Source organism: Actinomyces sp. 2119, assembly GCF_003591215.1.
GTDB classification, from domain to species: Bacteria; Actinomycetota; Actinomycetes; order Actinomycetales; family Actinomycetaceae; genus Actinomyces; species Actinomyces lilanjuaniae.
This window is the reverse complement of record NZ_QYRR01000001.1, coordinates 57,672-115,342: the sequence shown is the minus strand read 5'-3', so window position 1 is coordinate 115,342 and position 57,671 is coordinate 57,672. Positions and strand designations below refer to the sequence as shown.

Below are 57,671 nucleotides of genomic sequence, written 5' to 3'. Positions count from 1 at the left end.
GGCCTCCTCGCCGCTGCCCCGCCTGACGGCGCGGGTGATGTTGTCAGCGGGCACCGAGTTCTTCCGGGCCTTCTGGATCGCGTCGTACAGCGTCGGGTTGCCCGCAGGGTCCCCACCCCCCGTGCGGGCGGCCACCTCAATGTTCTTGATAAGGCGGGCAAACAGCTTACCTCGCTTGGCGTCGATCACCGCCTTCTTGTGCTTGGTTGTGGCCCACTTGGAGTGACCCGACATGTGTTCTCCTTGTTCTCCTTGAAAGTTCGTCAGATGGCCGGTACGGCCTGGCGGGCGACGGGAAGTGCTGACAGGCAGCACCCGCCGCAGAGACGAGGATATGGCCTACCCGGTTGGCCCCCGCAACCTCACAGCGGGGGCGGAGGCACGGACGCAGCCGTGCGAACCGCGCTGATCCTACCGCCCGGCTCAGCGTCCTCCCAAGGCCGCTGGACCAGCGCGAGTCTGCGCAAGGTACCTCAGCCTCTCCTCCCGGACCGGCTTCCCCTCACTGACCGCACTCGCCCGAGTAGCACGAGCACCCACCGCCGTCCCGGCAGCTGGGGACGCAACCAGCGTCAGCAGGGTCGGTGAGGTCCACCACCCTGCCATCCCAGCCGGCACGCAGGTCACGCAGGGCGCCGACCAGGCAGACCGGGTAGACCGCCTCACCCCTGGCCTGCGCCTGGGACACCTGAACCAGGCTCCACCAGCCCACGGAGTCGACGGCGTCACGCTCCAGGTCGGTCCACCCGTCCCTGCGCACCTCCACCGGGCCAGGGAGCCTAAGGAGGTAGAAGAGCTCGTGCTGACGGCAGGTGACCTGCATGAACCGGAAGACGGCCTCACGCCGGGCGACAGGACCCTCCAGGTGCTCCTCGCCCACAGCCAGCCCCGTCTCCTCGGCCAGCTCACGTGCCGCGCCCTGCTTGGGGCTCTCACCGGGGTGCAGTCCTCCGCCCGGAGTGAAGACCCACCGGTGGGAGGAGTCGGCAGTGTCGTGCCCCCTCAGGAGGAGCACCTGCTTCCCGGCGGCCATGACCAGCACCCGGGCAGCCCGGCGGTGCGGCAGGCCGTCAGGGCCCAGCCGCCACTCCCGGGGGTCCAGCAGGTCGGTCCAGTCGGGCGGCACCAGGTCCGCACGGCGGCCGTCGGCGGCCAGGGTCCCGGGCGGTACCGGAGCAGGGCTCACCAGCCGCGCTCGGCCAGGCGGTGCGGCACAGGAAGGTCCGCGGCGCTGATGCCGACCATGGCCTCACCCAGGCCCCGCGACACCTCGGCAACAGCCTCAGGATCGTTGAACTGGGCCGTGGCCCGCACGATAGCGCGGGCGCGCCTGACCGGATCACCGGACTTGAAGATACCCGAGCCCACAAAGACGCCCTCGGCACCCAGCTGCATCATCATGGCGGCGTCAGCAGGGGTCGCGACTCCTCCTGCGGTAAACAGGGTCACAGGAAGACGACCGGTCGAAGCCACCTCAGTCACCAGATCATAAGGTGCACCCAGCTCCTTGGCCGCCAGGTAGAGGTCCTCGTCAGGCAGGGCCGCAAGACGGAGGATCCCCTCACGGATGGAGCGCATGTGCGTCACCGCGTTGGAGACGTCGCCCGTGCCAGCCTCGCCCTTGGAGCGGATCATCGCAGCGCCCTCGGCGACACGGCGCAGCGCCTCTCCCAGGTTGGTCGCCCCGCACACGAACGGTACCGTGAAGGCCCTCTTGTCAATGTGGTGGGAGTAGTCAGCCGGAGTCAGGACCTCGGACTCGTCCACGCAGTCGACTCCCAGGGACTGCAGTACCTGGGCCTCGACGAAGTGGCCGATACGGGCCTTGGCCATGACCGGGACGGAGACTGACTCAATGATGGCGCTGACAAGCTCGGGATCCGACATGCGGGCCACACCGCCCTGCGCCCGGATGTCGGCCGGGACCCGCTCCAGAGCCATGACCGCGACGGCACCGGCGTCCTGGGCGATGCGCGCCTGCTCCGGCGTGACCACGTCCATAATGACGCCCCCCTTGAGGGACTCGATCATGTCGTTCCTGACGGCCCGGCTACCGGTAGACGCATGTGAGGCGTTCATGGGCACTCCTGTTCACCTAGGTCTGTCGCAAAGGTCTATCGCAAAGTCTGTGAGGGCACCTGGACGACGTGTCCTCACGGGCTGGGGCCTCGCAGCAAGACACCCAGGTGCGCCCTCTCTCACTCTACCGCAACAATTCCTGACCCGTCCCGGATGCCCCCGGCCCCGGTCCTGGCCCGCAGCCGACCTGGCCTGCTCACACAGTACTCACACAACTCACACACCACTCACGCGGCACCGAGGAAGACCTGACGACTGGAGGTGATCCGGGCAAGGAGCTCGCGCTCCTTGTCAGCGAAATCGTAGCCGGCGTGCCCGTCCACCGCCTGCTGACGCAGCTGGGCCAGCTCGGCCGCCCCCTTCTGAAAGCGGCTCATCGCGGTGGCTGCGGCAGGCCCTCGCGTGCGTGCCCACCGGCGACCCGCCGAGCGCCCCGGCCCCGTGGTCAGCATCATGACCTCCTGCGGGGAGAACCAGCCCGCGCGCCCGTAGTCGTCCAGCCGACGCCTCATCGTCATGCGCTCCGCCCAGCGCAGCCACACCACCATACCGATGCAGGCCAGGAAGAAGGGAACCTCGACAAGAAGGTAGTACCGGGGTGCGACAGTGACGACACCGTTCCAGAACGCGTGGAGGACGACTGCGGCCACCAGGCCCACCGGGGTCCACCACACCCACGCCAGCCTCGACCGTCTCCGGGCGGAGAGGCCGATCGCGACTCCCGTGCACGCCGTGAAGGTCACGTGGGCGAAGGGGGAGAAGAGGCCACGTATCATGAAGACCAGGAGGAGGTTCTCCCGGTTGGTGACAAAGTAGAGGATGTTCTCGGCAAAGGCGAAGCCCGCTGCCACCACGGCAGCGTAGACCAGCCCGTCCACAGCGCCGCTGAAGGTACGCCGCCACGCCAGGAAGATGACGAGCACTCCGAGCCCCTTGACCGTCTCCTCCACAATCGGGGCGGACACGACGGCAGCGAGGCCCTCGGCCTCCTGGAGGTCCCCAGTGGCGTCGGCCACCACCGCCGCAAAGGTGGAGTTGACCAGCAGCGAGACCGCCGTCGAGACTCCGGCACCCCACAGGAAGGCCACCAGCAGCATCCTGACGGGCTCGGGCTCCCACCGGTCGATCCAGAAGACCACGGCCAGCACGACGAGTAGGGGGACCGTCGCCAGGAGCACTACCAGGGCCAGGTCGGGGACACTTGAGGCGGACCCGGAGACCAGCCACAGCATCCCTGCCAGTCCGGCTGCTCCCAGGAAGGCCAGGACATAGTAGAGCACCTCGCGCCATCGTGCGGCGTCCTGAAGGCTGGGTGCTGCGGCACCGTTGGCCGGGCCGGGCACCCGCCCCCACCCGGGGGGCCTCACGCCAGCACCCTGCCCGGCACCTGCGTGCACGCCCCCCACCGGTGCGGCCGGGCTCCCTGACAGGCTCGGAAGGTCCGCACCAGGGCGCCGGTAGCCGCTGCGGGGAGCCCAGGACCGGCTCGGGGGAGGCAGCGTCATGACCCCTCCCCCTGCAACGGTCGTGGTTGCTCTCCTGGTTGCGATCGCGGTTGCTCAGGCTCCAGGCCGACGTGCCCCACCGGTGCTGTCTCGTCATCAGCCTCGAAGGTCTGCGGCATGGGTGCGTGCCCAGCCAGGTGCAGAACACGCACGACAGGCCGCTCCCGCAGGGCGCGCGCCTGCCTCACGTGGGTGTTGTGGAACCGGCGGGACAGGACCATGCGATAGCAGGCACGGTCAAGCCGTGCCAGCGCCTGTGAGCCCCTCTGGCTGCCGTCCAGGTCCTCACGAGCCTGCATGTCGACGACAGTACGTATCACTCGGCTGAGGTCTGACTCGAGCTGGGAGCGAGAGCGGCTCCTGGTCGGCTGCGGTCCGTGAGCACCTGCCCCTGCATGACCGTAGGCGGAGTCCAGCCGGGGAACGGGGTCGAGGCCGTCGTTGACGATCGGTCCCTCCGCGTCCAGGGCGTCCCGAGCGGCCTGGGCCAGCAGCATGCAGGAGGCGGGGTCGAGGACACCGGTGGAGGCCAGGTCCGCAGCAGCCTCGGCCCGATGCAGGATCTGAGCCTCCAGGGTAGCCCGGGCTCCGAGGACCTGACGGTGCAGGCGGTCCACGCGCACGGCGCGGGCGTACAGCGCCCACCCGAGGACCAGAAGGAGGAGCAGAACCAGGACCACGACGAGCAGCAGTCCGCTCCACCCGCCCCGGCCCAGCAGTCCCACCTGCCCGGAAGACGTCATCGCGTCCACCCCGACCCAGGCGGGAGAAAGGTTTGTCGGCAGGTCGTACAGCACGTAGCAGACACAGAGGCAGGCGGATGAGGGCATGCTCAGTCCCCTCTCTTACCGCGTAGCCGCGCCAGCATGGTACGCGATCCCGGCTCCAGGCTCACCCGCGTGTGAGCCGCGGACAGGGCCATATCGTAGACGTCGAGCACGGCGTCGGTGACCGTCTGCCAGTCATAGCGTGTGACAACGGCCGCCGCCGCCTCGCGACGGGCAGCAGCCGCCTCGGTGTCACGCAGAGTGGTGATAACGGCGTGGGCCAGGCCCTGCGGGTCCCCACGGGGGAACAGGGTGCCGTAGCGCCCCGCACCCAGGACGTCGGAGAAGGCGGTGATGTCAGAGGCGACCACCGACGTCCCCGCAGCCATCGCCTCCACCAGGACGATTCCGAAGGACTCCCCCCCCGTCTGCGGCGCCACGTAGCACGACGCCGAGGCTAGCAGGGAAGCCTTGTCCTCCTCGGTGACGCCTCCCAGGAAGCGCACTGCATCCCCGTATCGGGCCAGGCTGTCACGCACCTCCTGGGCCTGTCCCCGTCCAGCCACCAGGAAGCGCGCACCCGGAAAGGCCTCCAGGACCGCAGGTACCGCGGCGGCGAGCACGGTCAGGCCCTTTCGGGGCTCGTCCAGGCGTCCCAGGAAGGCAATCGTAGGAGACTGGGGCGTCCCGCGGAAGCGCGGGTCGTCCCGGGGGGCGGTGGCGAAGGGGGCGATGCTGACCCCGTTAGGGATGACGACGGCGTCTCCGCCGTGGTGCTGGACGAGGGTTCTGCGGGCCTCCTCGGAGACGGCGATGCGCGCTGAGAGCTTCTCCAGCAGCGGTACGGCGACAGGTGAGACCAGTTCTCGGGCCAGGGAGCGGTCCATGGCCGCGTGGAAGGTTCCCACCACCGGGCCAGTGGCGGCCTGCAGCGCCAGCATGCCCACCGAGGGGGTAATGGGCTCGTGGACGTGAAGGACATCGAAGTCCCCGGCCGCCAGCCACCGCCTGGCCCGTCGGGCGACAGCCGCGCCGAAGTTGAGCCGGGCGACGGAGCCGTTGTAGGGGATGGCAAGGGCGTCACCGGCGCTGGTCACCCACTTAGGGAGATCGGTGCCCTCGCTCGCCGGAGCCAGCACGGACACGTCGTGCCCCCGCCTGGACAGCTCCTGCGCCAGATCTGTCACGTGGACCTGCACCCCACCATGGGCGTCAAAGGAGTACGGGCACACGATGCCGATCCTCATGATCTCCCCTCACCCAAGACAGCAGCACGCCCGCTACCTTCGCTGCCGCCGCCGTCCTGCTCGCCACTGCCCTGGCTGGCCGAGCGGCCAGCCCCTTCCCCGTGTCCCGCACCGCGGGAGCGGCCCCGGGCCAGGCGCTCGGGATCGAGGTCCTCCTCAAAGACGGGCTGAAGCATGTGCCAGTCCACCAGGTGGTCCACCAGCAGGGGCTCAACGGCCCGTACCCAGGCTCGCGTGTGCTCTGCTACCTGGTCGTGCCCCGTCTCTACGACGGGGACCTCGACCTTGCGTACGCTCAGGACCAGCCCCCACGGCGAGCCTGCCTGACGCCGCCGCCGTCCTGACAGCCTCTCGTAGTAGATGACCGCCGTGTACAACGGCAGGCTCAGCCGGTGAGCCAGGGCCGCCGGTCCGGCGGCAACGTAGACCGGGTAACCGCACAGCTCAGCCCTGACCCCCGAGGACGACAGGTCCCGGTCAGCCAGGAGGGCGATCACGTACCGATCCTGCCCTGCGGCCTCCAGGAGTCGGTCAAACACCTTCTCACCACGACCCTGGCCGATGATGCGCAGCCCCAGCTGCTCGCGGAAGCGCGTGAACTGCTCAAAGAGATCCTCAGGCTCCAGCCTCTCCGCCACCGTCAGCACCGGTGCCAGCTCACGGCAGGCCCAGGCCGCAGCCAGGTCCCAGTTCCCGGTGTGAGGCAGAGCCACGACGACGTTGCCGCGTCCCAGGTCCTCTAGGACCTGGGACGCCCCCTCGAACCGCACCCGGGCCGCGAGCTGGCTGGCACCCACGGAGGGCAGGGCGAAGGCCTCGTAGAAGTAGCGCATGTAGGAGCGCATGGCCTGGCGCGAGAGGCGCGAGACCTGGCGGGAACCAACAGGCTGGTCCAGTAGCCGGGCCAGGTTCCTCTCTAGCTGGCCCACACCTCCGCGCCCGCCACGTACCCGGTGCAGTGCCCAGGCCAGGTCGGCACCGACGTGGAAGAGGGCGTAGCCGATGCTGCCCGGCAGGTGGGGCACAGCCTTCCAGGCGAACCGGTAGAGGTCCTCGGCACCGACCTGTCTCACCCGGACCCGCTTCACGAGGGCCTCCCGTCCGCCGCTGTCCCTGCGGTCCCCGGAACAGGACCAGGCGTCCCGGGGGCAGGGCTGCCGTCCAGGCCTGGCTCGGCTGAGGAGGGGGTGGGGGCGGTCTGGACCGCTACGGCACGGACCCGCTGGAGCACGGTCACCAGGGAGGCGAGGCACACGTAGGACAGGCCGAGGGTCAGCACCCACAACGGGGCACCCAGGCCCACCGCAAGGGTAGCCAGCAGAGCCACCACCAGGCGGTCGGTGCGCTCTGCCACGCCGACGGAGGCCTGAACGCCCACCGCCTCGGCCCTGGCCCGGGCGTAGGGCACGACCCCGGCGAGGACCACTGAGGACAGGGCAGCCACGAGCGTCACAGTACGCAGTGCCCCAGCCTCCATACGCAGCGCCGCCCAGGCGGCAAGGGAGGCGAAGACCGCGCCGTCGGCAAGGCGGTCCATCGTGGAGTCCAGGAAGGCGCCGAAGACGGAGGTGCGTCCCGTGGCACGGGCCAGGATTCCGTCAAAGGAGTCGGCCACGAGCACCAGAGCCAGCACCAGCGGCCCGGCTACGAAGTGGCCCTGAGGCAGCAGGAGCACCGCTGCGGACACCGACAGCACGGTCCCGGCCACGGTCAGCACGTTGGGTGTCACGCCTGCTCTGGCCATAGCCAGGGCAGGCCGGGTGAACAGTGCCCTGGTCAGGCCGCGTCCGTGGTTACCCAGCATCGCTACTTCAGCACCTCCCCTGTGCCCGTGCGCCTCACGCCGCCTCCCAGGCAGCAGCAAGCATGTCACGCTGGTCGCCCAGGAGCTGGGGCACCGGCTTGGTACGGCCAATGATCGGCATGAAGTTGGCGTCACCCTTCCAGCGCGGGACGATGTGCTGGTGGAGGTGGGCGGCAATCCCGGCTCCCGCTACGTCCCCCTGGTTCATCCCCAGGTTGAAGCCGTGCGGGTGGGAGACGTGGCGCACGACCTCCATGGCCCGGGCTGTCAGCTCACCAATCTCGACACGCTCCTGGGCGCTGGCCTGAGTCCAGTCCGAGACATGCCGGTAAGGGCACACCAGGAGGTGGCCGGTGTTGTAGGGGTAGAGGTTCATGAGGACGTAGGCGAGCCGCCCGCGGTGGACGATAAGGGCCTCCTCGTCCTCCCGCTCCGGGCCGGCACAGAACGGGCACTGGGAGGCCGAGTCGTCAGCAGGCTTGTCCTGGCCCCCGATATAGACCATCCGGTGGGGGGTCCACAGCCGCTGGAAGGCTGACGGCGCCCCCTCGTGGTAGAGGGGCGGCTCAGCAGCGCGACCGCCGTGCGCTGCAGCGTGCTCGTGGCACCCGGACCCGGTGTGCTCCTCCGGCTCTGCGTCACTCACGGGGCAGCCTCTCCCCTGCCGGGTCATTGACCCGGTCAGTGATCACGGACACGATGTGCGCCACGGCCTGGTCCACGGGCACACCGTTGGTCTGCCCGCCGTCTCGGAACCGGAAGGACACGGCCCCTGCCTGCGCGTCCTCCCCTCCGGCGATCAGCGTGAAAGGCACCTTCTCCTTGGAGGCGTTACGGATCTTCTTGCCGAAGCGGTCGTCGGAGGCGTCCACCTCCACCCGGACCCCGTGCTCACGCAGCCTGGCAGCCACGGAGTCAACATAGTCGTTAAAGGCCTCCGCGACGGGGACCAGACGCACCTGCACCGGGGCGAGCCACGCCGGGAAGGCCCCGGCGTAGTGCTCGGTGAGGACCCCGATGAAGCGCTCGATGGCCCCGAACTTGGCGGAGTGGATCATGACGGGCTCACGGTGGGTCCCGTCCGGTGCGGTATAGGCCAGGCCGAAGCGGTGGGGCTGGTTGAAGTCGTACTGGATGGTTGACATCTGCCAGGTCCGCCCGATGGCGTCCTTGGCCTGCACCGAGATCTTGGGGCCGTAGAAGGCGGCGCCACCCGGGTCGTCAACCACCAGCAGGTCGTTGTCCCGGGCGCACTCGGCGGCGATCGTGGTCAGGATCTCGGTGGCGGAGGCCCACTGCTCGTCAGTGCCGATGAACTTGTCCTTCTTCCTCCCGTCCTCGTCCCGGGTGGAGACCTCTAGGTAGAAGTCGTCCAGGCCGAAGTCCTTCAGGAGGGTCAGGACGAAGGTCAGCAGGTGGCGGACCTCGTCGGGGGCCTGCTCGGGGGTGCAGTAGGAGTGGGAGTCGTCCTGGGTGATGGAGCGCACCCTGGTCAGGCCTTGGAGGACACCGGACTTCTCGTTGCGGTAGACGGTGCCGAACTCGAACAGGCGTAGGGGCAGCTCGCGGTAGGAGCGTCCCCGGGAACCGAAGATGAGGTTGTGCATCGGGCAGTTCATGGCCTTGAGGTAGTAGGCCTGCCCGTCGTCGTCCATCGGGGGAAACATGCCGTCGGCGTAGTAGGGAAGGTGCCCCGAGACGTGGAACAGCTCCTCCCTGGAGATGTGGGGGGTGCCTACGTAGAGGAAGCCGCTGCGGATGTGGGCCTCACGGACGTAGTCCTCCATGACCCGCTTGAGCACGCCTCCCTTGGGGTGGAAGACCGGCAGGCCCGCTCCCAGCTCCTCGGGAAAGGAGAACAGGTCGAGCTCGGCGCCCAGCCTGCGGTGGTCACGTCTGGCAGCCTCGGCCAGGCGGTGCTGGTAAGCCTTGAGCTCGTCCTTGGAGGGCCAGGCAGTACCGTAGATGCGCTGCAGGGAGTCGCCGGACTGGTCCCCCTTCCAGTAGGCCGAGGAGAACTTGGTGAGGGCGAAGCCCTGGCCGATGAGCCGGGTGGAGGGAAGGTGAGGGCCGCGGCACAGGTCCGTCCAGGCCACGGTGCCGTCACGACGGACGTTGTCGTACATGGTCAGCCCCCCGGAGCCGACCTCCACGGAGGCTCCTTCCGCACCGGCCCCCTTGGTGGTGATGAGCTCGAGCTTGTAGGGCTGGTCGGCCAGCTCGGCCCGCCCCTGGGCCTCGGTGATCTCGCGGCGCACGAAGCGCTGCCCCTCCTTGACGATGCGCTTCATACGCTTCTCGACCTCGCGGAGCAGCTCGGGCGTCACTGCCTCGATGCCGCCGAAGTCGTAGTAGAAGCCGTCAGTGATGAAGGGACCGACGCCGAGGTTGACGTCGGGGAAGATCTCCTGGACGGCCTGGGCCATGACGTGGGTGGCGGAATGGCGCAGGATGTTCAGCCCGTCCTCAGAGTCAAGGGTAATCGGCTCAACGACCGCGGCCTCAGGTAGCTCCCGCTCCAGGTCCCAGGGCTCGCCGTCAACGCGTACGGCGACCACCTGCCCGGTCCTGACCTCCTCCTCGAACACGGTGGCGCCGGTGGCTGCGGCACCGATGGCGCGCTCGACGCCGTCAACGATGACGTGGGGCGTGGGCTGAGATGGCACGGGGTCGTCTCCTCATGGGTCATGGGGCGCTGTACCGGTGCACCCGTCTGGGCGGGCAGTCTACTCACACCCCGCCGGTCACCAGGCTACCGTGCTACCACCAGGACGACGCGGGGAGACTGGTCACCAACAGCTCCCGCGTGCCAGGCCAGAAGGTCTGACGACCCGAGGGCTCGCGTCTGCAAGGACAAGTACCCGCGCAACTACCCGCGCGAGGACGTCGTAGCCTCACCGGTGGAACCTCACCACTGAACTACCTTCCTGTCCCGTAGCAGCTGACCGTTGATCCGTCCTCCGTCAGCGGGCCGGGTCGCGAGCCAGACGATCGTGTCCGCCCCCTCAGAGACGTCCCGCGGAGCGCCGTCCCCTCCCATGTCGGTGCGCACCCACCCGGGGCAGACAGCGTTTACCTCGACGTTTCCCTCCGCCTCCTGCGACGCCACGACCGTCAGGGCGTTCAGCGCCGCCTTCGATATACCGTACGCGGCGGGTCCACTGATCCTGTCAGAGAACGTTCCATAGCCCGAGGAAACATTGATGATCCGCCCCTGGCCGCGGCGGTTCATCTTGGGGAGAAACTCTGATATGAGAGAGAACGGCCCCAGCATATTAGTCTCGCACGACTGCCTGACGTCGTCCACGGAAAGCCTCCGGAAGGGGAGCGCATTGTAGATGCCCGCATTGTTCACGAGAACATCCAGGTTCTCGCCCACGTGCTCAGAAAGAGCGCTCACGTCCTCACCGGAGGTGACGTCCAGCCTGACACACTCAATGTCGCCTTCCGACTGGATCGCCCTGGCCACACGCCGGCCGACCACGACATCCCTGCTGCCAAGATAGACGTGGTCCCCCAACGCCGACAGCGCCCGGCAGACTTCCCTGCCAATTCCTCTGTTGCCGCCAGTGACCAGTGCAGTCCTCATGACAAACCTCGTCCCGAAGCCAGGCCTCAGCCTCTGCTGAGGGTTTCGTAGGCACCGCCACGCACCTCAGCCCTCCGACCGGTGACGTGACCTCCTGGCCCAAGGAACTACTGGGGTGAAATCCAGTGCGTGCAGGTTATGTCGCCGCCAGCACAGGCGACCAGTGGGCGATACTGGGTTCGAACCAGTGACCTCTTCCGTGTCAGGGAAGCGCGCTACCGCTGCGCCAATCGCCCGAGCGGATGACGGGACTCGAACCCGCGACCCTCACCTTGGCAAGGTGATGCTCTACCAACTGAGCCACATCCGCAGTGTCGCCTTCCAAGAGCCGTCTGATGCCGCCCCGGGGAGACAGCCGGAACTCTACCAACCTCGCCCCGCAACGCCAAGTGACACCCATGTGGTGTCGACCTTGCTGTACAGCGCCTCCGGGGCGGAGACCTCCGACCACGCTTTCGCCCCGCCCTTTCGACCTTGTCGCCCCGACAGCAGCAACGCCGACCCGGGCTGCGCGCAGGCACCCTGGCAGCGACAGGTGGCATCCCATCGCCTAACGTCCTCCACTCAGGGCACCGGGCGTGGCAGGGTTGGACCCATGCCGACTCTTCAGACTCAGCAGATCTGGCCGGGACAGCCCTACCCCCTGGGAGCCACGTACGACGGAGCAGGCACCAACTTCTCCCTGTTCTCCTCCGCGGCGACCGCCGTGGAGCTGTGCCTGTTCGACGAGGAGGGGCGGGAGACCGCCGTCCCCCTCACCGAGGTGGACGGAGACGTCTGGCACGCCTACCTGCCGGGAGTCAGCCCGGGCCAGCAGTACGGCTACAGGGTCCACGGCCCCTACAGCCCGGAGGCAGGCCACCGCTGCGACCCCTCCAAGCTCCTCCTGGACCCCTACGCCAAGGCAATGACCGGCCAGGTCGAGCCCTCCCCCACGCTGTACTCCTACGACTTCACCGATCCTGAGGTGCGTAACACCCAGGACTCGGCGGCGCACACGATGCGCTCGGTCGTGGTCAACCCCTACTTTGACTGGGGGCACGACCGTCCCCCGGCCCACGAGTACCACGAGACCATCATCTACGAGGCCCACGTCAAGGGGCTCACCCAGCTGCATCCTGAGGTTCCCGAGGAGCTGCGAGGCACCTACGCGGGCCTGACACAGCCAGCCGTCATCAGGCACCTCAAGGACCTGGGGGTGACCGCCATCGAGCTGATGCCGGTCCACCAGTTCGTCAACGACGCCTACCTGCAGGACAAGGGCCTGTCCAACTACTGGGGCTACAACACCATCGGCTTCTTCGCCCCGCACAGCACCTACGCCGCCTACGGGACCCAGGGTGAGCAGGTCCAGGAGTTCAAGTCGATGGTCAAGGCCCTCCACGAGGCCGACATCGAGGTCATCCTCGACGTGGTCTACAACCACACCGCCGAGGGGAACCACATGGGCCCCACCCTCTCCTTCCGGGGCATCGACAACGCCTCCTACTACCGACTGGTCGACGGTGACCAGGCCCACTACTTCGACACCACAGGCACGGGAAACTCCTTGCTCATGCGCTCCCCCGCCGTGCTGCAGCTCATCATGGACTCCCTGCGCTACTGGGTCACCGAGATGCATGTGGACGGCTTCCGCTTCGACCTGGCCTCCACGCTGGCCCGCCAGTTCCACGAGGTGGACAAGCTCAGCGCCTTCTTCGACATCATCCATCAGGACCCGGTGATCTCCCAGGTCAAGCTCATCGCCGAGCCCTGGGACGTGGGGGACGGCGGCTACAACGTGGGCGGCTTCCCCACCCTGTGGAGCGAGTGGAACGGCAAGTACCGTGACACGGTACGTGACTTCTGGCGGGGTGAGCCCTCGACCCTGGGAGAGTTCGCCTCCCGGATCACCGGATCCTCCGACCTCTACCAGCACTCCGGGCGCACACCCGTGTCCAGCATCAACTTCGTCACCGCCCACGACGGGTTCACGATGCACGACCTGGTGTCCTACAACGAGAAGCACAACGAGGCTAACGGCGAGGGCGGGGCCGACGGCGACTCCGACAACCGCTCGTGGAACTGCGGCGTGGAGGGACCCACCGACGACCCCGAGGTCAATGAGCTGCGCAGCCGCCAGACTCGCAACTTCCTGGCCACGATCCTGTTCAGCCAGGGGGTCCCCATGATCTGCCACGGCGACGAGATGGGCCGCACCCAGGGGGGTAACAACAACGTCTACTGCCAGGACAACGAGACCTCCTGGGTCAGCTGGGATCTGGACGAGCGCGGCCAGGAGCTGCTGGAGTTCACCAGGACCATGATGTGGCTACGCCGGGACCACCCGGTTCTGCGCCGCAGACGCTTCTTCACCGGCGACGCCAGCCACGGCGGCGAGTCCGAGCTGGGAGAGATCGAGTGGCTGGCGCCGTCGGGCCAGTCCATGACCGAGCAGGACTGGACCACCTGGTACGCGCGCTCCATGATGGTCTTTCTCAACGGAGAGGCCATCGCCGAACCCGACGCCCTGGGGCAGCGGGTCGTCGACGACTCCTTCCTGGTCCTTATCAACGCCTCGGCCGAGGACATCGACTTCACCCTGCCCGGCCCCGACTACTCACCCGCCTGGACCGTGGCACTGGACACCGCCCCCGCGGTGGACGGTGACTCCGACCCGGTGCTGTCAGCGAGCGAGTCGGTGACCGTGGAGGCCCGCTCCATGCTGTTCCTCGTCAGCGCCGACTCACCGGCCTCGCACGAGACAGCCGCAGCAGCGTCTGGGACGTCTGAACCGACTGCACCCAGCGAGACAGCACCGACGGAGACAGCGGCAGGCAAGGCGGTAACGACCGAGGCGGTGAGGAGGCGGTCATGACAGCCACGTCACCCACGACATCACCCACGACACCGCAGCACGACCAGCCGGGGCACGTCCCGGCTGCACCGCTCCAGGCCTTAGGACCCAGCGGTCACTCGACGGGCCCGGGCACTGGTGAGACCCTCCCCGGGACCACCCACCCACCCACCCAGGCCAGCGGCGGCTACGCCCCCTGGTCCGGCCACGTCCCCGGGCCAGGGCGGCGCACCCCGGTGACTACCTACCGTCTCCAGCTGAGCGAGGACCTTACCTTCGCCGACGCGGAGAACCTGGTGCCCTACCTCTCCCGCCTCGGTGTCACGGACCTGTACCTCTCACCTGTGCTCGCCGCCGCCCCCGGCTCCACGCACGGCTACGACGTCATCGACCACCAGCGGGTCAGCGAGGTGCTGGGAGGGCGTGCAGGCCTGGAGTCCCTGGCCCGCACCGCCCACGACGCAGGCATGGGCCTGGTGGTCGACATCGTGCCCAACCACATGGCCGTGCCCACCCCGGCCTGGCACAACCAGCCGCTGTGGTCCGTGCTGCGTGAGGGGGCGGACTCCCCCTACGCCGCCTGGTTCGACGTCTCCGTGGACGAGCCGATCCTCATGCCGGTCCTGGGCAGGCGCATCGGGGAGGTCCTGGCCGACGAGGAGCTCGTCCTGGAGACCATGGTCGTCCCCGGCCAGGAGCACCTGGGCCCCCAGCACGTGCTGCGCTACTTCGACCACGCCTTCCCGGTTGCTGCGGGCACGGAGTCCCTGCCCATGCACGTCCTGGTCGAGCGCCAGCACTACCGGCTGGCCTATTGGAAGGTCGGCGACGAGGAGATCAACTACCGTCGCTTCTTCGACGTCGGCACCCTGGCGGCGATCCGCGTGGAGGACCCTGAGGTCTTCTCCGGGTCCCACGCCCTGGTGCTGGAGCTGGTGGGCTCAGGGGTTGTCAACGGCCTGAGGGTAGACCACCCCGACGGCCTGGCCGACCCCGGAGGCTACCTGTCACGGCTGTCTGCTGCCAGCGGCGCAGCCTGGATCGCCGCAGAGAAGATCCTGGCTCCCGACGAGTCCCTTCCCACCTCCTGGTCCGTGGCTGGGACCACAGGCTATGACGCGGCCTGGCGGATCGACCAGCTGCAGGTAGACCCCTCCGGCGCGGCCCGCCTGGGCGCCCTCATGCAGGAGCTGACGGGGGACGCGCCGGTGGACCTGGGCCGGGTGACCGAGGAGGCCAAGCGGGAGATCATCGCCGGCTCCCTGGCCTCCGAGGTGGACCGCCTGGCACGGATCCTGGATGACCTGACCTCCCGCGACGTGCGCCTGAGAGACCACACCTTCAAGGACCTGCGGGCCTGCGTCATCGAGCTGCTGGTCGCCGCCGAGCAGTACCGGGCCTACGTGGTTCCCGGGACACCACCCACGCCGGAGACCGTTGCCGTCGTGCACCGTGACGCCGAGGTCGCCCGCGCCCGCCTGGAGGCGGACCAGAGTGAAACCCTGGACCTGGTGGTCGCCCTCCTCCTGGGCGAGCCGGTGGGCTCTGAGGGGCTGTCCTCCTCCGCGCAACGGGCTGAGGCCGTCATCCGCTTCCAGCAAGTGTGCGGTGCCGTAACCGCCAAGGGAGTGGAGGACACCGCCTTCTACCGGTGGACCCACCTGACCAGCCTCACCGAGGTGGGCGGCAACCCGGGAGGCTTCGCTCTCAGTGCGGACGAGGCACACGCCTGGGCCGACCGGGTCCAGGCCACCTGGCCGGACACCATGGTTACCTCTACCACCCATGACACCAAGCGCGGCGAGGACGTCCGTGCCCGCCTGGACGTCCTGGCCTCCTACGCCGAGGAGTGGACGGACCTGGTCCACCGCCTGCGTGCCGCCACCCAGCGGGTCAGGCCAGTGGACCTGGACGGACGCAGCGAGAACCTGCTGTGGCAGACGCTGTGGGGCACCTGGGCTCCCGGCTCCGCAGACCCGATGGATGCCGACCGCCTGGGGCGCTACCTGGTCAAGGCCGCCCGGGAGCAGAAGACGTGGACCAGCTGGACCGCCCCGGACTTGGAGCGCGAGCAGGCACTGACCGACTACGCCGCCCACCTGCTCAGCGACGAGGAGGTGACCCGCCAGATGGAGGCCTTCGCCTCTCTGACCGCCCGGGCGGTACGGGCCTGCGTCCTGGCGAACAAGGCCCTGACTCTGACCTGGCTGGGCGTGGCCGACGTCTACCAGGGCAGTGAAGTGACCCGCACCTCCCTGGTGGACCCGGACAACCGCCGGGTGGTGAGCTACACGGGCGCCTCCGGTTTGGAGGCGGTCCTGGAGCGCCTGGACGCCGGGCAGAGTCCCCGGGGCCTGGACGAGGAGAAGCTGGCTCTGACCGCCAGGATTCTGCGCCTACGTGCCCAGCGCCCGGAGACCTTTGTCGGCCCCCGCTCGGGGTACCGGGCGATCCCGGTCACCACCTCCTTCGCCTTCGCCTACGCCCGCCTCCTGGACGAGGAGCCGGACGTCGTCGTCATCGCGCGGCGGCTGAGCTACCGCCTGGAGCAGCTGGGCGGCTGGCGCGAGGAGAGCGTCGTCCTGCCCGAGGGGACCTGGCAGGACGTCGTGTCCGAGACCCGTACCCAGGGCGGGTTCCAACGGCTGGCCGATGTCGTCGGGGAGGCTCCGGTCGTCGTCCTGGCCCGTATCCCCAGGGCCGTCCAGGCGATCACGTCCCAGGAGACGGACGTATGAGACGTATGAGCGGCCACCAGTACCCCACAACCCCTGACAGCACCCCTGAGGAGGCCCTCCGTCCCGGCTCCGGGGCCCTGCCCGTAGAAACCTCGCCCGAGGGCTCCTGGCCTCCGCCCTGGTACTCACCCGCTCCTCCTCCGGGTCCCCGCGTCCCGGTGTGGGCGCCGTCCGCCAGTGCGGTCGAGCTGCACCTGCCCGCCAGCGACAGGCTCATCGGGATGGAGCGCGCCCACGACGGCTGGTGGCTGTCCCCGGTGGACCTGGAGGAGGGGACCGACTACGCCTTCCGGGTAGACGGCTCACCGGACCGGCCCGACCCCCGCAGCGCATTCCAGCCGAAGGGCGTGCACGGTCCCTCCCGGCTCGTGCTGCCCGGAACCTGGGGGCAGGAGGTGTGGACAGACACCAGCTGGCAGGGGCGAGACGTCCTGGGCTCGGTGATCTACGAGCTGCACGTGGGCACCTTCACCCCCGGCGGCACCCTGGACTGCGCGGCCGAGCGCCTGAGCGACCTGGCTGCCCTGGGCGTGGACGTGGTCGAGCTGATGCCGCTGGCTCCCTTCCCGGGCCAGGCGGGGTGGGGCTACGACGGGGTCTCCTTGTGGGCGGTCCACGAGGCCTACGGCGGCCCCTACGCCCTGGCACGGTTCGTCGACGCTGCACACGCCGTCGGCATCGGCGTGTGCCTGGACGTGGTCTACAACCACCTGGGCCCCAGCGGGAACTACCTCAGCGTCTTCGGCCCCTACTTCACCCAGGCCCACCACACGCCCTGGGGGGAGGCGGTCAACTTCGACCAGGACGGCTGCGAGCAGGTCCGCGCCTACGTCATCGACGCAGCCCTGCGTTGGCTGCGCGACTTCCACGTCGACGCCCTGCGGCTGGACGCGATCCACGAGATCAAGGACACCTCCTCCCACGGCGGCGGTCCCGGGCCGCACGTCCTGGCCCAGATGTCGCAGGCCGTCCAGGCCCTGAGTGCCCGGCTAGGGCGGCCCCTGAGCCTGGTCGCCGAGTCCGACCTCAACGACGTCGGTGTCATCACCCCGACCTTGCAGAACCCTCCCGCCCAGCATCCCAGCCTGGGGATGACCGCCCAGTGGGCTGACGACGTCCACCACGCGCTGCACGCTCGCCTGACCGGGGAGTCACAGGGGTACTACGCCGACTTCGCTGAGCCCGGGGCCTGGGTCAAGGCCTACCAGGGCGCCTTCCTCCACGACGGGACCTGGTCCTCCTTCCGGGGTCGGACCTGGGGCGCGCCCGTACCTGAGGGGACCGATCCGAGGCGTTTCGTGGTCTTCACCTCCAACCACGACCAGGTCGGCAACCGCGCCCTGGGAGACCGCCCCTCCCAGTCGCTTCCCGACGAGGTGCTGGCGGCACAGGCGGCGCTGCTGCTCCTCAGCCCCTACACGCCGATGCTGTTCATGGGAGAAGAGTGGGGGACCCGCACGCCCTTCCGCTTCTTCACTGACCACGACGACCCACAGCTGGCCAGCAGCGTCTCACAGGGGCGGATCGAGGAGTTCACTGGGTTCGGATGGGACGCCCAGGACGTTCCTGACCCCCAGGACCCGGCCACCTTCCTGGCCTCACGGCTGGACTGGACGCAGCGCAACCATCCGGAACACGCCCGGATGCTGCGCTGGTACCAGGACCTCATCGCGCTGCGCCGCAGGCTAGAGTGGTCCTCCCGCCGGTCCTGGCCCCAGGTCCACGACAAGCAGGGGGTCATCACGGTGGCCTACAAGGACGTCGTGGTGGCGGCCAACCTGTCCGACCGGGACCAGCACGTACCCGCGGGCAGAGTGCTGCTGAGCTGGCAGCCACCCGGCACCGACTCACGCCCACAGGTGCAGCAGCAAGATGCCTGGCAGCACCACGGCCAACCTCGTGTCCTGGTACCCGGGCAGACCGTGGTAGCCCGGCGCTGACAGCCGCCTCAGGAAGAGGCGTCTGCAGAGCTGCGGGACCTGCGCTCACGCAGCCTGGTGGTGAGTGTCCGCTTAAGGCCCAGGGCACGGACGAGCCCCGCGTAGACTCGGGGATACACCGGTACGTCCCACGCACCTGGCACGTCAACCGGACCGTCAGTGACGAACTTGTTCTTGAACTCCCGGACCCCGGCGAGCTCAGGCACACGCGGGGAGTCCACGCCCATGAGGTCGTAGGTCCGCACCCCCTGGGCGCGCAGCCAGCAGGCCTCCTTGTAGACCAGGGCGTCCGCCGCCCGCAGCCGCCGCCCCTGGGCGGAGGAGCCGGCATAGTAGCGCAGGGCGCCGTCCCCGTAGACGGTGACCAGGGACCACACCAGCGCCTCCTGGCCCTGCCGACGTGCCACGTACAGACGAGCGTGATCGGGTCCCAGGGTGCGCAGCATCGTGCGGTACACGGACTCCGGCGCCGACCGGAAGCCGTCGCGCTCCCCAGTCTCGGTGAGAATCTCGTAGAGCTCGGAGAACACCTCCTGCGCCCTGTCGGTCTCGTCGTGGAAGGTCAGCTCCTCGTGGCGCAGCGCCTTGCGCACATCGCGTCGTCCCCGGGACTTGAAGGACGCCAGGACGGCCTCGTCGTCCTGGCGGTCCAGGTCAAGGACGACGGTGCGGTCGTAGGTCATGGTCTGAAGCAGCTCGTGGCAGTCCGGTCCCTGGACAGCGGCGTGGAGACGGACAAAGACGACCCGAGGGTCGCGGTGGCGCACTCCCGCGACCAGCAGGCGCCGCAGCTCGGCCTCCTCCTGGGGAGTCGGCTCCTCCCCCAGCCACACCGGGGCGTGACGCGCCCACAGGTAGGGGAAGCCCCGGACCGTCATCCGCGTCAGTGACACCAGGGCGCGGTCCCGGCCGTCTGCCCCCTGGTACACCACACGCCCCCAGGGCTGGCGCCCCTCCATAGCGGTGTCGAAGGAGTCCCAGACCACCGTCTGCTCGACAGGCAGCGTCACCTCCGCATCAGCCGCGATCCTTGCGAAGGTCTGCCAGTCGACCTCGCGCATGGCCGCTGCGGGGACCTGGGCGGGCTTGTTGTCGGTACTGCTACTCATCGGTGCGTCTTTCTCGGTCATGCCGTGTCTGTGGGCAAAGCAGGTCGTGGGTGACAAGGTGTGGAAGAGCAAGATGCCACAAGGGCAGGATCTGACAAGGTCTAGAAGGCGGTATCGGTGGCCTGCGGGTAGTAGCGGGCAAACTTCCGGTACTGGTTGAGCTCCTGGGCGCTGACCACGAGGTTACGTCTGAGGGAGCGGTCCCGGTGGTAGCGCAGCGGATTGGCACTGCGACCGCTGCTCACCAAGGCGTTGACCCGGCTGCGCAGGGACTCCTCGCGCAGGTACCGTCTGAGCAGCCGGTGGGGAAGCAGCGAGTAGAGCACCTCCTGGTCAACTCGCGCAGGCTCTACCTCACGTCCCAGGACCAGGTCGCGCACGGCGAAGGTCACCGGATTGTGGCCCGCAGCAGCCATGTAGTAGCAGTTGCGCCCGATGCGCGGGTTGACCTCCAGGAAAAGCGCTCGCCCGTCACGGGGGTCCACCTTAATGTCGAAATTGGCGAAGCCCCTGTAGCCGACGTGCTCCAGCAGCCTGACGGCCTGCTCCATCATCTCGGTGAAGGGCTCGGTAATCATGGACACCGGGTTGCCCAGCATCGTCGGGGCGTGGTCCTCCAGCAGGACCCTGGCCGACCCGGTAAGCACGGCACGTCCCCACGAGTCGACGTAGGCGGTCAGGGAGCGCATCGAGGTGTCGTCCCCGCCGATGAGCTCCTGGGCCAGGAAGTGGCCGCGGAACCCTGCGCAGCGCAGACGCTGCCACAGGGAGTCAGCCTCCTGGGCGTCAGCGACCACGAAGACCTTCTTCTTGTCCTCCATGCGCAGGTCGTTGTACTCCGCGGAGGACGCGGGCTTGGCGATCTGCGGGTAACCGAGGGCAGCGGTGTCGGCCGGCTTCCAGTCCTGGGCACCAGCATCTGTGAAGTCTTGGACCACAGTGGCGGGGGTGGGCACCCCTAGCTCTGCGCACACCTGGGCAAAGACAGCCTTGTCTGAGACACGGGCAGCGACGGGGGCGCTAGCAACCGGGATCTCAAAGTGCTCGGCAAGCACCTGCCTGTGGTCGTTGATGACGCGGATGTGCCAGTCCGTGTTGGCCAGGAGCACCCGCCTGGCACCCGGTGTGCGCCTGGCCACGTCAAGGGCGGCCTCCACGTAGTCTCCCGGCTCACTGTGCTCTCCCAGCGCGACCGTGCGCACGATACGCGATCGGGTCAGGACCTGCGTCGGCCGGGGAGCGATGCACACCGAGACCACCCGGTAGGCCTCGTGGAAGCAGCGTGCCAGGGCGTAGACCCCGATATCACCGCCGAGAAGGACGGGCACCAGCTCGGGTACCGGTACCGTCGGGACACTGCCCCGAGGCTGCGTGGTTCCTGCTGGGCTGGGGTCGTGGCCAGGCACTCGCGCCTCCTGGGGTCTGTGACAGCTAAGCACGCCAGGCCCGTAACCGGCACCCGACTAGTGGACCAGGATATAGCCCCTCAGCACCGGTGTGCCCACCCCAGGCAGCCTATTGAGTTGGACACCACTGCGGCCCCGCGTGCCGCGCCCGTCGCGCGGCGTGGCACCACCGCAGACCGGCGCAGCGCCGCTAGCGTGAGAGCCGTGACTGGCAGTGGTAGGACGCGGCAGGGGCGGGCAGGCTCCTTCCCCCCTCGCTTCGAGGAGGCGCTCCTTTCTGTCCGCGACACGCCCCGCCCCCGGGGGCTGGTGCTGGAGGAGGTCCCCGGGCCTGGGCGCATGGCGCCATTCACTGCCGCCCTGACGGCAGAGACCGTCCAGACCGTCAACGAGGTGCCGGTTGGCTCAGGCCGCTTCGTCATCCTCTACGATCCCTCCGGGCAGCGTGCCTGGCACTCGGACTTCCGCATGGTCGCCATGGTGAGGGCGCGCCTTGACGAGGAGCTCCACGCGGATCCCCTGCTCAGCTCAGCCGCGTGGTCCTGGCTCACCGACTCCCTCGCTGACGCCAGGGCCGGCTACCACGCCCTTGTCGGGACGGTCACCAGGGTCCTGTCGGAGACCTTCGGAGGACTCGATCTCAGTGACGCCTGCGGGCACGCTGAGATACGCGCCTCCTGGTCCCCCAACACCCCCGACCTGGGCCCCCACCTCACGGCCTGGTACGAGCTGATCCTCGTGGCCTCCGGGCACGAGCCAGCCCGGGTCAGGCCCCTGAGCCTGGCCGGGACTCCCCGGTAGGACCAGTTCTGGCAGGAGCTGTAGCATGTGTTCTCGTGCCTTGTCCACCTGTGCCTGCGGCCGTACCTCGCCAGGAAGGGGCCGTAGCCGCCCCCCGACCTGCCGTGGTTCCCGGAACCACTGACCACCCGGTCCCGCCCGAGCACGTCGTCGCCTACCCGCGCCCACGTGACGGCCTTCCTGCCGTCACGGACTCCCCTGCCGCCTTGGCGGCAGCCGCTCACGCCCTGGCCACCACCGGGACAGGACCGGTGGCCGTCGATGCCGAGCGCGCCTCCGGATTCCGCTACGGCCAGGACGCCTACCTCATCCAGCTGCGTCGCGACGGCGTGGGAACCGTGCTCGTTGACCCGCTGAGCGCCGGGAGCCTCACTACACTGGCACAGGCCATGAGCCAGCCGAGCTGGGTGCTGCACGCTGCTGACCAGGACCTGCCGTGCCTGCACGCGCTGGGCCTGTACCCACCCGGCCTCTTCGATACCGAGCTGGCAGCCCGCCTCCTGGGACGTGACCGGGTCGGGCTGGGCCCGCTCATCGAGGACACCCTGGGGCTGCGCCTGTCCAAGGACCACGCGGCTGCTGACTGGTCCATACGCCCCCTGCCACCGGCCTGGCTGGTCTACGCCGCCCTGGACGTCGAGCACCTCCTAGACCTGCACCAGGCGCTGGGTGAGGAGCTAGAACGTGCCGGGAAGGCGCAGTGGGCCGCGCAGGAGTTCGAGCACCTGCGCACCCGGGCACCCAGACAGACCAGGCCCGACCCGTGGCGCAGGGTCCCGCACGCCGGAAAGGCCTCCCGCTCCCCCCGGTCACTAGCGGTCCTGCGAGAGCTGTGGACTGCTCGCGAGGAACTAGCCGCCGAGCTGGACCTCAGCCCCTCCAAGGTGCTCCCCCACCAGGCCCTTGTGGCTGCCGCCGTCTACCGCCCTACCTCGCGGCGCAAGATGGGTTCGCTCAGGGAGTTCTCCTCCCGCCAGGCACGCCAGCACCAGGAACGCTGGTGGCGGGCAATTGAGCGGGCGCTGACGCTGCCTGACGCCGACCTTCCCCCCACACGCGCCCCGCTGGGCCCCGGCGAGCTGCCGCGCCCCCGCTCCTGGCGGCGCCACCACCCGGAGGCAGCAACCGCCCTGGAGCAGGTACGCCAGGCACTGCACGCACGTTCCACCGCTGTACGCGTCCCCCAGGAGCTGCTACTGGCTCCCGAAGCCCAGCGCCGGATCGCCTGGGATATCGGCGAGGAGCGCCACGACCACCTGCGGCGCCAGATCAGCACCGCAGAGGTCTGCCAGCGTCTGGAGGCCGCAGGAGCACGTCCCTGGCAGGTGGAGCAGACGGCGGCAGCGATCGCCACGTCTCTCTCCCGGTAGGTCCCGGTCAGCCAGGTAGGTTGAGACCGCAGGTAGAGCGGGAGTACACGGCGGGTGGGGACTGTCGAGGCCTAGTGGACGGTAAAGCCGTGGGAGCGGAAGATCTCCCGGGTCGACTCCACCAGCTCAGGCTCGGGCGGGCGGGTCTCCTTCAGCTTGTAGTCGAGACCGAGAGCGTCCCACTTGTCCGTGCCCATCTGGTGGAAGGGCAGGACCTCTACGCGGGACACGACCGAGCGCCAGCGCTCGACGATACGAGCGACGTTCTCCACGTTGCGCGGCTCATCAGTCAGACCGGGAACCAGGACGAAACGCACCCACACCTCGGTGCCTGCGGCCGCGAGCCGGTCACCAAAGGTGATCGTAGGAGCCAGCGCCCGGCCAGTCACCTTCCTGTAGGTCTCCTCGTCCCCGCTCTTGACGTCAAGAAGCACCAAGTCGATGTCCTCCAGCATCTCCTCGGTGGCGTTGGCGCCGAGGAAGCCGGAAGTGTCGATACAGGTGTGGACTCCCATGCTCTTGGCTCCCGCCAGCAGCCTGGCCGCAAAGGCCGGCTGCATGAGCACCTCTCCCCCAGACAGGGTGATACCGCCCTGGGAGGCGCGGAACACGCGCCGGTAGCGACGCATCCGCCGTAGAAGCTCCTCCGCCTCGACCGGCTCACCGTCCTTCATGAGGAAGGTGTCAGGGTTGTGGCAGTACAGGCAGCGCAGGGGACAGCCGTTGAGGAAGATGGTCATACGTGTCCCGGGACCGTCAACTGCGGTCACCAGCTCCCAGGAGTGGATCGACCCCAGCTCTCCGGACCGCATCCTGGCCAGGCGTTCAGAGCGCTGAAGATCCGTGAGCTCCTCGAGCCCGCCGATCCCGGCTCCGCGCAGGCGCGCGGCCGGAGCCAGGAAGTCCTGGTCCCGGCCGCTGTCGCGAAGAGCTGTCGCGGACTGGGTCATCGTCACCTCAGTATCGCTGCCTGCCGACGGCCTGGGGCCTCAGGCCTGAGAGTGGAAGGTCCGCTCCAGGACGTCACGCTGCTGTTCCCGGGTGAGCTTGACAAAGTTGACCGCGTATCCGGAGACACGCACCGTGAGGTTCGGGTACTTGTCCGGGTTCTCCATCGCGTCCTCAAGGGTGTTGCGGTCAAGGACGTTGATGTTGGCGTGGTAGAGACCCTTGACGCCGCCCTTGTCCTGCCGCTGCGCCTTCATGGAGGCGAGGCGCTCCTCGTAGGTAGCCATGACTGGTCCTTTCTGGTGGTGGGTTGTCTGAGATATCTGCCGATGTCTGAGGCGCCACGGTGGTCGCCGAGGTGGCCGCGCTGCCTAAGGGTCGTCGTCCCGTGCAGGGCGAGACACCTCTAGACCTCTTCTAGACCTCTGCGTAGTCCTCCTCGGGCACAAAGCCCGCGTCGAGGATGCCCACAAGGTTGGCCACGCGCTCCTCAAGGGTGCGTCCCAGCCCCTGCGGGGTAATGGTGTTGGTCAGGGAGATCCCGTCCAGCGCGTCGTCGTAGTCGAGCTTGCCGACGCTGAGCATGGAGGCGACCATGCCGTGGGTGTCCATGCCGTTCTCCGGGTTGGCACCGGGGGAGAAGGGAGTACCCTTCTTGTGGCCCGAGGGGAAGGACCCCGTGGCCTTGCCGTAGACCACGTTGGAGGTGATGGTCAGCACCGACTGGGTGGGTATGGCGTCCCGGTAGAAGGGCTGTGCCTTGATCTTGGACATGATGGTGTGGACCACGGTCGCGGCGATGTCGTCGGCCCGGTCGTCGTCGTTGCCGTAGATCGGGAACTCGCCCTCGGTGATGTAGTCCACCACGAGGCCGGTCTCGTCACGCACGGGAAGGACCTTGGCGTACTTGATGGCGCTCAGGGAGTCGGCCACGATCGACAGGCCTGCGATCCCGCAGCCCATGGTGCGTACGATCTCGGAGTCGTGCAGGGCCATCTCGATCGACTCGTAGGCGTAGCGGTCGTGGCAGTAGTGGATGATGTTGAGGGCCTCGACGTAGGTCGCCACGACCCAGTCCAGCATCTTCTCGTACTTGTCCCACACCTCGTCGAAGTCCAGCGGCCCGTTGCCCTCGATTCCCGGCAGGCCGGTGACGACCTGCCTACCGGTCATCTCGTCCCGGCCTCCGTTGATGGCGTAGAGCAGAGCTTTGGCCGAGTTCACGCGGGCGCCGAAGAACTGCATCTGCTTGCCCACCCTCATCGGGGACACGCAGCAGGCGATAGCCGCGTCATCGCCCCAGTGGTCCCTGATCTGCTCGTCGGCCTCATACTGGATGGAGGAGGTCGTGATGGAGATCAAGGCGCAGAAGTCCTTGTAGCCCTGTGGCAGGTCCTCGTCCCAGAAGATCGTGATGTTGGGCTCCGGGGCGGGGCCGAGGTTGCGCAGCGTCTGCAGCAGCCGGAAGGACGTCTTGGTCACCTGGGAACGGCCGTCCTCGGAGAAGCCCGCGTCTGACCAGGTCGCCCAGTAGGGGTCCCCGGAGAAGATCTGGTCGTAGTCGATCGTGCGCAGGAAGCGGGTGATCCGCAGCTTCATGACGATGTTGTCGATAAGCTCCTGCGCCCGGGACTCGTCGATGACGCCCTTGGAGAGGTCCCGCTCGAAGTAGATGTCCAGGAAGGCCGACAGCCTCCCGATGCTCATGGCAGCACCGTCCTGGGACTTGACGGAGGCCAGGTAGGCAAAGTAGGTCCACTGGACGGCCTCGTGGGCGTCGCGCGCGGGGCCAGAGATGTCGTAACCGTAGGACTCCGCCATGCGCTTGAGCTTCTTGAGAGCCTTGATCTGCTCAGCGTGCTCCTCGCGGTAGCGGGCCCAGTGCTCGGAGAAGGGCTGGTCGGCCACGGCGTCCTTGGCCTGCTGCTTCTGCTCGATCAGGAAGTCGACGCCGTAGAGCGCCACGCGGCGGTAGTCGCCGATGATTCGGCCGCGGCCGTAGGCGTCGGGCAGGCCGGTGATGATGTGGGAGGAGCGCGCCGCGCGGATACGCGGCGTGTAGATGTCGAAGACAGCATCGTTGTGCGTCTTGCGGTACTGGGTGAAGATCTTCTTGACCTCGGGGTCGACCTCCTTGCCGGCTTCCTTGATCGCCGTCTCCACCATGCGCCATCCGCCGTTGGGCATCATCGCCCGCTTGAGCGGCGAGTCGGTCTGCAGTCCGACGACGACGTCATCGTCATCGCTGATGTATCCGGGCTGGAACGCGTCGACATCGGCGGGAGTATGGGTGTCGACGTCGAGGATGCGGACCTTGCGCTCCCGGGAGAGGTAGTCCTTCTCAAGGGTGTCCCACAGACGCAGGGTCTTGTCCGTGGCACCCTCCAGGAAGGAGGCGTCGCCCTCGTAGGGCGTGTAGTTGCGCTGGATAAAGTCGCGGACGTCGATGTCGCGCGTCCACGGGCCGGCAGCGAACCCTTCCCACGCACCCTCCTGGATGCTGCTGCCGACAGTCTCGGTGGCGGATGGTGTGACCTCAATGGTGGTCATCCGTCATGCCCTCCTCAGCTGGGTGACCGAGGGTCACCGGGGTTTGTGTACGCCCTTGTGAGGCGTGACGGCACGTCCAGCGTGCCGCCATAACCAGCCTAGAGCCACCGGCGCCTCCCTTGGGCCGCAGGTCCCGCCCACCTCGGTGCGATGACTCACAGGAAGCCCGCCAGCACCGCCGTGCGGGGACAAAGGTCCCGGCCCGGGGCGATCCCGCTCGCGGGGCAGCAGGACGACGGAGCAGCTGGCTGATGCCAGGCGGGGCAAGGCGTCGTCAGGCCCTGGCCGCAGGCGGGGCAGACGTGTCGGAGCGCAGCCGGGTCGCCGGGTTAGGACGGGCGTCCCACGGCAGCGCTGTCAGCGCTGCCGCGTCACGACGGCCCGGCACCAGGACGTCCAGTGTCGTGCGGGTGGCCGTGACGATGCCCTCGGCGTCCATGGACAGCTCGCGGAGCAGCTGTGAGCGGGTGTCCGTGCCCACGAAGGCGCGGGGGACCCCCAGGCGCTTGAAGACCGGGCCGCCGCCCGCACCGACACTGAGCGGACCGTGTCCTGCCCCGGCGCCGGCACCGCGCACGGCAGCAGTCTCGACGGCGGTCTCGACGGCGTCGCGCAGCTGGGAGCCGATACCGCCCTCGACCAGGCCGTCCTCGACGACCACGACGAGGTCGGCAGCCGCTGCGGCGCTGACCAGAGGAGACGGTACGGGCACGACCCAGTGCGGGTGCACCACCGTGACGGCCGGGGCGACCCCGCCCGCCAGCCCCGCCTGGCCCTGCGCAGGCACCGGCCAGGCGCCGCCCAGCCGCCGCCCGGCCTCGGCCGCGGCCGCGGCCATGGCACCCACGCCGACAATAAGCACCCGGGGAGCGTCAGGACCGTCTCCCGGCTCCTCCACGAGCACGTCCACCGCGTCGAAGGGGCCGTGGCCGCCGTCAAGGTCGTCGAGCACACGCAGGGCGGGCAGCGGGTCAGGCAGCTCCCCCTTGGGGTAGCGCACCACGGTAGGTGCGTCCCCGACGCTGACCGCGTGGCGTAGCGCGGCCCGCATCGTGTCCTCGTCTCGGGGAGCAGCCAGGTGCAGCCCGGGAACGTGAGCCATGAGGGCCATGTCCCACATACCGTGGTGGCTGGGCCCGTCGGTACCGGTCAGCCCTGCCCGGTCCAGGACGATCGTGACCCCGGCCCGGTGGAGGGCGACGTCCATGAGCACCTGGTCAAAGGCCCGGTTGAGGAAGGTGGCGTACAGGGCCACCACCGGGTGCATGCCCGCGTAGGCCATGCCCGCGCTGGCCGTCAGGGCGTGCTGCTCGGCGATACCCACGTCCACGACTCGCTCGGGCATCTCGTCGGCCAGGGGCTGGAGCCCCACCGGCGCCTGCATGGCCGCGGTCACCGCCACGACCCGCTCGTCACGCCTGGCCATGGCCAGGACCTCCTCGGCAAAGACGGCCGTCCAGCCGAAGCGCTCAGCCACCACAGGCAGGCCGGTCTCCGGGTGGATCCGCCCCACGGCGTGGAACCGGTCCGCCACGTGCTCCTCCGCTGGAGTGTAGCCGCGGCCTTTCTGGGTGATGACGTGGACGATCACCGGCTCGGAGTACTCGCGCGCCCGAGTGAGGGCAAACTCCAGCGCGGTGATGTCGTGGCCGTCCACCGGTCCGGTGTACTTGATGCCCAGGTCCTCGAAGAAGGCCGAGGGCACCAGCACGTCCTTGAGTCCCCGCTTGAGACCGTGGAGGGCGTCGTAGGCCGCTCGTCCAGGCGGGCCCTGGGCGAGCAGGGCGCGCCTGACCCCGGCTAGCACACGCTCGTAGCCGGGGTTGGTACGCAGCGCGTCGAGGTGGTGGGCCAGCCCGCCGATCGTGGGCGCGTAGGAGCGTCCGTTGTCGTTGACGACAATGACCAGGTGCCTGTCGGAGGAGACCGCGATGTTGTCCAGCGCCTCCCAGGCCATCCCCCCGGTCATGGCACCGTCACCGATGACGGCGACCACGTGGCGGTCCTCCTCGCCTCGTAGCCGGTGCGCGCGGGCCACGCCGTCAGCCCAGGACAGGGAGGTCGAGGCGTGGGAGTTCTCCACCACGTCGTGCACCGACTCCGCCCGCGAGGGGTACCCGGACAGGCCGCCCCGCTCCCGCAGTCGGCTAAAGTCCTGGCGGCCCGTCACCAGCTTGTGGACGTAGGCCTGGTGACCCGTGTCGAAGATGATCATGTCACGAGGGGAGCGGAAGGTGCGGTGGAGAGCCAGCGTCAGCTCCACCACCCCGAGGTTGGGACCCAGGTGCCCGCCGGTGCGCGCTACGCTGGCCACCAGGAAGCCACGGATCTCAGCGGCCAGGGCCACCAGCTCGTCACTGGTGAGCCGGTCCAGGTCACGGGGCTGGCCCACCAGGCCCAGCACGGGCCCAACGGCCTGCGGGCGGTCTGTGCGGCCATGGTGCTCACGGTGCTGGGCAGCAGGCAACAGGCGTCCCCCTCACTCTCTTTTCTGATCATCTTCCACTCCCCCGGGCGGAACCGCGGACACGGCCCGCAGCCCGGGACGGCCCCGCGCCGCCGACCCGGCTCTACCGGCGCTGCGCGGTCCCGCTGACCGGGAAGGTACAGGTACCTCAGCATAGGCGCACCTGCGCCCACAACGCCCCCTCTGCCGAGGTGGGAAGCCCTGCGCCGGGTGGCAGGCGCGCTCGCACCGTGTCACCCGGCTCACGCCAGCCAGCACCAGCCACTATGGTGGGCACCGGCCCCAGCAGCCCCGTCACCGCCCGGCACGTCCCAGGGGCCGCCTCGCCCCGCTCCAAGGAGGAACCATGAGCACCACCGCGCCCTACGGCACCTGGCCCTCACCGATCGCACCGGGCACCATCACCACCCGGACCGTGCGGCTGTCCCAGGTGCGCGTGGACGGCGGAGACACCTACTGGGTGGAGCAGCGCGCCTCGCAGGCGGGACGCAACGTCCTGCTGCGCCGCGACGCGGACGGACAGGTCGGTGAGGTGCTGCCGCTTACCCCCGCTGACGAGCTCGTCGACGCTCGCACCCGCGTCCACGAGTACGGAGGACGGGCCTACGCCGTGGACAGCGGTATCGTGGTCGTCTCCCACGCCAGGGACGGCCGTCTCTACCGCTATGACGTCGCCCACCGTATCCGGGGCCTCGTCCCCCTCACTATCTACGGTGAAGTTCGTCACGGCGACCTGGAAATCGATACTGCCCGCGGCCTTGTCTACGCCGTCAGAGAGGACCACCGGGGCGAGGGTGAGCCGGTCAACACCTTGGTAGCCGTCCCCCTGGACGGCTCCGCGGCCCGCGACGACACCCCTGTGCGCACCCTCGTCTCAGGCACCGACTTCGTGGTCTCCCCCACCCTGTCCCCTGACGGCAGGCTGCTGGCCTGGATCACCTGGGACCACCCGGGGATGCCGTGGGACAACGCCTCCCTGCACGTGGGCGAACTGATGCCAGACGGCTCCCTGGGCGAGCAGACCGTCCTGGACGGGGGCCGCGGCAGCTCTGTGGCCGAGCCACGCTGGACCGAAGAGTGCGACCTGGTGCACAGCTCGAACTCCTCCGGCTGCTGGAACCTCTACCGGACCGAGGGCTTCCCCCGCCGGGGCACCAGCGGGGACCGCTGGACCACCGCCCTGCGCACCCGCGCCCTCCACCCCGCGGACGCCTCCTTCAGCTACCCGGCCTGGCAGCTGGGACCGCACTCCTACGACGTCCTCGACAACGAGCGCCTCATCACCTCCTGGTCACGCGACGCCGTCTCGCACCTGGGAACCATCAAGCTGGCCAACGGGGAGCTCGAGGAGTGGAACGTCGGCTGGCAGCCGCTGGGCAACGTCGCCTCCTCCGAGGGGCGGGTCGTCATGCTGGCCTCCAACGAGCTGGCGCTGCCCAGCATCGTCGAGGTCAGGAACAGCCGTGTCCAGGTCCTGCGTGACTCCGGGGAGTTCCGCCCTGACAGCGCTGGCGTGTCCCTCCCCACTCCTGTGTCCTGGCCCACCAGCGACGGGGCCACGGCCCACGGCTTCTACTACCCACCGGCCTCCGCCACCCACGTCGGGCCCGCCGACGAGCTGCCCCCGCTGATCGTCAACGCCCACGGAGGACCCACGGCCTCGGCCTGGCCGGGCTATGACCTGCGGATCCAGTACTGGACCAGCCGCGGCTTCGCCTACCTGGACGTCAACTACCGCGGCTCAACAGGCTACGGCACCGACTACCGCAGGTCCTTGGAGGGCAACTGGGGCGTCTACGACGCCGACGACTGCGTCACGGGCGCACAGTTCCTTATCGACTCAGGCACCGTGGACGGCTCCCGGGTCGCGATCCGCGGGTCCTCCGCCGGAGGCTTCACGGCCCTGTCTGCCCTGGTCCGCTCCCGGGTCTTCACCGCGGCCGCCTCCAGCTCCGGCGTTGCCGACCTGACCCGCCTGGTACGCACTACCCACAAGTTCGAGTCCTGCTACATCGGCCAGCTTCTCGGCACCCAGGACACTGACGACCCGGTCATGACCGAGCGCAGCCCCATCAACCACGTCGAGGAGATCACCGCGCCTCTCCTGCTGCTTCAGGGGTCCGAGGACCCTGTCGTCCCCGCCGAGCAGGCCACCCTCATGTACGAGGCCCTGCTGGCCCAGGGCGCCCCGGTCGCCCTGGAGATCTTCCACGGAGAGGGCCACGGGCTGCGCACGGCTGCCAGCATCCGCCGCCAGTACGAGGCCGAACTCAGCTTCTTCCGGCAGGTCTGGGGCATTGAGGCCGCAGCCGAGGACGGCGCAGCCGTCCACGTCGCCAACCTGAGCTAGGACCTGGCTAGGGCGGCTAGGGCTAGGCCTGCTGGCCCCCTTCCTCTTGATCTCCTGGAGAGACCCCTGACGAGGGCTCTGCGGCGGGGACACCCCCCGCCTCCCGGTGCGCCTCGTACACTGCACGAGAGCGCTCTGTGAGCGTGTCGGACAGCTCGGTCATCCGTTCCGCGTTGACCACGATACGCCTGGGATCGGACATCCACATCCACACCGCTGCCACGACCGGCAGGAGCAGGGGGAGGTAGCCCAGCGACCTGCCGCCGTCAGACCACACCAACACATCCAGGCCCGTATACGTGGGTGACAGGGACAGCGCCCCGATGAGGATCTCCATGGTCGCCAGCGCGGCCAGGCTCATCCAGCCGACGTTGCGCATCCGGCGCCCGTTGTGCGCCACGGAGACCGACAGCAGCAGGTAGAGCAGGCCACCGAGGGCGTTGAAGGACTCCAGCAGGGGCGCCTCGTCAGGACGGCGCACCAGGGCCAGCAGGGCCGGCCCCAGGATGGCCGCCCCAAAGGCTGCGAAGACCACGACGAGGATCCTCCCCCACCCGTAGGCGGGCCGACGCGTGTCCCTCACTGTGCGCACCCGGGGGCGCTCTTCCATAAATATCCCAGCCTCTCAAGGGTCCTGGAGCAGCAGACGCACCTGTTCCATTCTCCGGCCGACCCTGCAACCAGCCAGCAGCCGCCTGGTCGGGCACTGCCCCGTCGCGGCTGACGCTACCATTCGTCTCGTGACCACAGTCAGCCTCTCCTCCTTCCTTCCCTCCGGCTCCGCGGCTGATGCCGTCGACGTCCTGGTTCTGGCCGCTGCCCCCGGCCGGGAGGCCGCCGAGCTCGTGACGGGCGGGACGCTGCCACGCATGAGCGACGGCACCGCCGTTATCGACACCGACGCGCTGGAGGCCCTCCTACCTACCCTTGGGTTCTCGGCGGAGCAGGACGCCGTGGTCCGGGTCCCCGCCAGCGCGGTACGCCCTACCGCGCACCGCGGGCAAGAGACACTTCTCACCCAGCCGACCACGCCCCCGCAGCAGACCGTGCCCACGGCTGCCTCCACGGTCCTGGTGGTCGGCCTGGGACGGTCCTGGCACCTGCTCAGCACCGAGCCGGATGCTCCTGGCCCCCTGCCCGACGACGCCCCGGCCCTGGGTGAGGACCGGCTCGGTCTCCTGCGGCGGGCGGCCGGACGGGCCACGCGCGCCCTGGGTGGCACCTCCCACGTCGCCATGGCGCTGCCGACGCAGGACCTCGCCCAGCTGCGCAGCGTGTGTGAGGGAGCCCTGCTGGGAGCCTACTCCTGGAGAGCACGCGCGAAGCAGCCTGCGCAAACCGTTCCAGGCAGCGCAGCCGCCACGACCCAGGCGCTCAAGACCCCCTCACCGGACTCACCAGAGGTGTCGGCAGCACCCGTGGACAAGATCCTCCTGCTCTCCCCGCTGGCCCGCGACGACACCACCCAGCAGGCCCACCAGGTCGTGGAGGAGGCGCGCGTCCTGGCGCAGGCCACGTCCCTGGCCAGGGACCTGGTCAACGAGCCTGCCAACTGGCTGTCCCCGTCGGCCCTTGCCCAGCGGGCCGCCCAGATGGGCCAGGATGCCTCACTGGAGGTCACCGTCTGGGACGAGGAAGCCCTGGCTCGGGAGGGTCTCGGCGCCCTGCTCGGGGTGGGCCAGGGCTCCTCGCGCCCCCCACGCCTGGTGCGCCTGCGGTGGGACCCGCCTACGGCGCGCACTCACACGGCGCTGGTAGGAAAGGGGATCACCTTTGACTCCGGCGGCCTGTCCCTCAAGCCGCCCGCCGCCATGCCGGACATGAAGTCCGACATGGCGGGAGCGGCCGCCGTCCTGGCCACCGTGCTGGCCGCCTCCCGTCTGAGCCTGCCGGTGCGGGTCACGGCATGGCTAGCCCTGGCGGAGAACATGCCGGGCCCCGAGGCCCAGCGCCCTGGCGACGTCGTCATCACGGCTGACGGCACCTCCGTGGAGGTCACCAACACCGACGCCGAGGGACGCCTGGTCATGGCCGACGCCCTGGCCCTGGCGGTAGCGGAGGCGCCCGACCGCGTCATTGACGTGGCGACCCTGACCGGAGCCCAGGTCGTGGCCCTGGGTGAGCGCGTGTGTGCCGTCATGGGAACACCGGCTGTACGCGACGAGGTCGTCGCCGCTGCCAGGCGGGCGGGAGAGGCCTTCTGGCCTATGCCACTGCCCGCCTACCTGCGCAGCAGCCTGGAGTCTCCCGTCGCTGACCTGCGCAACGCCAAGGTCGGCAGCCGCGCCGCGGGAATGCTCACTGCCGGGCTGTTTCTTCGGGAGTTTGTGGGGTCCACGCCCTGGGCGCACCTGGACGTGGCCGGTCCCGCCTTCAACGGCTCTGCTCCGTGGGGCCTGACTCCCGTCGGCGGAACCGGAGTGGGAGTTGCCACACTGACAGAACTCCTCTGTACCCAGGCACGGAATCCATAGGGACACAGCACGCGGACACCTCTCTACAGTGACGCGTCGCATAGTAATGTGGGGACCTGGTCGGGGACGGCATCCGCGTTTAGAGGGTGCGCCGTGCAGGCGGATGGAACAATAACAACGCGGGTGCCGGGCCGCCTCGCAGCGGCACGTACGCCGATACCAGCGACTACCAGCAACCTAGCGAGCTGAGGAGAGTAGACTCGTGACAGACACTGTGTACGACATGGTCATCCTGGGAGCTGGCTCAGGTGGGTACGCAGCCGCCCTGCGCGGTGCCCAGCTGGGGCTTAGTGTGGCCCTGGTAGAGGCCGACAAGGTGGGAGGGACCTGCCTGCACCGCGGCTGCGTGCCCACCAAGGCGCTCCTCCACGCGGCAGAGACGGCTGACGCCGTGCGCGAGGCGGGAGCCGTCGGCGTACGCGCCTCCCTGGAGGGTGTGGACATGGCCGCCGTCCAAAAGTACAAGGACGGCATCGTCTCCCGGATGTACAAGGGGCTTGAGGGCCTGGTGTCCTCCCGCGGGATCGAGGTCGTCCAGGGGTGGGGCAGACTGGTGTCCAGCGACACCGTCGAGGTGGACGGGCGTCGCCTGACCGGGAGGAACGTCGTCCTGGCCTCGGGATCCTTCTCCAAGACCATCGGCCAGGAGGTCTCCGGACCGGTCATGACCTCCGAGGAGGCCCTGGCGCTCGACCACGTCCCGGCCTCAGCCGTCATCCTGGGCGGAGGAGTCATCGGCGTCGAGTTCGCCTCGGCGTGGGCGTCGCTGGGAAGCCAGGTGACCATCATCGAGGGGCTGCACCACCTGGTTCCCAACGAGGACGAGGCCGTCTCCAGGCAGCTGGAGCGGGCCTTCCGCAAGCGCGGTATCGCTTTCCGGACCTCTACCATGTTCGAGTCGGTGGACCGCCACGAGGGCGGGGTGAGCGTCCGTACCGCGGACGGGGCGACCTTTGATGCCGAGGTCCTCCTCATCGCGGTGGGCCGCGGGCCGGCCACTCAGGGCCTGGGCTATGAGGAGGCCGGGGTGTCCATGGACCGTGGCTTCGTCCTGACTGACGGGTACGGTCGCACTAACGTCGAGGGCGTGTGGGCGGTGGGAGACATCGTCCCGGGAGTCCAACTGGCCCACCGCGGCTTCGCCCAGGGGATCGTGGTCGCGGAGAAGATCGCTGGTCTGGATCCCCGCCCGGTCGAGGACGATCTGGTCCCCAAGGTGACCTTCTGCGAGCCGGAGATCGCCTCAGTCGGCCTGTCAGAGGCCCGGGCCGTGGAGCTCCACGGCAGGGACAACGTCACTACCGCGGAGTTCAACGTTGCGGGCAACGCCAAGAGCCAGATCCTAGGCACCCAGGGCTTTGTCAAGCTAGTCTCCCTCAAGGACGGCCCGGTCCTGGGCTTCCACGCGGTGGGTGCCCGCATGGGCGAGCAGGTCGGCGAGGGGCAGCTGATGGTCTCCTGGGAAGCGGACGCCGACGACGTAGCCGCCCTGGTCCACGCGCACCCCACCCAGAACGAGACGCTCGGGGAGGCCGCCATGGCCCTGGCGGGCAAGCCGCTGCACAACCACGGATGACCCGGGACGACCCTGGTCAGTAGAGCCGTTCCGGTCAGTCAAGGTCAGTCAAGGAAGGAAGACAGGAATGTCCGAGTCCGTCAAGATGCCCGCTCTGGGCGAGTCAGTGACCGAGGGGACGGTCTCGTCCTGGCTCAAGGCCGTAGGAGACACCGTCGAGGTCGACGAGCCGCTGCTGGAGGTGGCCACGGACAAGGTTGACACTGAGGTGCCGTCTCCCGTGTCCGGCACGGTCCTGGAGATCCTCGTCGCTGAGGATGAGACTGCTGAGGTCGGGACGGTCCTGGCCGTCATCGGTGACCCGGCCGAGGCCGGAGGCTCCCCCCAGCCCTCTGCTCCTGAGCAGGAGCCCGCCGCACCAGCGCAGGAGCCAGGCGCCTCAGCAGGCTCCCAGGCCCAGGAGGTCCCGCAGGACGAGGCTCCTGCCCCCGGACCCGCAGCCCCCGAGAGCTCCAGTGCCTCCCAGCAGGAGGAGGTCGCGTCTGAGGCCACAGCGGCAGCACCGGCCGCCTACGTCACCCCGATCGTGCGCAAGCTGGCTCGGGACGCAGGGGTGGACCTGCTGACCGTTACCGGCACGGGTGTCGGAGGACGTATTCGCAAGCAGGACGTCGAGGCTGCGGCTCAGGCGCAGGAGGAGGCCCGGCAGGCTGCTGCCCGCACCCAGGAGACCGCCGCCACTGCCCCCACCACCGAGGCCGCTCCCGCTGGCGCCCCTGCGACCGGTGCCTCGACCAGGCCGCAGGTCGATACGCTCCTGCGAGGCAGGCGGGAGAAGATGAGTCGTCTGCGCCAGGTCATCTCCGAGCGCATGCTGACCTCCCTGCAGACCTCTGCTCAGCTGACGACGGTGGTGGAGGTGGACGTCACGCGGGTGGCGGCCCTGCGCGCCCAGGCCAAGGACGACTTCCTGGCCCGCAACGGCACCAAGCTGACCTTCCTGCCCTTCTTCGTCCAGGCGGCCACTGAGGCGCTCAAGGCTCACCCCAAGCTCAACGCCTCGATCGAGGGCAAGGAGGTCGTCTACCACGACGTGGAGCATGTCGGCATCGCCGTGGACACGCCGCGCGGCCTGCTGGTCCCCGTAGTCAAGAACGCCGGCGACCTCAACATCGTCGGTCTGGCCAGGCGGATCAACGACCTGGCTGCCCGCACACGGGACAACGCTGTCAACCCTGACGAACTGTCTGGCTCTACCTTCACGGTGACCAACACCGGCTCGGGCGGAGCTGTGCTCGACACCCCGATCATCAACCAGCCGGAGGTTGCGATCCTGGGCCTGGGGGCGATCCAGAAGCAGCCTCGGGTCATCAAGGACGCGGACGGCAACGAGGTCATCGCCATCCGCTCTGTGTGCTACCTGTCGCTGTCCTACGACCACCGCCTGGTGGACGGTGCCGATGCCTCACGCTACCTCATGACGGTCAAGAGCCGTCTTGAGGAGGGTGACTTCCGCAGCGACCTGGGGCTGTAGTAGACGCCGCAAGAAACCGCTGAGCGGTGCACGCGGGCAGGGCCTGGTGAGCCAGCAGAGCTGGCTCACCAGGCCCTGCTTGTCTCCTCAAGACTCCTCCCCGCCCTGCGCCCCCTGCCTTCTTCTTTCATAGGTCGTAGGAGCGCACCTCCGCCACCCTCCACGGGTGTGGAACCAGGACAAGAACTACCTGGCGAGCGGCCTGGGCCGGGACCGTCCTGTGAGTCCCGGCGCTGACCCGCCCAGACGGGGCCTGAGACTGGGTGACCACCACGGCCCGCGCGCCAGGCCAGCTCGTACCAGCGGGCACCTCTACCTCAGCAATCTGGCTCACGGATGTGGTCATGTCGGTCACGGTCTCTCCCGCGGCCAGCAGATCGCGCATGATCTGCGCATCCGCAGCAGCGGCTGGCGAGCCCGGCACCGTGGTCGCAGCCAGGGCCTCCTCGTCGCCGTCCATAAGCGCCTGGTCACGAGCCGCAGCCAGGGAGACCACCACGCTGACCAGGCTTTCCTCTGTCTCCTGCCGGGCTGGCCCCTGCTGCTCCTCTGGCGCCGCCGGGGTGGCACCTGACCCCTGGGAAGTCTCGCGCGTCGCTTCCTGGGAGACCTGAGCGGGCAGGGATGCAGCAGTCCGGGAGCCCTGGTCCGGTTCTTCTGCTGCAGCCCCCGGTGGCGTGGCCGTCACCGTGTCTGCCCTCAGGGCAGACAGATAGCCTGCCAGAGGCCCGCCCGGCCCTTGAAGAACTTGAAGAACCAGGACTGCTACCACGGCCGCCGCCACGGCAGCTGCGCCCAGGAGGCAGGAGGTCCGCGCCACCGCTGGGACTTCCCCGCCCCGTCGGCAGGCGCGGTGGCGGCCGCCTCCCCGGGAAGACCCCTCACCACGGCGGGACCGGGGACCACAACGTCGTGCACGACCCGCACGTCCTGAGACGGGCAGCGAGTACCACCGGGAAGGTCCCTGTCGCGACCGGGGTCCTACGACTCGCGTGGGTGCGTCAGCGGCCGCACGCAACGAACCGGCCGCCAGGCGGGCGCCGTCGGGCAGGTCAACTCCCCGGGGCTGCCCCAGCTGGGCTGAGCGGGCGGCGAGATCGCGCGCACTGGGACGGTCCTCGGGAGCACTGCTGAGCGCGTCCGCCAGGAGCCGGTCCACGCGGCGTGCCCGACGGCCGTCACCAGCGGCACCACCAGCACCGGCACACTGCCGCAGCAGGGCAGCCAGGGCATAGACATCGGCAGCCGGTGTGGCGGGGCCGCCAGAGCGCCGTTCAGGCGGAGCGCAGTCTCCTGTTCCCGCCTCCATGACTGAGCCAAAAAGGTCGATGAGAACCGGACGCCCCTCCTGCGTGACTACCACATTACCTGCGGAGACATCCCCGTGGACGCAGCCGTGCTCGTGCAGGTGGGCCAGGGCCGATCCGAGCTCGTCAAGCAGCAGCGCGAGCTGGGAAGCCGACAGCCTACCCCGGGCGGCCAAGACGACATCAAGGCTCACACCGTCCACCAGGTCCACGGCGACACCGACGTGGTGGGACGGGAGGGCGACGACATGGCGTACCGCCACCAGCGCCCTGTGCCGCAGGCTGCGCAGCCCGGCCAGCCTGCGCAGTGCCGCTGCGCCACCAACGCCTTCTGGCAGCGGCAGGACCCGGAGGACCACGTCCCTCCCCTGCGGGTCCACACAGCGCCGTGGAGACGTGGCCCCAGCTCGTCGACCCAGCGCCGAGCCGACACTAAAACCTGCTGCCGCCAGGACCTGGAGAGCCTGGTCCGCCGGAGCCTCCCCGCGAGGAGCACCCACGCCCCCGCCACCCGTCCAGCCAGCCGCCAGACGGCTTTCTAGGTACCTGTCCCGTGCCATACCCGGCATCCTCCATGCCCGGCACCGCCGACGTCCACGCCGCCCTGGCCACCTGTGGACTACGGTCTCTCACGTACGACCGCTGGGTGGCATAGGCTGGAGGCGTGCAGCGCTGGGATGTCGACCTAGGGAGCAGACTCGTGCCCTTCGAGGAGGGCTGGCAGCTGCAGCGAGCCGTGCACGCAGAGGTTGTGGCCGGCACGCGTCCCAGCACCCTGCTACTGATGGAGCACGAGGCTGTCTACACCGTGGGCAGGCGTGCCCACTCCTGGGAACGACCTCAGGGCAGCCGTGTCGGGCCCGCCCAGGTGCCCGTGGTCGAGGTAGACCGTGGGGGGAAGACAACCTGGCACGGGCCTGGCCAGCTGACGGTCTACCCGATCCTGCGCCTGGCCGTCCCGGTCGACGTCATCCGGTACGTCCGCGCCCTGGAGGAGGCGGTCATGCAGGTGTGCACTAGCCTGGGGATGACCACCCGCCAGGTCGAGGGTCGCACTGGGGTCTGGGTGCCGGGCGACCCTCAGGCATCGGCGGCGGTACGGCGTGAGGACCGTAAAATCTGCGCCCTGGGGGTACGCGTGGCCCGGGGAGTGACGATGCACGGTATCGGCCTCAATGTGAGCCCGGACCTGGAGGCGTTCTCCCTGGAGCGGATCCTGCCCTGCGGGATCACGGACGCCGGGGTGACCTCGGTAAGCGCTGAGACCGGTCGCCAGCTGCGGGCAGCCGACCTCGCCGACGCGGTGTCCCACGCCCTCACCTCCCGCCTCAGTCCCCTGGTGGCAGACCCCACGTCCTGCCCCGCCCCTGACGTAGGCACAAGGTCCTACCTCTCGGCTGCCGAGGCATAGAATAGACGGTGTTGTGCACCGCTGCTACAGGCCGGACACGGACCGGCAGGTAGGCACAGACGAGCACAGACGAGGCAGATGCTGAGGAGACACGGAAGGAGAACTTGCTGTGGCCAGCCCAGCCAGCCCGGACGCCGTCGCCCCGGAGGGTCGTCGGCTGCTGCGCGTCGAGGCGCGCAACGCCAGGACCCCGATCGAGTCCAAGCCTGAGTGGCTCAGAACCAGGGCCGTGGTCTCGCAGACCTACCAGGACGTCCAGGGCCTGGTACAGGAGAAGAACCTGCACACGGTCTGTGCCGAGGCCAACTGCCCCAATATCTATGAGTGCTGGAACGACCGCGAGGCCACCTTCCTCGTGGGGGGCCAGGTATGCACCCGACGCTGCGACTTCTGCGACATCGCCACAGGACGTCCCACCAGATATGACGAGGACGAGCCGCGCCGGGTAGCCGCCTCGGTCCAGGAGATGGGGCTGCGCTACGCCACAGTCACCGGCGTGGCCCGGGACGACCGGCCCGACGGCGGGGCCTGGCTGTACGCGGAGACAGCCCGCCAGATCCACTCGACGTGCCCCGGCACCGGTGTCGAGCTGCTGGTGCCGGACTTCCGGGGGAACCCACAGGCGCTGGCCGAGGTGTTCTCCTCCCGGCCGGAGGTGCTGGGCCACAACTTGGAGACGGTACCCCGGATCTTCAAGCGCATCCGTCCCGCATTCTCCTACCAGGGCAGCCTGGACGTCATCACGGCGGCCTCCGAGGCCGGGCTGGTGACCAAGTCCAACCTGATTCTGGGCATGGGAGAGACCCGTGAGGAGACTGAGGCGGCCATGCAGGCGCTGGTCGAGGCCCGCTGTGACATCCTCACGATCACCCAGTACATGCGCCCCTCCATGCTTCACCACCCGATCGACCGCTGGGTCAAGCCGCAGGAGTTCGTCGAGCTCAGTAAGTTGGCGGAGCAGATGGGCTTCGCTGCCGTCATGAGCGGACCGATGGTGCGCTCCTCCTACCGGGCCGGCATGCTGTGGGGCCGGGCTATGGTCAGCCGCGGGTGGCGGATCCCCCCCGCCCTGGCTGACCTGGCCGAGCCCGTGACAGCCCGCCAGGAGGCCTCACGGGTCGTGGCCCGCCAGCTTGCCACCGCTTCCTAGCCCTCCGCGTTCAGCACAGATCTGCGCCGTCGTCTATGGTGTGGACGTGAGCAGCGACCAGACCTCCCGGCCACGGCGGCTTCACCGAGTGAGGCGCGCCCTGCAGAACATCAGGGACTCCTACACGATCTCCCGACGCACCTACCCCTGGGTGGGATGGGCGATGCTGGGCTCTGCCGTCGCCCTTGTCGGCCTTGCCGTGTGGGTCTCGGTGCTCAGCAGCCAGCCGCTGTGGTACTGGCTTCCCCTGGCGGTCCTCCTGGCCCTGACCGTCTGCATGGTCATCCTCTCCCTGACTGTGCGTCGCGCCTCCTACACTCAGCTGGAGGGGACGCCGGGAGCGGCCAAGGCTGTCCTGGACCAGGCTGGCCGGGGCTGGTACGTCGAGTCGCAGCCGGTCGCCGTCTCACCGAGGACCATGGACCTGGTCTGGCGCATGGTGGGTCGCCCGGGCGTGGTCCTCGTCGCCGAGGGCGCCGTCTCCCATACCCGACGTATGCTGGAGGAGGAGGAGCGCAAGGTGCGCCGTGTCCTGTCAACTGTGCCGGTACACGTCATCCACGTGGGTACCGGCACCGGTCAGGTTCGTCTCACGGAGCTGAGCCGGACCCTGCGCCAGCTGCCCACCAAGCCCACCCGGCTGACTGACAACGAGATCTCCCAGGTCTCCAAGCGCCTGGAGTCCCTGGCCAGCAAAGGGATGTCCATGCCCAGGGGCGTTGACCCCAGCAAGGCCCGTATCGACCGCCGGGCACTGCGCGGACGCTGAAGCACCCAGGCAGGAAACACCGAGGCAACACTGCTGGCACGCCCGCGACACGGTGGCCACCTAACGTCTGCCCGGTCACTCGACCTGTGCCACAGGCTCGTGAGAGCCCCAGCCCGGAGGAAGAATGTTCAAGGACGCATCACAGGCCCTGGCCTTCATCGACAAGGAGGACGTGGCTCTTGTCGACGTCCGCTTCTGCGACCTTCCGGGCGTGATGCAGCACTTCACCATCCCCGTCTCCGCCTTCAAGGAGGAAGCCCTGACCACGGGCCTCATGTTTGACGGGTCCTCCATCCGGGGGTTCCAGGCGATCCACGAGTCGGACATGAAGCTTGTCCCAGACGTCACAACCGCCTTCCTCGACCCCTTCCGCGCAGAAAAGACCCTGGTCATCAACTTCTCCATCGTCGACCCCTTCACCGACGAGGTCTACTCCCGCGACCCGAGGTCCATCGCCGCCAAGGCGGAGGACTACCTGCGCTCGACCGGAATCGCCGACACCTGCTACATCGGTGCCGAGGCTGAGTTCTACCTGTTCGACTCCATCGAGTACGAGTCCACACCCGCCCAGTCGCGCTACTCCATCGACTCGGCAGAGGCCGCCTGGAACTCCGGCCGCCGGGAAGAGGGCGGTAACCAGGGCTACAAGACCCGGTTCAAGAGCGGGTACTTCCCCGTCTCGCCCAACGACCAGATGGCCGACCTGCGCGACGCCATGGTGCGCACGTGCATTGGGGCAGGGCTGGATATCGAGCGCGCCCACCACGAGGTCGGGACCGCCGGCCAGCAGGAGATCAACTACCGGTTCAGCTCGCTGCTGGCCGCGGGCGACGACATGATGAAGTTCAAGTACATCATCAAGAACGTCGCGTGGCAGGCGGGGCGGACCGCTACCTTTATGCCCAAGCCGATCTTCGGGGACAACGGCTCGGGAATGCACACCCACCACTCGCTGTGGAAGGACGGCCGTCCCCTGTTCTACGACGAGCGCGGATACGGCCAGCTCTCGGACCTGGCCCGCTGGTACATTGGGGGCATCCTGGCTCATGCCCCCTCTCTGCTGGCCTTCACCAACCCCTCCGTTAACTCCTTCCACCGCCTGGTCCCGGGCTTCGAGGCCCCGGTGAACCTGGTGTACTCGGCACGCAACCGTTCTGCGTGCATCCGTATCCCGGTCACCGGTTCCTCCCCCAGGGCCAAGCGTGTGGAGTACCGGGTCCCCGACCCCTCCTCCAACCCTTACCTCTGCTTCGCTGCCGTACTCATGGCCGGGATTGACGGCATTCGCAGCCGGACCGAGCCGCAGGCCCCCGTCGACAAGGACCTCTATGAGCTGGCACCTGAGGACTACCACGACATCGCCAAGCTCCCCGTGTCCCTCGACCTGGCCCTGGAGGCCCTGGAGCAGGACCATGACTACCTCACCGAGGGCGACGTCTTCACCCCCGACCTGATCGAGACGTGGATCGACTACAAGCGGGCCTACGAGATCGAGCCGCTGCGCCTGCGTCCCCACCCCTACGAGTTCGAGCTCTACTACGACCTGTGAGCGCGAGCACCACCGGCTCGACGGGACTCGAGGCGCATGCTTATGCTACGTAGTGGATACTGTTTCTGGTCACCATGACGAGGAAGGAGCCTGCATGACGACCTGCCGCCCGCTGCTCGTAGCGGCCGTCGCCTGCCTGGTCCTGGGTGGGTGCACCCACGCAGCCGACTGGCGGGCCGACTCCTCGGCTCCCTCCACCGGGACCTACGACGTCTCAGGGATCCAGGTGCAGCCTGAGATCGCTGCCCTGCTGCCCGAGGAGGTTCTTGCGGACGGGGTCCTTGACGTGGCCGCCTCCACCGACTACGCCCCGGCCGAGTTCCTCGACACCCAGGGCAGCCCCATCGGCTATGACGTTGATCTCTCCCGGGCGGTCGCGGCGGTGCTCGGAGTCAGCTCCCAGACCCACACGGCCGAGTTCGACTCCATCATCGCTGCTGTCGGCTCCAAGTACGACGTCGGTATCTCCTCCTTCACCATCACCTCTGCCCGCACCCTGGAGGTGGACATGCTCGCCTACATCAACGTGGGCTCACGCTTCAACGTGGCCGCAGGAAATCCGGAGGGTATTGACGTCTCCGATCACCTGAACCTGTGCGGCTACACGGTGGGAGTCCAGGTCGGCACAGCCCAGGAGACCAGCATGAACGAGCTCGCGCAGTCCTGCCGGGACGCCGGCCACCCGGCGCTGTCGGTGCGGGCATACTCCACACAGTCAGAGGCAGCCACAAGCCTGGCTAGCAACGTCATCGACGCCTTGTACTCCGACTCCACCGTCGCAGACTACGCCGTGGAGCTGACCGACGGGGCGGTCCAGACCCTGGGAGAGGTCGAGGACGCCCTGCCTCAGGGCATCGTCATCTCCAAGACTGACCCGCAGCTAGCTGCTGCCCTCCAGGCGGCCGTCCAGCACCTCATGGACGAGGGGGTCTGGGAAGAGATCCTGGCTGGCTGGGGCATTGAGGACGCGGCCCTGGACACCGCCGCTCTCAACCCTGCGGTAGAAGGCTGAGACTGAGACATGGCACAATCCGAGACCACCCCGGGCACCCAGGTGGGTGCCCAACCAGGCACGAGTGAGCGCACCAGCCCGGTCAGGCTCAACGACGTCAAGCCGGTACCGCGCCCCGGGACCTGGCTCAGTGCCGCCGTGGTCCTGGTGCTGGGAGCCATGCTGGTGCACGGCCTGGTCACCAACGACAGGTTCCACTGGGACACGGTGTGGTTCTTCTTCCGCGAGGTCCGTGTCGTGCAGGCCGTGGGCTGGACCCTGCTGCTGACGTTCCTGGCCATGGTGATCGGTATCGTCCTGGCCGTGACCACGGCGGTCATGCGTCGCTCGGACAACCCGGTCCTGCGCTGGGTGGCCCTGGCCTACCTGTGGTTCTTCCGCGGGACCCCAATCTACACCCAGCTGGTGTTCTGGGGAGCGCTGTCGGCTCTCTACCAGCACCTGAGCCTGGGCGTCCCCTTCGGTCCCGAGCTGCTGACCTTCAGGACGACCTCAGTCTTCACCCCCTTTGTGGCGGCCGTCGTCGGCCTGGGGATCAACGAGGGGGCCTACCTCTCCGAGATCGTGCGCTCGGGGCTCAACTCGGTAGACAGGGGCCAGAGCGAGGCTGCAGGTGCCCTGGGCATGTCCCAGTCCCAGATCCTGCGTCGCATCGTCCTGCCCCAGGCCATGCGCGTCATCGTGCCTCCTACCGGCAACGAGACGATCTCCATGCTCAAGACGACCTCCCTGGTCCTGGCCGTGCCCTTCACCCTGGACCTCACCTTTGTGACAAACTCCTACGCCTCCATGACCTACCAGACGATCCCGCTGCTCATCGTGGCCGCCCTGTGGTACATCATTATCACCTCGCTGCTCATGGTCGGTCAGCACTTCATCGAGCGCTACTACGGGAGGGGCTTCGACAATGGCTCCCCCTCCCGGGGAGCCGGCCGACGCTCCCTGTCCGCTCGCCAGCAGGCGATCCTGGACGCCCACACCACGACCGACCGAGTCACGGAGGTCAGCCCATGACCGCGACCGGCCCCACGCCCCCGCCCCCCGCCGATCCGGGCAGCGTGCAGACGGTGCCGACGCAGGAGGCACCTGCAGCAGACAGGAAGTCAGCCGTACCGAAGGTGGAGATCACCGGTCTGCACAAGTTCTTCGGCGAGCTGCACGTACTGCGCGGTGTGAACCTGACTGTGGAGCCGGGGTCTGTCACCGTCCTCGTAGGCCCCTCAGGCTCAGGAAAGTCCACGCTGCTGCGCTGCATCAACGAGCTGGAGCAGATCGACGCCGGGCGCGTCAGGGTCGACGGTGAGCTCATGGGCATGCGTGAGGTGGTCAGGAACGGCCGGGTACGACTCCATGCCCTGCCGGACCGGGTCCGGGCCGCCCAACGGGCCAGGATCGGCATGGTCTTCCAACGCTTCAACCTATTCCCCCACATGACGGCACTGGGTAACGTCATGGAGGCACCGGTCCACGTCAGGAAGGTCCCCAAGACCCAGGCTCGGCAGCGCGGCATCGAGCTCCTGGAACGGGTGGGTCTGGCTGACCGTGTCGACCACTACCCCGCCCAGCTCTCCGGTGGCCAGCAGCAGCGGGTAGCCATCGCCCGTGCCTTGGCTATGGACCCCGAGCTGATGCTCTTCGACGAGCCGACCTCGGCCCTGGACCCCGAGCTCGTCGGTGAGGTCCTGGCCGTGATGAAGGACCTGGCGCGCTCGGGGATGACAATGGTGGTGGTGACGCACGAGATGGGCTTCGCCCGGGAGGTCGGTGACCAGCTGGTCTTCATGGACGGCGGGGTCGTGTGCGAGTCCGGATCTCCGGCACAGGTGCTGGACGCGCCTCAGGCTCAGCGGACGCGGGCCTTCCTGTCCTCAGTGCTGTGATGACATGGTGTCATAAGCGATGACTGGTGTCTGTTCCAGTCGCTGCTTCGGGCCGTTGACACCTCCCTGACTGACGGGCTGCCGCTCACGCCTCCTTGGCCCGCCACTGGCCGTCGTTCCAGCTCATAAGCCGCCACCCTTGGTGCGGGCTGCCCTCAACGACGCTCATTGCCGTGTTGTCCATGGGAGTGTGAGCCACCCAGGCCGGGTCCACTCCTGCTGCCTGGCTAGCAGCCAAGGCGGTCCACAGGCGCAGGACGGTCCCGTGAGCAACCAGGAGCGCCGTCGCGGCTGGTGGTGTCTGCGCTGCGACCTCCGTGATGACGGTGTCAAAGCGGGCAAAGGTGTCCGCACCGTCCTCCGGGGACCCGGGAACACGAGCAGCAGTACGTCCCACCATCCACGAGCGAGTCGTGTCCTTGTAGCAGCGCATCGACCGCACGTCGGTGCGCATCTCCAGGTCACCTGCCAGGACTTCTCGCAGCCCGCTGCGGACCTGTGCCTCCAGGCCCGTCGCCTCCTCCACCGGAGCGACCGTCTGACGTGCCCGCAGGATAGGAGACACCCACAGCGTGGTGATCTTACCCAGCCACCCGGCTGCCTCCAGCCTCCCGGGCAGGTCAGCGGCCTGCGCCACCCCTACGTCGTCCAGCGGGTTGCCGGGGAACCCCGTGTCCAGGGCGTTCATGACGTTGCCGATCGTACGACCGTGGCGGACAAGAAGAAGATTCACGGGCCAAGTCTGCCAGGTCTGCCAGCCCTGCCAAGCCCTGACCGGATCATGAGGCGCCGACAGCTTCAGCTCCACGGGTAGGGTCCCTCACCGACGCGTCCGCCTGGCCCCGGTCTTCGCCGCCACGACGAGACAGCTCGGCCGCCCGAGGCCCTCGTCTCCTTAACCCCCGTCCCCCGCAGGCTGCCTCTCTCCGGGGTCGTCGCGTCCCGACCGAGCACGGCCCGGGCGGAGGCGCCCCCCGCGCCCCTGCGAGGCCTCCGACGGGCCACGGCCCTGCTGGTCGCAGCGGTGGTACTACCACTGGAGCCACCAAAAAGGATCCTCTCCGTCACGGCCCGGGCGTGGCGGGCACTCCGACGGTAGAGGTCCTCCAGCTCACGCTCGTGGCCGCCCTCCAAACCGATCAGCCTCCCCACCAGACGGATCTCCCGGATCGCGTCCGGCAAGACCTCGCGCCTGGGCACGCTAGTCCGCCCGGTCCCTAGCACAATCGCCGCCCGCAGCCTGCTGGCAAGGAGCCACGCGGTAGTCAGGCATGCCGCGTCCTCGGTGTCAAGCAGGTCGGCAGCCGCAGCCGCCCGCAGGGCTGCCAGTGTCGAGGTGGTACGCAGCTCCTCGACCTGGTCGGCGTGAGCCAGCTGGAGGACCTGGGCGCACCACTCCACGTCACTGAGGCCTCCTGGACCCAGCTTGAGGTGGCGAGCCGGGTCCACAGCCCGCGGTAGCCTCTCGGTCTCCATCCGCGCCTTAATGCGCCGGATCTCCCGCCGTTCCTGTCCGCTCAGACCACCCTCAGCCCAGCGCAGCCCGGCCACAAGGTCCTCAAAGGCCCGACCGAGCTCGCTGTCACCGGCGCAAGCCCGTGCTCGCAGCAGCGCCTGCCTCTCCCAGACGGCCGCCCACCGCCCGTAGTAGTCCGCGTAGGAGTCCAGGGACCGGCTCATAGGCCCCTGACGCCCCTCTGGCCGTAGACCTGTGTCAACCTCTAGTGGGTGGGGCCTGGCAGCCGCCAGCAGCCGGACGGTCCAGCGTGCGACCGCGTCCGCCTCCTGGGCCGCCTGGGCCTCGTCAGCGCCAGGACGTGACCGATGCACGAAGAGGACGTCAGCGTCTGAGGCGTACCCCACCTCCAAGCCCCCTAGCCGACCCATGGCAATGATCGCGTGCTCAGCCAGCGCCGTTGGCCACTGCAGGGAGGAGCTGGGCCCCTGTGCCACGGCGGACGCTCCCTCACGCAGCGCTATCACCAGTCCGGTGGCCACGCACAGGGCACCTGCCAGGACGGCGTCCGTGGCACCGGTGAGAATCGTGGACGTGCGCTCAGGGCTGATCGCATCCAGGCAGTCAGCCAGCGAGGCGCGCACCTCCTCCCGGGCGCGCACCCTGACCACGGCCTGGACCGCCTCCAGGGCCTGCCTCTCCAGGGCCGCCTCGTCGGGACCGGTCAGAGGACGTCGGCGCAAGACGGAGACAGTCTCCTCATACAGGGCCTCCTGCCGCCGAGGAAGCAGCTCGTCATCGTCGTCAAGCCAGGCGATGGCCTCCGGAAGCTCCGACAGGCGTTCACAGACCCAGTGGGCGCAGGACAGGACGTGGCACAGCCTGCGAGCCGCCACCGGGGAGTCGCGCAGCATCGCCAGGTACCAGTGGGAGCCGCCCACGGCCTCGGAGAGACGGCGAAACGACAGCAGCCCGAAGTCCGGGTCCGCCCCCTGCCCCATCCAGCCTATGATGACCGGCAGCAGCTGTCGCTGGATGGCAGCCCGACGGCTCACGCCCTCGGTAAGAGCCTGGATATGGCGCAGGGCGCCCTCAGCGTCGACGTAGCCGAAGGCAGCCAGGCGCTCGCGGGCGGCCTGAGGGCTCAGCGCCATCTCATCGGCGCTCAGGGACGCGGCGGCGCCCAGCAGCGGCCGGTAGTAGATCTCCTCGTGAAGGGCGCGCACCCGCCGCCTCAGTTCACGAAAGACCGTCCACAGAGACTCCGTGTCAGCCACGTGACGGTGCAGACCTCGCCCGATACGGCGCAGGTCCTCCTCACGGGAGGGAAGGTCGTGGGTACGGCGCAGGCGGTAGAGCTGGCTGCGGTGCTCCAGCAGACGCAGCGCCTTGTAGCAGTCGCTCATGGCTGCCGCGTCCTGCCGAGCGACGTAACCGCCCCGACCCAGGACCTCCAGGGCCTCCAGGGTGCCACGCACACGCAGGGAGGTGTCCGAGCGACCATGGACCAGCTGGAGGAGCTGGACGGTGAACTCCACGTCCCGCAGTCCTCCAGGACCCAGCTTGATACGCCGGTCCCGTTCTCCCTGCGGAGCGGACTCTCTCTCCACGCGTCGGCGCATAGCCCGGGCGTCCTCCACGAAGTTCTCCCTGCGCGTGGCCTCCCACACCAGGGCGGACACCGCCTCCACGTAGGCCGCCCCCAGCTGACGGTCCCCGGCGCTGGGACGAGCCTTCAGCAGAGCCTGGAACTCCCAGGAGGCCGCCCACCGCTGGTAGTAGACCAGGTGGGAGTCCAGTGTACGTACCAGCGCGCCGTCCTTTCCCTCCGGACGCAGTGCCGTGTCCAGCGGCCACAGGGGAGGCTCCACAGCAGTGGCTGACACGACCCGCGCCAGCTCGGTGGCGACCTGGGTGCCGACCGAGACCAGTTCCTCCTCGCTCAGGGGCGCGCCAGCCTCCTCGCTCAGGGTCGCGCCAGGGCTGGGATCCCCATCGTTGCCGTCGCTGGTGACACGAGCACCACGACCGGCCTCCTGCGAGCCGGGGGCACCCACCACGTAGATAACGTCGACGTCAGAGACGTAGTTCAGTTCGCACGCACCTGTCTTTCCCATGGCGATAACCGCCAGGGCCACGCTGTCTGCCCGTGGCCCGACAGCCGCCCTTGCCACGAGCAGCCCGGCATCCAGGGCCGCGTCAGCCAGCTCAGCCATACGAGCACCCACGACTGCGACGTGGTCAACTGGCTGTTCACACGTCAGGTCGTCTGCGACGATCGTCAGCAGCCGGTCCCGGTAGGCGCACCTCAGCGCGGCAGTGGCGCGCAAAAGGGTCGCGCTGTCGGGACCCGGACACCTCGGGGACCGGGCGCCCAGCACGTCTGTCACAGCCTGGCGCAACAGCTGGCGGGTCGTGGGCTGTGCTGCTACCTGCCACGCCCTGGCTGGGGCCAGGGCCGTCAGTCGCTCAGGGTGGGAGACCAGGAAGTCACCCAGGGCCTGGGAGTGCCCAAGGACCGCGAGGAGCCGACGCCGGTGCTCCCCGAGCGCTCCCGCCTCCACGTCCCCAGGAGCCGGGTTGGCCTCGGTCCTGTCCCCGCTGTCGGCTCTGGCTCGGTCCTGCTCCCCCCCGTCCTGCTCCTCACGCCCCCCGCTAGCCTCGGCGCCTCCGGCCAGAAGCCGACGCAGCAGGCGGGCGGGCTCATGCCTGCTGTCCACGCGCCCCGACCCGTGCCCCGCGACGGCACCGGGCAACTGGCTGTAACGGGTGCAGGCCTGGGCGAGCCGGACCAGTGCCAGCAGGGCCAGATCCGGGTCGGCCGTGTCCGACATTGCCGTCAGGAGCGCCTCATGACGGGCGTCAGGCTCGGCGAGGTCGCGCGCACCCGGCGGGTACGGTCCTGGGAGAGGATGCTCAGCAGGACCCGTAGCAGGAAGGTAGTCCGCCAGGACCGGGTCTACCAGGAGCACAGCGGCTCTGACGGGGTCGGCGAACCCTGCGCGCAGAAGACGCACACGGGCCGAGGGCGGGCGTCCGCCCACCCTTCCTGTCACGTCTGCCTCCATGGGCACCTCCGTACCTGCCCGGCCCCAGCAGGACCGCGGCTGCGCCCTTTCTCCCCACAGCCCGCCCCGAGGTCAGGAGCGCGGGAAGAACTGGCTGATCTCGAAGTCGGTCACCTGGGCGTCGTAGGCCTGGTACTCGCGACGCTTATTGCGGATGAAGTACTCGAAACTGTCCTCGCCAAAGGTGTCAGCGACCAGGTCGGAGTGCTGCATCGCGGCCACGGCACTCTTCAGGGAGGTCGGCAGAGCGTGGATGCCCAGTGCCCTGCGCTCGACGTCGGACAGCGCCCACACGTCGTCCTCCGCCTCCGGCGGCAGCTCGTAACCCTCCTCAATCCCCTTGAGCCCGGCAGCCAGGATGACAGCGTAGGCCAGGTACGGGTTGGCAGAGGAGTCGATACCCCGGTACTCCACCCGTACTGACTGTGCCTTGCCCGGCTTGTGCATGGGCACGCGCACCAGCGCGGACCTGTTGTTGTGCCCCCAGCACACGTAGCTGGGAGCCTCGTCCCCGCCCCACAGGCGCTTGTAGGAGTTGACGTGCTGGTTGGTCACCGCTGTGATCTCTGCGGCGTGGTGGAGCAGGCCCGCGATAAAGGAACGCCCGGTGGCGGAGAGCTGGTACTGGCCAGCCGGGTCGAAGAAGGCATTGTGCTCTCCCTCGAACAGGGAGAAGTGGGTGTGCATGCCGGAGCCGAACTCTTTAGGGAACGGCTTGGGCATAAAGGTGGCCACCGACCCTTCCTGGAGGGCAACCTCCTCCACAACTGCCCTGAAGGTCATGATGTTGTCCGCCATGGACAAGGCGTCGGCAAAGCGCAGGTCGATCTCGTTCTGCCCCGGACCTCCCTCGTGGTGGGAGAATTCCACTGAGATCCCCATCTGCTCCAGCATGAGGATGGCACGGCGCCGGAAGTCGTGGGCGGTGCCTCCGGGCACGTGGTCAAAATAGCCGGCCTCGTCGGTGGGACGGATTCTCCCCTCAGAGTCCCGGTTGACCAGGTAGAACTCGATCTCGGGGTGGATGTAGCAGGTGAATCCCGCCTCTGCCACCCGGGCGACCTGCCGCTCCAGCACCGCCCGAGGATCGGTGCGGGCAGGCTCCCCATCGGGGGTCAGTACGTCACAGAACATCCGGGCCACACCGTTGGCCCCGTCCCTCCACGGCAGCATCTGGAATGTCGAGGGGTCGGGGGCCAGCAGCATGTCGGACTCGAAGACACGGGTGAGCCCCTCGATCGCCGAGCCGTCGAAGCCGATCCCCTCCTCAAAAGCCCCCTCGACCTCCGCCGGGGCAATGGCCACCGACTTGAGCCGACCGGAGACGTCAGTGAACCACAACCTCACAAAACGGATGTCCCGCTCCTCGATCGCTCGCAGAACGTACTCCTGCTGCTTGTCCATGGTGCCTCCTCAGCCGTGCCCTGGTACCGCCAACGTTAGCGGATGCCGGCAGCAGTGCTGCGGTGTACCGGGACACTGGCGCCTGCGCCTGGCTCCGCTCCCTGCCGGGACCGTGTCGTCTCCCGGCAGCCGACCGGTGAGGCGAGGCAGCCGGACACGGGAGGAACCGGGCAGCACTGCCGCGTGACCGAGGTCGCACCACCCGTGATCGACCTCGTGGCCGGGAACGGCGTCGCGGGCTGCGGCCACAGGTAATAACCTTGTCGCATGGTGTCTTCAGCCTCCTCCGGCCCGGGTGGTGCCCGGGGCCGCGTCCGTGTTCACCACCTGGCCCAGGCCAAGGAGCGTGGCGACAAGATTGTCATGCTCACCGCCTATGACGCCGTGACCGCCAGGATCCTTGACGCGGCCGGCACCGACGTGCTCCTGGTGGGGGACTCCGTGGGTAACGTGGCCCTGGGGTACGACTCCACCATCCCGGTGACTCTGGACGAGATGGTGGTCGCGACTCGCGCGGTCGCCAGCGCGGCCTCACGCGCCCTGGTGGTGGCCGACCTGCCGTTCGGCACCTACGAGGCCGGGCCCCAGCAGGCTCTGGCCAGTGCCGTGCGCCTGGTGAAGGCGGGTGCCCAGGCGGTTAAGCTGGAGGGGGGCGTCTCCCGGGCGTCCTCCGTGCGTGCACTGACCGAGGCGGGTATCCCGGTGGTGGGGCACCTGGGCTTCACACCGCAGTCGGTCAACGCCCTGGGCGGCTACCGGGTCCAGGGGCGCGGCCAGGAGGCAGCCGACCGCCTAGTGGCCGACGCCCGGGCTCTGGCTGAGGCTGGCGCGGTGGCACTCGTCCTGGAGATGGTGCCCGCGCCGGTGGCGGACAGGCTGACTCGCAGTGTCACGGCTCCCACCATCGGGATCGGCGCAGGTCCCGGAACAGACGGCCAGGTCCTGGTGTGGACGGACATGGCGGGCGTGAGCGAGTGGTCCCCCCGCTTCGCCAGGCAGTTCGGCCACGTCGGCGATGCACTCAAGGAGGCTGCGCAGGACTACGGCAGGGCGGTGCGCGAGATCTCGTTCCCCGCGCCGGAGCATACCTTCGACGCCTGACGGCGTGCCTACGGCCTTTCCTGCGCCCCCTCCTCGGTGCTGCTCTGGCTTCTCGTCATCCCTGCGCCTCCTCCCTGCGCCGCGACGGACCTGCCGCTCCTGTCGGCAGTCGGCGGCTACAGCCCCTCCGGCCTGGACAGGTCCAGCGGAGCAGGAACCACGGCGTCCAGGAACTCGCTCATGTCACCTACCTGGAAGGTCACACCCTGGCGGCCGGGGTCCTCCCCCCAGGCGAGCAGCTCAGGAGCACCGTCGGGAGCGCCAGGATCGACTTTGACCGTGGTCACCGAGCAGTTGGCCAAGGGCCTGGCAACGAGGGCCTGGACCGCCTGGGTCCCCAGCCACCGCAGGGCCAGGATCGTGATGGTCATGCCGTGGGAGACCACTAGGACCTCCGGATCCGCCCCCGCCACTGCCGCCTGTGCCTGCAAGTCGGACAGGATGCGCGCCAGCGCGCCGTCCATGTCCGCAAGGTAGTCACGGGCATGGATGCCGCCCGGTGCCCCGGGGTGGGTTCCGGCCAGGACACCGGGCAGGTGCCGGTCTACCGGGAGAGCGGCGTGCATCTGGGCGTCCGGTCCCCCGTCGTAGTGGCCGTAGTTGTACTCCCGCAGGCCGCTGAGCCGGGTTGCGACGAGCCCGGGGTGGGCCTGCAGAAGAATCTCCGAGGTCTCCATCGCCCTGCCCTGGGGGCTGGTGTAGGCCGCTGTCAGCGATGTCCCAGCCAGGTAGTCACGGCACATAACGGCGCCTGCGCGCCCCTGCCTGGTCAGGGGCGAGTCGCACGCGCCCTGAGTACGACGCTGCTCGTTGAGGACGGTACGGCCATGACGGACCAGGTGAATCTTCGCCACCGGCGCATCCTAGGCCCAAGTCGTCGGGCCTGCACGGGTCCAGGATCCCGGCCTGATACCTATGCTGGGCACATGATGGCACCTACGACCTCCCACCTGGCTGACCGGGCACCACGCGGCACCCTCGTGCCCGGGACCCTCGGCCCGCAGCGTCCCGTCCCTGACACGATCCCGCGACCCGAGTACCTGTTCCACGACGGACCCGAGCAGGTGACCGCCGCCGAGGTCAAGGACGCCGAGACCGTGGAGCGCATCCGTGCTGCCGGCCGCCTTGCTGCCCAGGCACTGGCTACCGCCGCCGACGCGATCGCCCCCGGCGTCACCACCGACGAGCTGGACCGGATCGCCCACGAGTTCCTCTGTGACCACGGCGCCTACCCCTCCTGCCTGGGCTACATGGGCTTCCCCAAGTCCATCTGCACCTCGGTCAACGAGGTGATCTGCCACGGCATCCCCGACTCCACGGTCCTGTCCGAAGGCGACATCATCAACCTGGACGTCACGGCCTACTACGACGGGGTCCACGGGGACACCAACGCCACCTACCCGGTGGGCGAGGTCGACGAGGAGTCCGCACTGCTCATCGAGCGCACGCGAGCCGCCATGGACAGGGGGATCAAGGCCGCCCGCCCGGGGCGCGAGGTCAATGTCATCGGCAGGGTCATCGAGTCCTACGCCCGCCGCTTCGACTACGGCGTGGTGCGCGACTACACCGGACACGGCGTGGGCGAGGCGTTCCACTCCGGTCTCATCATCCCCCACTACGACGCCGCTCCCCTCTACGACGACGTCATTGAGGTCGGCATGGTCTTCACCGTCGAGCCGATGCTCACCCTGGGAGACATCGAGTGGAGACAGTGGGAGGATGGGTGGACGGTGGTCACTGCCGACCGCTCGCGCACCGCCCAGTTCGAGCACACCGTAGTGATCACGGACACCGGCGCGGAGGTTCTCACCCTCCCGGCCTGATGCCAGCCTGGCACCAGGCCGGGCAGCCGAGGTGCCGGGTTCCGCGCGGACACCGGAATCGAAAGGACCTTATCCAGATATGAGCACAGATATCGCTATCGGCGTCGATGTCGGCGGATCCGGTATCAAGGCCGCTCCCGTGGACCTGGGCACCGGTGAGTTCACCGCTGAGCGTCTGCGTGTGGCCACGCCCCAGCCTGCCACCCCGGATGCGGTGGCCGACGTGGTCTCCCGCCTCGTCACCAGCTTTGACCTACCCGCAGAAGTGCCCGTGGGGGTCGCGGTACCGGCTCCGGTCAAGCGCGGGGTCGTCGCCTTCATGGCCAACCTCGACCCCTCCTGGGCTGGGACCGACGCCAGGGCGCTGATGGCCCAGGTCCTGGGCCGCCAGGCCACAGTCGTCAACGACGCCGACGCTGCCGGCTACGCGGAGGCTCTTTACGGAGCGGCCAGGGAGGTGCAGGGCCTGGCCATCGTCACGACCCTGGGTACCGGAATTGGTTCTGCCCTGGTCATGAACGGCGTGCTCGTCCCCGGCACGGAGCTGGGACACCTGGAGATCGACGGCTACGACGCGGAGAAACGTGCCTCTTCCGCAGTCAGAGAGAGAAAGGACATGTCCTGGAGGAAGTGGGCCAGACGCCTGCAGCGGTACTACTCCCACCTAGAGATGCTCTTCAGCCCCGATGTGTTCGTCGTCGGCGGCGGAGTGTCTCGCAAGCACGAGAAGTTCCTTCCGCTCCTGGATCTCACGACGCCGATCGTGCCGGCCAGCCTGCTCAACCGTGCCGGCATCGTGGGCGCGGCCGCCCTGGCGGCATCGACACGGTCCTCGGTCTAGCCTCGGTCTGACCCCACTCTGACGCTCTTGTGACTGGTGGCGCGGCAGTTCGTCCTGCCGCAGCCGCCTTGGGCTGGCTCAGTCCTGTATCGTTATCGCCCGTCGCCACGAGTGTGGCTGATCGGCTGCATAACATATGCCGCTGGTCCTACTCCAGAAACGGCGTGACTGTATTTTTCGTTAGCATCCTCATCTGAATGGGATGCACAGAATCGGTCTCGTCAGCTGCAGGGCGCATTCTCGCCTCGCACATGAGCCACTGACGTGTAGATTGGCTCTTGTGCGGCGTCCCGCGCTGCCCCTACCCCGTCATTTCTTTTCCCGGAGGTTCACATGGCACTGCGTTTCAACCCACCGCCGAACTGGCCAAGGCCGCCGGAAGGCTTCGAGCCGCCCCCAGGGTGGCAGCCTGATCCTGCCTGGGGACCGGCACCAGAGGGCTGGCAGCTCTGGGTTGACGACTCAGCGCCCACCACTGGTCTCTCCGACGCCGGTTCAGCCGCCGTCCCGGGAACCGACCCGGCCTGGGCGCCGACGGGCAGTGCCTCGAGCGCCCCCACCGGGCCTGCTGCCGCGTCGGCCGAGACCGCCTCAATGCCAGCTCACGTGGCTGACCCCACAGGCTCGTCCGCCTCTGCGCCTTCAGGAGACTACGCGCCCTCCTCCGCTCCGGCTGGCTACGACCCCGGCGCGGACTACTCCCAGGCACCGACACCCTTCCACAACCAGGCCCCAGGAGTTCCTCCCGGCGGGCCACAGGGGCAGACCGGAGGCTGGCAGCCGGTCGACGTCGCAGGCGGACTGAGCCCAGCCCCCGCCTCAAAACCTGTCACCCGGCAGTGGTGGTTCTGGACCATTATCGCTGCCGTCCTGGTCGTGGCCCTGGTTGTGACCCTCCTGCTGGTCAACCGGAGCAGCAGTAACCAGGCTGGCGGCGCCACCACACAGAGCTCCAGCGACACCGGCAGCAGCAGTGACGACGACGCTGACAGTAGTGACAACAACTCGGGTGGCGGGTCAGGCGGGGAGGGAACCTCGGCAGACACCGCTATCGACCCCACCCAGCAGGACGTGGTCCTGCCCTCCACGCGCGAGGAGGACAAGGACAAGGGCATCCAGATCACCGTCCACTTCGACGCGGTCACGTGGGACGCTAATGACACGCTGAAGGCAGACAACGAGTACATCTACGAGGAGCCGCCCGAGGGTCAGGTCTACATCACCGTCCCGATCACCGTGAGCTACGAAGGTGAGGGCCAGTTCGACAAGTACGACCTGGACATCACCTACGAGGACGGTGGGAACACCTCAGAGCCCGAGATATTCATTGACGACAAGTCCTTCTACTCCCAGTCCATGCCTCGCAACGGCGGGTCGGCAACCGGCTACTACGCCTTCCTGATCAGCGAGGACTCGGTGAACTCGGGCAACTTCGTCATCTCCGCCTTTGACACCTACTCCAGTGACAGAGAGGAGTGGTTCGTGCAGGCCAAGTAGGCCCGCACCTGCCCCGGGCCTGGCCAGGACCTGGCTAGCCAAGCTGAGCAGCAGGTGCGTCAGGCTCCCACAGACCGCGGCACGCGGCCCCTTCCCGGGGCCGCGTGCCGCGTCTGTCAGGGGAAGAAAGGTGTCAAGGGCAGAAAGGTGACTGTGACAGGGGCGCGGACAAGCTGGCCTGTACGCCGGGTTCTGTTACCACCCACCGTTACCGGACTGGGTGGCGGCGACCATTCATCTTGGACCGCCGTTGCCGACGGCCTCACGCGACCTACCCGCTGACTCAGGCGAGCAGCCCTCAGACGTCAGCTGTGCGGTCTTGCTCCAGGCGGGGTTTACCTAGCCGCAGCGGTCACCCGCCACGCTGGTGGGC

Annotated in this window: 42 protein-coding genes, 2 tRNA genes, 1 other RNA gene and 1 pseudogene (2 of these 46 cut by a window edge); 20 read left to right on the top strand and 26 right to left on the bottom strand. The window is 68.6% G+C overall.

Going from position 1 to position 57,671, the window contains the following annotated elements; all coding sequences use genetic code 11:
- The 13 genes from D4740_RS00490 to D4740_RS00430 form a co-directional block, all read right to left on the bottom strand.
- Positions 1-234, bottom strand: partial view of a YebC/PmpR family DNA-binding transcriptional regulator gene (locus D4740_RS00490; RefSeq protein WP_119834993.1) — the start only. Its footprint begins 531 nt before the window's first position; only the first 234 of its 765 coding nucleotides appear in the window; it begins with the start codon at positions 232-234; the stop codon falls past the left edge of the window.
- Positions 235-502: 268 nt separating this feature from the next.
- Complete coding sequence (locus tag D4740_RS00485; protein WP_243106992.1) at positions 503-1,186, bottom strand: NUDIX hydrolase; 684 nt, start codon at positions 1,184-1,186, stop codon at positions 503-505.
- Complete coding sequence (gene pdxS / locus D4740_RS00480) at positions 1,183-2,079, bottom strand: pyridoxal 5'-phosphate synthase lyase subunit PdxS (protein ID WP_119834992.1); 897 nt, start codon at positions 2,077-2,079, stop codon at positions 1,183-1,185. The genes D4740_RS00485 and pdxS overlap by 4 nt, the downstream gene beginning before the upstream one ends.
- A 227-nt stretch (positions 2,080-2,306) precedes the next feature.
- On the bottom strand, positions 2,307-3,584 hold the full coding sequence (locus tag D4740_RS00475; protein WP_119834991.1) for a PrsW family intramembrane metalloprotease: 1,278 nt from the start codon (positions 3,582-3,584) through the stop codon (positions 2,307-2,309).
- Positions 3,581-4,327, bottom strand: a complete 747-nt coding sequence (locus D4740_RS00470; protein WP_259390590.1) for a hypothetical protein — start codon at positions 4,325-4,327, stop codon at positions 3,581-3,583. The genes D4740_RS00475 and D4740_RS00470 overlap by 4 nt, the downstream gene beginning before the upstream one ends.
- Before the next feature lie 89 nt (positions 4,328-4,416).
- Positions 4,417-5,598 carry a glycosyltransferase family 4 protein gene (locus tag D4740_RS00465; protein WP_119834990.1) on the bottom strand — a complete coding sequence of 394 codons (1,182 nt, stop codon included), beginning with the start codon at positions 5,596-5,598 and terminating at the stop codon, positions 4,417-4,419.
- Positions 5,595-6,686 (bottom strand): phosphatidylinositol mannoside acyltransferase, encoded by a 1,092-nt coding sequence (locus tag D4740_RS00460; protein ID WP_259390567.1) that lies wholly within the window; start codon positions 6,684-6,686, stop codon positions 5,595-5,597. Before D4740_RS00460 ends, D4740_RS00465 begins: the two co-directional genes overlap by 4 nt.
- A complete protein-coding gene (pgsA, locus tag D4740_RS00455; RefSeq protein ID WP_119834989.1) occupies positions 6,683-7,402 on the bottom strand; it encodes a phosphatidylinositol phosphate synthase in 720 nt (239 codons plus the stop codon). The genes D4740_RS00460 and pgsA overlap by 4 nt, the downstream gene beginning before the upstream one ends.
- A 34-nt stretch (positions 7,403-7,436) precedes the next feature.
- Positions 7,437-8,048: an HIT domain-containing protein gene (locus tag D4740_RS00450; RefSeq protein WP_259390566.1), complete on the bottom strand. Its 612-nt coding sequence runs from the start codon at positions 8,046-8,048 to the stop codon at positions 7,437-7,439.
- A complete protein-coding gene (thrS, locus tag D4740_RS00445; protein WP_119834987.1) occupies positions 8,041-10,068 on the bottom strand; it encodes a threonine--tRNA ligase in 2,028 nt (675 codons plus the stop codon). Before thrS ends, D4740_RS00450 begins: the two co-directional genes overlap by 8 nt.
- A gap of 242 nt (positions 10,069-10,310) precedes the next feature.
- Positions 10,311-10,991 carry an SDR family NAD(P)-dependent oxidoreductase gene (locus D4740_RS00440; protein WP_119834986.1) on the bottom strand — a complete coding sequence of 227 codons (681 nt, stop codon included), beginning with the start codon at positions 10,989-10,991 and terminating at the stop codon, positions 10,311-10,313.
- Positions 10,992-11,155: 164 nt separating this feature from the next.
- A tRNA-Val gene (locus D4740_RS00435) sits at positions 11,156-11,227 on the bottom strand.
- Between the two features lies 1 nt (position 11,228).
- Positions 11,229-11,301 (bottom strand) — tRNA-Gly (locus D4740_RS00430).
- 285 nt (positions 11,302-11,586) lie between these two features.
- Between D4740_RS00430 and glgX the strand changes: the two genes are divergently transcribed.
- From glgX to treZ, 3 genes are read left to right on the top strand one after another with little or no spacing between them, the layout of a single operon-like run.
- Positions 11,587-13,848 (top strand): glycogen debranching protein GlgX, encoded by a 2,262-nt coding sequence (glgX, locus tag D4740_RS00425; RefSeq protein ID WP_182911290.1) that lies wholly within the window; start codon positions 11,587-11,589, stop codon positions 13,846-13,848.
- Positions 13,845-16,565: a malto-oligosyltrehalose synthase gene (treY, locus tag D4740_RS00420; protein WP_119834984.1), complete on the top strand. Its 2,721-nt coding sequence runs from the start codon at positions 13,845-13,847 to the stop codon at positions 16,563-16,565. The genes glgX and treY overlap by 4 nt, the downstream gene beginning before the upstream one ends.
- Complete coding sequence (gene treZ, locus D4740_RS00415) at positions 16,562-18,505, top strand: malto-oligosyltrehalose trehalohydrolase (RefSeq protein WP_259390565.1); 1,944 nt, start codon at positions 16,562-16,564, stop codon at positions 18,503-18,505. Before treY ends, treZ begins: the two co-directional genes overlap by 4 nt.
- Before the next feature lie 8 nt (positions 18,506-18,513).
- Here the strand turns inward: treZ and D4740_RS00410 are convergent, their stop codons facing one another.
- Positions 18,514-19,614 carry a GNAT family N-acetyltransferase gene (locus D4740_RS00410; protein WP_119834982.1) on the bottom strand — a complete coding sequence of 367 codons (1,101 nt, stop codon included), beginning with the start codon at positions 19,612-19,614 and terminating at the stop codon, positions 18,514-18,516.
- Positions 19,615-19,715: 101 nt separating this feature from the next.
- A complete protein-coding gene (locus D4740_RS00405; protein WP_119834981.1) occupies positions 19,716-21,020 on the bottom strand; it encodes an ATP-grasp domain-containing protein in 1,305 nt (434 codons plus the stop codon).
- A 204-nt stretch (positions 21,021-21,224) separates the two neighbouring features.
- Between D4740_RS00405 and D4740_RS00400 the strand changes: the two genes are divergently transcribed.
- Entirely contained in the window at positions 21,225-21,821 is a 597-nt protein-coding gene (locus D4740_RS00400; RefSeq protein ID WP_119834980.1) for a DUF3000 domain-containing protein, read from the top strand.
- A gap of 35 nt (positions 21,822-21,856) precedes the next feature.
- Entirely contained in the window at positions 21,857-23,191 is a 1,335-nt protein-coding gene (locus D4740_RS00395) for an HRDC domain-containing protein (RefSeq protein WP_259390564.1), read from the top strand.
- 71 nt (positions 23,192-23,262) lie between these two features.
- Here D4740_RS00395 and pflA read toward each other — a convergent pair whose 3' ends face one another.
- From pflA to dxs, 4 genes are all read right to left on the bottom strand, one after another.
- Positions 23,263-24,141, bottom strand: a complete 879-nt coding sequence (gene pflA / locus D4740_RS00390) for a pyruvate formate-lyase-activating protein (RefSeq protein WP_119834978.1) — start codon at positions 24,139-24,141, stop codon at positions 23,263-23,265.
- Between the two features lie 39 nt (positions 24,142-24,180).
- Positions 24,181-24,426 (bottom strand): autonomous glycyl radical cofactor GrcA2, encoded by a 246-nt coding sequence (gene grcA2, locus D4740_RS00385; RefSeq protein ID WP_119834977.1) that lies wholly within the window; start codon positions 24,424-24,426, stop codon positions 24,181-24,183.
- Between the two features lie 130 nt (positions 24,427-24,556).
- Positions 24,557-26,689 (bottom strand): pyruvate formate lyase family protein, encoded by a 2,133-nt coding sequence (locus D4740_RS00380; protein ID WP_119834976.1) that lies wholly within the window; start codon positions 26,687-26,689, stop codon positions 24,557-24,559.
- 274 nt (positions 26,690-26,963) lie between these two features.
- Positions 26,964-29,156, bottom strand: coding sequence for a 1-deoxy-D-xylulose-5-phosphate synthase (dxs, locus tag D4740_RS00375; RefSeq protein ID WP_119834975.1), 2,193 nt, complete (start codon positions 29,154-29,156; stop codon positions 26,964-26,966).
- Between the two features lie 346 nt (positions 29,157-29,502).
- On the opposite strand from dxs, the gene D4740_RS00370 reads away from it, so the two are divergent.
- Complete coding sequence (locus tag D4740_RS00370; RefSeq protein ID WP_119834974.1) at positions 29,503-31,506, top strand: S9 family peptidase; 2,004 nt, start codon at positions 29,503-29,505, stop codon at positions 31,504-31,506.
- Positions 31,507-31,528: 22 nt separating this feature from the next.
- Here the strand turns inward: D4740_RS00370 and D4740_RS00365 are convergent, their stop codons facing one another.
- The gene (locus D4740_RS00365) at positions 31,529-32,116 is read right to left on the bottom strand and encodes a hypothetical protein (RefSeq protein ID WP_243106986.1); all 588 of its coding nucleotides are present in this window, start codon (positions 32,114-32,116) and stop codon (positions 31,529-31,531) included.
- Between the two features lie 130 nt (positions 32,117-32,246).
- On the opposite strand from D4740_RS00365, the gene D4740_RS00360 reads away from it, so the two are divergent.
- The 3 genes and pseudogenes from D4740_RS00360 to sucB form a co-directional block, all read left to right on the top strand.
- Positions 32,247-33,980: a leucyl aminopeptidase gene (locus D4740_RS00360; protein ID WP_119834973.1), complete on the top strand. Its 1,734-nt coding sequence runs from the start codon at positions 32,247-32,249 to the stop codon at positions 33,978-33,980.
- 202 nt (positions 33,981-34,182) lie between these two features.
- Positions 34,183-35,556, top strand: coding sequence for a dihydrolipoyl dehydrogenase (lpdA, locus tag D4740_RS00355; protein ID WP_119834972.1), 1,374 nt, complete (start codon positions 34,183-34,185; stop codon positions 35,554-35,556).
- A gap of 58 nt (positions 35,557-35,614) precedes the next feature.
- A pseudogene (gene sucB / locus D4740_RS00350) lies at positions 35,615-37,030 on the top strand (2-oxoglutarate dehydrogenase, E2 component, dihydrolipoamide succinyltransferase); the annotation flags it as partial.
- Positions 37,031-37,157: 127 nt separating this feature from the next.
- Here sucB and D4740_RS00345 read toward each other — a convergent pair.
- Positions 37,158-38,897 (bottom strand): protein kinase domain-containing protein, encoded by a 1,740-nt coding sequence (locus D4740_RS00345; protein WP_243106985.1) that lies wholly within the window; start codon positions 38,895-38,897, stop codon positions 37,158-37,160.
- Between the two features lie 104 nt (positions 38,898-39,001).
- Here D4740_RS00345 and lipB point away from each other — a divergent pair, with 104 nt between their 5' ends.
- The 7 genes from lipB (at position 39,002) to D4740_RS00310 (ending at position 46,108) form a co-directional block, all read left to right on the top strand.
- The gene (lipB, locus tag D4740_RS00340) at positions 39,002-39,748 is read left to right on the top strand and encodes a lipoyl(octanoyl) transferase LipB (RefSeq protein WP_119834969.1); all 747 of its coding nucleotides are present in this window, start codon (positions 39,002-39,004) and stop codon (positions 39,746-39,748) included.
- A 109-nt stretch (positions 39,749-39,857) separates the two neighbouring features.
- A complete protein-coding gene (locus tag D4740_RS00335) occupies positions 39,858-40,898 on the top strand; it encodes a lipoyl synthase (protein ID WP_119834968.1) in 1,041 nt (346 codons plus the stop codon).
- Between the two features lie 46 nt (positions 40,899-40,944).
- The gene (locus tag D4740_RS00330) at positions 40,945-41,667 is read left to right on the top strand and encodes a DUF4191 domain-containing protein (RefSeq protein WP_119834967.1); all 723 of its coding nucleotides are present in this window, start codon (positions 40,945-40,947) and stop codon (positions 41,665-41,667) included.
- Positions 41,668-41,791: 124 nt separating this feature from the next.
- Positions 41,792-43,216: a type I glutamate--ammonia ligase gene (gene glnA / locus D4740_RS00325; protein WP_119834966.1), complete on the top strand. Its 1,425-nt coding sequence runs from the start codon at positions 41,792-41,794 to the stop codon at positions 43,214-43,216.
- Between the two features lie 94 nt (positions 43,217-43,310).
- Positions 43,311-44,228, top strand: a complete 918-nt coding sequence (locus tag D4740_RS00320; protein ID WP_119834965.1) for a transporter substrate-binding domain-containing protein — start codon at positions 43,311-43,313, stop codon at positions 44,226-44,228.
- Between the two features lie 9 nt (positions 44,229-44,237).
- Positions 44,238-45,242 carry an amino acid ABC transporter permease gene (locus D4740_RS00315; RefSeq protein WP_119834964.1) on the top strand — a complete coding sequence of 335 codons (1,005 nt, stop codon included), beginning with the start codon at positions 44,238-44,240 and terminating at the stop codon, positions 45,240-45,242.
- Positions 45,239-46,108, top strand: coding sequence for an amino acid ABC transporter ATP-binding protein (locus D4740_RS00310; protein ID WP_119834963.1), 870 nt, complete (start codon positions 45,239-45,241; stop codon positions 46,106-46,108). The genes D4740_RS00315 and D4740_RS00310 overlap by 4 nt, the downstream gene beginning before the upstream one ends.
- Before the next feature lie 85 nt (positions 46,109-46,193).
- Here D4740_RS00310 and D4740_RS00305 read toward each other — a convergent pair whose 3' ends face one another.
- The 3 genes from D4740_RS00305 to D4740_RS00295 all read right to left on the bottom strand — a co-directional run bounded on the left by D4740_RS00305 (position 46,194) and on the right by D4740_RS00295 (position 52,036).
- Positions 46,194-46,841 (bottom strand): histidine phosphatase family protein, encoded by a 648-nt coding sequence (locus D4740_RS00305; RefSeq protein ID WP_119835219.1) that lies wholly within the window; start codon positions 46,839-46,841, stop codon positions 46,194-46,196.
- A gap of 65 nt (positions 46,842-46,906) precedes the next feature.
- Entirely contained in the window at positions 46,907-50,632 is a 3,726-nt protein-coding gene (locus D4740_RS00300) for a bifunctional [glutamine synthetase] adenylyltransferase/[glutamine synthetase]-adenylyl-L-tyrosine phosphorylase (RefSeq protein WP_119834962.1), read from the bottom strand.
- 72 nt (positions 50,633-50,704) lie between these two features.
- Complete coding sequence (locus tag D4740_RS00295; protein WP_119834961.1) at positions 50,705-52,036, bottom strand: glutamine synthetase family protein; 1,332 nt, start codon at positions 52,034-52,036, stop codon at positions 50,705-50,707.
- A gap of 267 nt (positions 52,037-52,303) precedes the next feature.
- Here D4740_RS00295 and panB point away from each other — a divergent pair, with 267 nt between their 5' ends.
- A complete protein-coding gene (gene panB / locus D4740_RS00290) occupies positions 52,304-53,137 on the top strand; it encodes a 3-methyl-2-oxobutanoate hydroxymethyltransferase (RefSeq protein ID WP_119834960.1) in 834 nt (277 codons plus the stop codon).
- A 116-nt stretch (positions 53,138-53,253) separates the two neighbouring features.
- Here panB and D4740_RS00285 read toward each other — a convergent pair whose 3' ends face one another.
- Positions 53,254-53,991, bottom strand: a complete 738-nt coding sequence (locus D4740_RS00285) for a histidine phosphatase family protein (RefSeq protein ID WP_119834959.1) — start codon at positions 53,989-53,991, stop codon at positions 53,254-53,256.
- Between the two features lie 72 nt (positions 53,992-54,063).
- Between D4740_RS00285 and map the strand changes: the two genes are divergently transcribed.
- From map to D4740_RS00270, 3 genes are all read left to right on the top strand, one after another.
- Complete coding sequence (gene map / locus D4740_RS00280; protein WP_119834958.1) at positions 54,064-54,960, top strand: type I methionyl aminopeptidase; 897 nt, start codon at positions 54,064-54,066, stop codon at positions 54,958-54,960.
- 79 nt (positions 54,961-55,039) lie between these two features.
- Positions 55,040-55,801: a polyphosphate--glucose phosphotransferase gene (gene ppgK, locus D4740_RS00275; RefSeq protein WP_119834957.1), complete on the top strand. Its 762-nt coding sequence runs from the start codon at positions 55,040-55,042 to the stop codon at positions 55,799-55,801.
- 333 nt (positions 55,802-56,134) lie between these two features.
- On the top strand, positions 56,135-57,298 hold the full coding sequence (locus tag D4740_RS00270) for a hypothetical protein (protein WP_119834956.1): 1,164 nt from the start codon (positions 56,135-56,137) through the stop codon (positions 57,296-57,298).
- Between the two features lie 165 nt (positions 57,299-57,463).
- On the opposite strand, the gene rnpB is transcribed toward D4740_RS00270, so the two are convergent.
- Positions 57,464-57,671, bottom strand: an RNA gene (rnpB, locus tag D4740_RS00265) — RNase P RNA component class A; it runs 192 nt beyond the window's last position.

Bases quoted from the DNA above. Each gene is read 5' to 3' on its own strand.
- treY (WP_119834984.1), top strand. From the start codon at position 13,845: ATGACAGCCACGTCACCCACGACATCACCCACGACACCGCAGCACGAC.
- D4740_RS00410 (WP_119834982.1), bottom strand. From the start codon at position 19,614: ATGAGTAGCAGTACCGACAACAAGCCCGCCCAGGTCCCCGCAGCGGCC.
- ppgK (WP_119834957.1), top strand. From the start codon at position 55,040: ATGAGCACAGATATCGCTATCGGCGTCGATGTCGGCGGATCCGGTATC.
- D4740_RS00270 (WP_119834956.1), top strand. From the start codon at position 56,135: ATGGCACTGCGTTTCAACCCACCGCCGAACTGGCCAAGGCCGCCGGAA.
- treZ (WP_259390565.1), top strand. From the start codon at position 16,562: ATGAGACGTATGAGCGGCCACCAGTACCCCACAACCCCTGACAGCACC.
- panB (WP_119834960.1), top strand. From the start codon at position 52,304: ATGGTGTCTTCAGCCTCCTCCGGCCCGGGTGGTGCCCGGGGCCGCGTC.
- pdxS (WP_119834992.1), bottom strand. From the start codon at position 2,079: ATGAACGCCTCACATGCGTCTACCGGTAGCCGGGCCGTCAGGAACGAC.
- D4740_RS00470 (WP_259390590.1), bottom strand. From the start codon at position 4,327: ATGACGTCTTCCGGGCAGGTGGGACTGCTGGGCCGGGGCGGGTGGAGC.
- D4740_RS00315 (WP_119834964.1), top strand. From the start codon at position 44,238: ATGGCACAATCCGAGACCACCCCGGGCACCCAGGTGGGTGCCCAACCA.
- D4740_RS00310 (WP_119834963.1), top strand. From the start codon at position 45,239: ATGACCGCGACCGGCCCCACGCCCCCGCCCCCCGCCGATCCGGGCAGC.
- map (WP_119834958.1), top strand. From the start codon at position 54,064: ATGATGGCACCTACGACCTCCCACCTGGCTGACCGGGCACCACGCGGC.
- D4740_RS00465 (WP_119834990.1), bottom strand. From the start codon at position 5,598: ATGAGGATCGGCATCGTGTGCCCGTACTCCTTTGACGCCCATGGTGGG.
- D4740_RS00475 (WP_119834991.1), bottom strand. From the start codon at position 3,584: ATGACGCTGCCTCCCCCGAGCCGGTCCTGGGCTCCCCGCAGCGGCTAC.
- D4740_RS00295 (WP_119834961.1), bottom strand. From the start codon at position 52,036: ATGGACAAGCAGCAGGAGTACGTTCTGCGAGCGATCGAGGAGCGGGAC.
- D4740_RS00440 (WP_119834986.1), bottom strand. From the start codon at position 10,991: ATGAGGACTGCACTGGTCACTGGCGGCAACAGAGGAATTGGCAGGGAA.
- D4740_RS00365 (WP_243106986.1), bottom strand. From the start codon at position 32,116: ATGGAAGAGCGCCCCCGGGTGCGCACAGTGAGGGACACGCGTCGGCCC.
- D4740_RS00300 (WP_119834962.1), bottom strand. From the start codon at position 50,632: ATGGAGGCAGACGTGACAGGAAGGGTGGGCGGACGCCCGCCCTCGGCC.
- D4740_RS00345 (WP_243106985.1), bottom strand. From the start codon at position 38,897: ATGGCACGGGACAGGTACCTAGAAAGCCGTCTGGCGGCTGGCTGGACG.
- pgsA (WP_119834989.1), bottom strand. From the start codon at position 7,402: ATGCTGGGTAACCACGGACGCGGCCTGACCAGGGCACTGTTCACCCGG.
- D4740_RS00380 (WP_119834976.1), bottom strand. From the start codon at position 26,689: ATGACCACCATTGAGGTCACACCATCCGCCACCGAGACTGTCGGCAGC.
- glgX (WP_182911290.1), top strand. From the start codon at position 11,587: ATGCCGACTCTTCAGACTCAGCAGATCTGGCCGGGACAGCCCTACCCC.
- glnA (WP_119834966.1), top strand. From the start codon at position 41,792: ATGTTCAAGGACGCATCACAGGCCCTGGCCTTCATCGACAAGGAGGAC.
- grcA2 (WP_119834977.1), bottom strand. From the start codon at position 24,426: ATGGCTACCTACGAGGAGCGCCTCGCCTCCATGAAGGCGCAGCGGCAG.
- D4740_RS00320 (WP_119834965.1), top strand. From the start codon at position 43,311: ATGACGACCTGCCGCCCGCTGCTCGTAGCGGCCGTCGCCTGCCTGGTC.
- pflA (WP_119834978.1), bottom strand. From the start codon at position 24,141: ATGACCCAGTCCGCGACAGCTCTTCGCGACAGCGGCCGGGACCAGGAC.
- D4740_RS00370 (WP_119834974.1), top strand. From the start codon at position 29,503: ATGAGCACCACCGCGCCCTACGGCACCTGGCCCTCACCGATCGCACCG.